General features: G+C 40.0%; 59 protein-coding genes (2 of these 59 only partly in view). 11 read left to right on the top strand and 48 right to left on the bottom strand.

Annotated features, from left to right (window positions below):
* Position 1: a 1-nt sliver of a cytochrome c maturation protein CcmE gene (ccmE, locus tag OCI93_RS09665; RefSeq protein ID WP_261592228.1), read on the bottom strand. The gene continues 479 nt to the left of window position 1, outside the view; a 1-nt sliver of its 480-nt coding sequence is all that appears in the window; only part of the start codon is in view: it crosses the left edge, with 1 base visible at position 1; the stop codon falls past the left edge of the window.
* Positions 1 to 201, bottom strand: partial view of a heme exporter protein CcmD gene (gene ccmD, locus OCI93_RS09660; RefSeq protein WP_261592227.1) — the 5' portion only. Its footprint begins 3 nt before the window's first position; the window shows 201 of its 204 coding nt (coding positions 1-201); it begins with the start codon at positions 199 to 201; its stop codon lies beyond the left edge, outside the window. Before ccmD ends, ccmE begins: the two co-directional genes overlap by 4 nt.
* On the bottom strand, positions 201 to 941 hold the full coding sequence (locus tag OCI93_RS09655) for a heme ABC transporter permease (RefSeq protein WP_261592226.1): 741 nt from the start codon (positions 939 to 941) through the stop codon (positions 201 to 203). Before OCI93_RS09655 ends, ccmD begins: the two co-directional genes overlap by 1 nt.
* 1 nt (position 942) lies before the next feature.
* On the bottom strand, positions 943 to 1,629 hold the full coding sequence (gene ccmB / locus OCI93_RS09650; RefSeq protein WP_261592430.1) for a heme exporter protein CcmB: 687 nt from the start codon (positions 1,627 to 1,629) through the stop codon (positions 943 to 945).
* Entirely contained in the window at positions 1,626 to 2,261 is a 636-nt protein-coding gene (ccmA, locus tag OCI93_RS09645; protein WP_410007621.1) for a cytochrome c biogenesis heme-transporting ATPase CcmA, read from the bottom strand. Before ccmA ends, ccmB begins: the two co-directional genes overlap by 4 nt.
* Positions 2,262 to 2,349: 88 nt before the next feature.
* Between ccmA and OCI93_RS09640 the strand changes: the two genes are divergently transcribed.
* Both OCI93_RS09640 and OCI93_RS09635 read left to right on the top strand, forming a co-directional pair.
* A complete protein-coding gene (locus OCI93_RS09640; protein WP_261626289.1) occupies positions 2,350 to 4,689 on the top strand; it encodes a flagellar hook-length control protein FliK in 2,340 nt (779 codons plus the stop codon).
* A gap of 11 nt (positions 4,690 to 4,700) precedes the next feature.
* Positions 4,701 to 4,997, top strand: coding sequence for an EscU/YscU/HrcU family type III secretion system export apparatus switch protein (locus OCI93_RS09635; protein ID WP_261592223.1), 297 nt, complete (start codon positions 4,701 to 4,703; stop codon positions 4,995 to 4,997).
* On the opposite strand, the gene OCI93_RS09630 is transcribed toward OCI93_RS09635, so the two are convergent.
* The 29 genes from OCI93_RS09630 to OCI93_RS09490 form a co-directional block, all read right to left on the bottom strand.
* Entirely contained in the window at positions 4,998 to 5,396 is a 399-nt protein-coding gene (locus OCI93_RS09630; protein WP_410007627.1) for a DUF2802 domain-containing protein, read from the bottom strand. It lies immediately after the preceding gene.
* Positions 5,397 to 5,423: 27 nt separating this feature from the next.
* Positions 5,424 to 5,921 carry a chemotaxis protein CheW gene (locus OCI93_RS09625; RefSeq protein WP_261592221.1) on the bottom strand — a complete coding sequence of 166 codons (498 nt, stop codon included), beginning with the start codon at positions 5,919 to 5,921 and terminating at the stop codon, positions 5,424 to 5,426.
* 24 nt (positions 5,922 to 5,945) lie between these two features.
* The gene (locus OCI93_RS09620; protein WP_261592220.1) at positions 5,946 to 6,716 is read right to left on the bottom strand and encodes a chemotaxis protein CheW; all 771 of its coding nucleotides are present in this window, start codon (positions 6,714 to 6,716) and stop codon (positions 5,946 to 5,948) included.
* Between the two features lie 8 nt (positions 6,717 to 6,724).
* Positions 6,725 to 7,495: a ParA family protein gene (locus OCI93_RS09615; RefSeq protein ID WP_261592219.1), complete on the bottom strand. Its 771-nt coding sequence runs from the start codon at positions 7,493 to 7,495 to the stop codon at positions 6,725 to 6,727.
* 77 nt (positions 7,496 to 7,572) lie between these two features.
* Positions 7,573 to 8,688: a protein-glutamate methylesterase/protein-glutamine glutaminase gene (locus OCI93_RS09610; protein WP_261592218.1), complete on the bottom strand. Its 1,116-nt coding sequence runs from the start codon at positions 8,686 to 8,688 to the stop codon at positions 7,573 to 7,575.
* Between the two features lie 80 nt (positions 8,689 to 8,768).
* Complete coding sequence (locus OCI93_RS09605) at positions 8,769 to 10,994, bottom strand: chemotaxis protein CheA (protein WP_261626287.1); 2,226 nt, start codon at positions 10,992 to 10,994, stop codon at positions 8,769 to 8,771.
* A 13-nt stretch (positions 10,995 to 11,007) separates the two neighbouring features.
* Positions 11,008 to 11,790 (bottom strand): protein phosphatase CheZ, encoded by a 783-nt coding sequence (locus tag OCI93_RS09600; RefSeq protein ID WP_261592216.1) that lies wholly within the window; start codon positions 11,788 to 11,790, stop codon positions 11,008 to 11,010.
* A 20-nt stretch (positions 11,791 to 11,810) separates the two neighbouring features.
* Positions 11,811 to 12,194: a chemotaxis response regulator CheY gene (cheY, locus tag OCI93_RS09595; RefSeq protein WP_171625892.1), complete on the bottom strand. Its 384-nt coding sequence runs from the start codon at positions 12,192 to 12,194 to the stop codon at positions 11,811 to 11,813.
* A gap of 38 nt (positions 12,195 to 12,232) precedes the next feature.
* Positions 12,233 to 12,943 carry an RNA polymerase sigma factor FliA gene (locus OCI93_RS09590; RefSeq protein ID WP_410007626.1) on the bottom strand — a complete coding sequence of 237 codons (711 nt, stop codon included), beginning with the start codon at positions 12,941 to 12,943 and terminating at the stop codon, positions 12,233 to 12,235.
* Positions 12,944 to 12,969: 26 nt separating this feature from the next.
* Positions 12,970 to 13,830 carry a MinD/ParA family ATP-binding protein gene (locus tag OCI93_RS09585; protein ID WP_261592214.1) on the bottom strand — a complete coding sequence of 287 codons (861 nt, stop codon included), beginning with the start codon at positions 13,828 to 13,830 and terminating at the stop codon, positions 12,970 to 12,972.
* Positions 13,823 to 15,310, bottom strand: coding sequence for a flagellar biosynthesis protein FlhF (flhF, locus tag OCI93_RS09580; protein ID WP_261592213.1), 1,488 nt, complete (start codon positions 15,308 to 15,310; stop codon positions 13,823 to 13,825). The genes OCI93_RS09585 and flhF overlap by 8 nt, the downstream gene beginning before the upstream one ends.
* Positions 15,311 to 15,331: 21 nt before the next feature.
* Positions 15,332 to 17,428 (bottom strand): flagellar biosynthesis protein FlhA, encoded by a 2,097-nt coding sequence (flhA, locus tag OCI93_RS09575; RefSeq protein WP_261592212.1) that lies wholly within the window; start codon positions 17,426 to 17,428, stop codon positions 15,332 to 15,334.
* 64 nt (positions 17,429 to 17,492) lie between these two features.
* The gene (gene flhB, locus OCI93_RS09570) at positions 17,493 to 18,623 is read right to left on the bottom strand and encodes a flagellar biosynthesis protein FlhB (RefSeq protein ID WP_261592211.1); all 1,131 of its coding nucleotides are present in this window, start codon (positions 18,621 to 18,623) and stop codon (positions 17,493 to 17,495) included.
* A 3-nt stretch (positions 18,624 to 18,626) separates the two neighbouring features.
* A complete protein-coding gene (gene fliR, locus OCI93_RS09565) occupies positions 18,627 to 19,406 on the bottom strand; it encodes a flagellar biosynthetic protein FliR (protein ID WP_261592210.1) in 780 nt (259 codons plus the stop codon).
* A gap of 2 nt (positions 19,407 to 19,408) precedes the next feature.
* Positions 19,409 to 19,678: a flagellar biosynthesis protein FliQ gene (gene fliQ / locus OCI93_RS09560; RefSeq protein ID WP_261592209.1), complete on the bottom strand. Its 270-nt coding sequence runs from the start codon at positions 19,676 to 19,678 to the stop codon at positions 19,409 to 19,411.
* Between the two features lies 1 nt (position 19,679).
* A complete protein-coding gene (gene fliP, locus OCI93_RS09555; RefSeq protein ID WP_261626286.1) occupies positions 19,680 to 20,420 on the bottom strand; it encodes a flagellar type III secretion system pore protein FliP in 741 nt (246 codons plus the stop codon).
* Entirely contained in the window at positions 20,413 to 20,805 is a 393-nt protein-coding gene (gene fliO / locus OCI93_RS09550; protein WP_261592207.1) for a flagellar biosynthetic protein FliO, read from the bottom strand. The genes fliP and fliO overlap by 8 nt, the downstream gene beginning before the upstream one ends.
* A gap of 5 nt (positions 20,806 to 20,810) precedes the next feature.
* Positions 20,811 to 21,212, bottom strand: a complete 402-nt coding sequence (fliN, locus tag OCI93_RS09545) for a flagellar motor switch protein FliN (RefSeq protein WP_261592206.1) — start codon at positions 21,210 to 21,212, stop codon at positions 20,811 to 20,813.
* Between the two features lie 28 nt (positions 21,213 to 21,240).
* Positions 21,241 to 22,332, bottom strand: a complete 1,092-nt coding sequence (gene fliM / locus OCI93_RS09540; RefSeq protein ID WP_261592205.1) for a flagellar motor switch protein FliM — start codon at positions 22,330 to 22,332, stop codon at positions 21,241 to 21,243.
* A gap of 8 nt (positions 22,333 to 22,340) precedes the next feature.
* Entirely contained in the window at positions 22,341 to 22,865 is a 525-nt protein-coding gene (gene fliL, locus OCI93_RS09535; RefSeq protein ID WP_261592204.1) for a flagellar basal body-associated protein FliL, read from the bottom strand.
* Between the two features lie 56 nt (positions 22,866 to 22,921).
* Complete coding sequence (locus OCI93_RS09530) at positions 22,922 to 25,039, bottom strand: flagellar hook-length control protein FliK (protein WP_261626285.1); 2,118 nt, start codon at positions 25,037 to 25,039, stop codon at positions 22,922 to 22,924.
* Between the two features lie 77 nt (positions 25,040 to 25,116).
* Positions 25,117 to 25,557: a flagellar export protein FliJ gene (gene fliJ, locus OCI93_RS09525; protein WP_261592429.1), complete on the bottom strand. Its 441-nt coding sequence runs from the start codon at positions 25,555 to 25,557 to the stop codon at positions 25,117 to 25,119.
* On the bottom strand, positions 25,557 to 26,888 hold the full coding sequence (fliI, locus tag OCI93_RS09520; RefSeq protein WP_261592202.1) for a flagellar protein export ATPase FliI: 1,332 nt from the start codon (positions 26,886 to 26,888) through the stop codon (positions 25,557 to 25,559). Before fliI ends, fliJ begins: the two co-directional genes overlap by 1 nt.
* 14 nt (positions 26,889 to 26,902) lie before the next feature.
* Positions 26,903 to 27,721: a flagellar assembly protein FliH gene (gene fliH / locus OCI93_RS09515; RefSeq protein WP_261592201.1), complete on the bottom strand. Its 819-nt coding sequence runs from the start codon at positions 27,719 to 27,721 to the stop codon at positions 26,903 to 26,905.
* Positions 27,722 to 27,724: 3 nt separating this feature from the next.
* Positions 27,725 to 28,765, bottom strand: a complete 1,041-nt coding sequence (gene fliG, locus OCI93_RS09510) for a flagellar motor switch protein FliG (RefSeq protein WP_152085494.1) — start codon at positions 28,763 to 28,765, stop codon at positions 27,725 to 27,727.
* A complete protein-coding gene (gene fliF, locus OCI93_RS09505) occupies positions 28,758 to 30,467 on the bottom strand; it encodes a flagellar basal-body MS-ring/collar protein FliF (RefSeq protein ID WP_261592200.1) in 1,710 nt (569 codons plus the stop codon). The genes fliG and fliF overlap by 8 nt, the downstream gene beginning before the upstream one ends.
* A gap of 22 nt (positions 30,468 to 30,489) precedes the next feature.
* A complete protein-coding gene (gene fliE / locus OCI93_RS09500) occupies positions 30,490 to 30,822 on the bottom strand; it encodes a flagellar hook-basal body complex protein FliE (protein WP_261592199.1) in 333 nt (110 codons plus the stop codon).
* A 153-nt stretch (positions 30,823 to 30,975) separates the two neighbouring features.
* Complete coding sequence (locus tag OCI93_RS09495; protein WP_261592198.1) at positions 30,976 to 32,361, bottom strand: sigma-54-dependent transcriptional regulator; 1,386 nt, start codon at positions 32,359 to 32,361, stop codon at positions 30,976 to 30,978.
* Positions 32,358 to 33,461: a sensor histidine kinase gene (locus OCI93_RS09490; protein WP_261592197.1), complete on the bottom strand. Its 1,104-nt coding sequence runs from the start codon at positions 33,459 to 33,461 to the stop codon at positions 32,358 to 32,360. Before OCI93_RS09490 ends, OCI93_RS09495 begins: the two co-directional genes overlap by 4 nt.
* A gap of 172 nt (positions 33,462 to 33,633) precedes the next feature.
* On the opposite strand from OCI93_RS09490, the gene OCI93_RS09485 reads away from it, so the two are divergent.
* Positions 33,634 to 34,257: a DNA-3-methyladenine glycosylase I gene (locus tag OCI93_RS09485; protein ID WP_261626284.1), complete on the top strand. Its 624-nt coding sequence runs from the start codon at positions 33,634 to 33,636 to the stop codon at positions 34,255 to 34,257.
* A gap of 244 nt (positions 34,258 to 34,501) precedes the next feature.
* Here the strand turns inward: OCI93_RS09485 and OCI93_RS09480 are convergent, their stop codons facing one another.
* Both OCI93_RS09480 and OCI93_RS09475 read right to left on the bottom strand, forming a co-directional pair.
* Positions 34,502 to 35,941: a sigma-54 dependent transcriptional regulator gene (locus OCI93_RS09480; RefSeq protein ID WP_261592195.1), complete on the bottom strand. Its 1,440-nt coding sequence runs from the start codon at positions 35,939 to 35,941 to the stop codon at positions 34,502 to 34,504.
* A gap of 147 nt (positions 35,942 to 36,088) precedes the next feature.
* Positions 36,089 to 36,874 carry a flagellin N-terminal helical domain-containing protein gene (locus tag OCI93_RS09475; RefSeq protein ID WP_261592194.1) on the bottom strand — a complete coding sequence of 262 codons (786 nt, stop codon included), beginning with the start codon at positions 36,872 to 36,874 and terminating at the stop codon, positions 36,089 to 36,091.
* Positions 36,875 to 37,122: 248 nt separating this feature from the next.
* Here OCI93_RS09475 and pseB point away from each other — a divergent pair, with 248 nt between their 5' ends.
* Genes pseB through pseG form a run of 6 tightly spaced genes read left to right on the top strand, consistent with a single transcriptional unit; the run spans position 37,123 to position 43,739 of the window.
* Complete coding sequence (gene pseB, locus OCI93_RS09470) at positions 37,123 to 38,124, top strand: UDP-N-acetylglucosamine 4,6-dehydratase (inverting) (RefSeq protein WP_261592193.1); 1,002 nt, start codon at positions 37,123 to 37,125, stop codon at positions 38,122 to 38,124.
* Positions 38,121 to 39,266: a UDP-4-amino-4,6-dideoxy-N-acetyl-beta-L-altrosamine transaminase gene (pseC, locus tag OCI93_RS09465; protein ID WP_261592192.1), complete on the top strand. Its 1,146-nt coding sequence runs from the start codon at positions 38,121 to 38,123 to the stop codon at positions 39,264 to 39,266. Before pseB ends, pseC begins: the two co-directional genes overlap by 4 nt.
* Entirely contained in the window at positions 39,263 to 40,138 is an 876-nt protein-coding gene (locus OCI93_RS09460; RefSeq protein ID WP_261592191.1) for an aldo/keto reductase, read from the top strand. Before pseC ends, OCI93_RS09460 begins: the two co-directional genes overlap by 4 nt.
* A 26-nt stretch (positions 40,139 to 40,164) precedes the next feature.
* Positions 40,165 to 40,917, top strand: coding sequence for a glycosyltransferase family protein (locus OCI93_RS09455; protein WP_261626283.1), 753 nt, complete (start codon positions 40,165 to 40,167; stop codon positions 40,915 to 40,917).
* 3 nt (positions 40,918 to 40,920) lie between these two features.
* A complete protein-coding gene (locus OCI93_RS09450) occupies positions 40,921 to 42,201 on the top strand; it encodes an aspartate aminotransferase family protein (protein WP_261626282.1) in 1,281 nt (426 codons plus the stop codon).
* A complete protein-coding gene (pseG, locus tag OCI93_RS09445; protein WP_261626281.1) occupies positions 42,201 to 43,739 on the top strand; it encodes a UDP-2,4-diacetamido-2,4,6-trideoxy-beta-L-altropyranose hydrolase in 1,539 nt (512 codons plus the stop codon). Before OCI93_RS09450 ends, pseG begins: the two co-directional genes overlap by 1 nt.
* Here pseG and OCI93_RS09440 read toward each other — a convergent pair.
* On the bottom strand, positions 43,731 to 44,147 hold the full coding sequence (locus OCI93_RS09440; protein WP_261592187.1) for a hypothetical protein: 417 nt from the start codon (positions 44,145 to 44,147) through the stop codon (positions 43,731 to 43,733). The two genes, pseG and OCI93_RS09440, sit on opposite strands and share 9 nt — an antisense overlap.
* Before the next feature lie 274 nt (positions 44,148 to 44,421).
* Here OCI93_RS09440 and pseI point away from each other — a divergent pair, with 274 nt between their 5' ends.
* A complete protein-coding gene (gene pseI, locus OCI93_RS09435; protein ID WP_261626280.1) occupies positions 44,422 to 45,471 on the top strand; it encodes a pseudaminic acid synthase in 1,050 nt (349 codons plus the stop codon).
* Between the two features lie 25 nt (positions 45,472 to 45,496).
* Positions 45,497 to 46,774 carry a DUF4910 domain-containing protein gene (locus OCI93_RS09430; protein WP_261626279.1) on the top strand — a complete coding sequence of 426 codons (1,278 nt, stop codon included), beginning with the start codon at positions 45,497 to 45,499 and terminating at the stop codon, positions 46,772 to 46,774.
* A gap of 237 nt (positions 46,775 to 47,011) precedes the next feature.
* Here OCI93_RS09430 and OCI93_RS09425 read toward each other — a convergent pair whose 3' ends face one another.
* From OCI93_RS09425 to OCI93_RS09375, 11 genes are all read right to left on the bottom strand, one after another.
* Entirely contained in the window at positions 47,012 to 47,686 is a 675-nt protein-coding gene (locus OCI93_RS09425) for a class I SAM-dependent methyltransferase (protein WP_261592184.1), read from the bottom strand.
* A gap of 19 nt (positions 47,687 to 47,705) precedes the next feature.
* On the bottom strand, positions 47,706 to 49,070 hold the full coding sequence (locus OCI93_RS09420) for an FAD-dependent oxidoreductase (protein WP_261626278.1): 1,365 nt from the start codon (positions 49,068 to 49,070) through the stop codon (positions 47,706 to 47,708).
* A gap of 9 nt (positions 49,071 to 49,079) precedes the next feature.
* The gene (locus tag OCI93_RS09415; protein WP_261626277.1) at positions 49,080 to 50,120 is read right to left on the bottom strand and encodes a GNAT family N-acetyltransferase; all 1,041 of its coding nucleotides are present in this window, start codon (positions 50,118 to 50,120) and stop codon (positions 49,080 to 49,082) included.
* On the bottom strand, positions 50,117 to 50,854 hold the full coding sequence (locus OCI93_RS09410) for a class I SAM-dependent methyltransferase (protein ID WP_261592181.1): 738 nt from the start codon (positions 50,852 to 50,854) through the stop codon (positions 50,117 to 50,119). Before OCI93_RS09410 ends, OCI93_RS09415 begins: the two co-directional genes overlap by 4 nt.
* Before the next feature lie 36 nt (positions 50,855 to 50,890).
* Positions 50,891 to 52,996 (bottom strand): motility associated factor glycosyltransferase family protein, encoded by a 2,106-nt coding sequence (locus OCI93_RS09405; RefSeq protein ID WP_261626276.1) that lies wholly within the window; start codon positions 52,994 to 52,996, stop codon positions 50,891 to 50,893.
* 21 nt (positions 52,997 to 53,017) lie between these two features.
* The gene (locus OCI93_RS09400) at positions 53,018 to 53,371 is read right to left on the bottom strand and encodes a hypothetical protein (RefSeq protein WP_261626275.1); all 354 of its coding nucleotides are present in this window, start codon (positions 53,369 to 53,371) and stop codon (positions 53,018 to 53,020) included.
* 3 nt (positions 53,372 to 53,374) lie between these two features.
* Positions 53,375 to 53,794 carry a flagellar export chaperone FliS gene (gene fliS, locus OCI93_RS09395; RefSeq protein WP_261592178.1) on the bottom strand — a complete coding sequence of 140 codons (420 nt, stop codon included), beginning with the start codon at positions 53,792 to 53,794 and terminating at the stop codon, positions 53,375 to 53,377.
* A 13-nt stretch (positions 53,795 to 53,807) separates the two neighbouring features.
* Positions 53,808 to 55,217: a flagellar filament capping protein FliD gene (gene fliD / locus OCI93_RS09390; RefSeq protein ID WP_261626274.1), complete on the bottom strand. Its 1,410-nt coding sequence runs from the start codon at positions 55,215 to 55,217 to the stop codon at positions 53,808 to 53,810.
* Positions 55,218 to 55,251: 34 nt separating this feature from the next.
* Positions 55,252 to 55,698 carry a flagellar protein FlaG gene (locus OCI93_RS09385; RefSeq protein WP_261592176.1) on the bottom strand — a complete coding sequence of 149 codons (447 nt, stop codon included), beginning with the start codon at positions 55,696 to 55,698 and terminating at the stop codon, positions 55,252 to 55,254.
* 101 nt (positions 55,699 to 55,799) lie between these two features.
* Entirely contained in the window at positions 55,800 to 56,711 is a 912-nt protein-coding gene (locus tag OCI93_RS09380; protein ID WP_261626273.1) for a flagellin N-terminal helical domain-containing protein, read from the bottom strand.
* A 694-nt stretch (positions 56,712 to 57,405) separates the two neighbouring features.
* Positions 57,406 to 57,671 (bottom strand): flagellin (locus OCI93_RS09375; RefSeq protein ID WP_261626272.1); only part of this gene is annotated, 266 nt, incomplete at its 5' end.

The raw sequence follows: 57,671 nt of genomic DNA, 5'->3' as shown, positions 1-57,671 counted from the left end.
TACCTGCTCCTGTTGCTTTGCTTGTTTAATGCGCTCTTCTCGGCGCATCTGGGCACGAACTTCATCACGCAGTTTATAACCATCTCGCAACGAACTAATAAAAATTGCCAACAAAATTGCACTGCAGCTACCAAAAGATAGCCAAACATAAAAGCCATAGCCGCCCATGGCTAAAAACTCACTAAATGATTCAAATTGCATCACTCACCTCGACCAACTAGTTCACGCACCCACGGACGGTGCTTTTCATGTTGTATGATCTCATTTTTCAATCTGATCAATGTAACCAACCCAACAAACCCTGCAAACGCCACTATATTAATAAGTAATGGCCAAAGCATTGAAGGGTCTATTGCTGATGTATCAAATTTAGTGATAGTAGAACCTTGATGTAATGTATTCCACCATTCTACAGAAAAATGAATAATCGGAAGATTAATCACACCAACAACTGCTAGGATACATGCGGCACGCCCTGCTGATTTTTTGTCTTCAAAAGCGTGATATAAAGACAAAACACCAAAATATAAAAACAAGAGAATGAGTTCAGACGTTAAACGAGCATCCCACACCCACCATGCGCCCCACATTGGCTTACCCCATGCGGCACCGGTTAAAAGTGCAATAGCAGTCATAGCAGCGCCGACAGGTGCTATAGAAATCACGGCCAGTTCAGCATTACGAATTTGCCATACTAGAGCTATAATGGCCGCTATCGCCATTGATGAGTACGCTCCCATTGACAAGATAGCCGATGGCACGTGAATAAAAATAATGCGATAGCTATCTTTTTGTTGATAATCTGCAGGCGCATAGGCAAGCCCCCAAACCCAACCAATAACTAAACATACTAAGGTGATAACTGCAAAGTACGGCAACAGCGTGTTACACAACTGATACGCACGCTCTGCTTTTGCATAGGGATGTAACCATTTCCACATGTTAATTTACACTCACTTTTAATGCTGACGATATTGCTATCGGTGCACATACGCAGGCAATAGCCAGCATGGCACCGAGGATTGCTAGTTGTCCACCATACGCTAAAGACATGCTACTGGTATCAATGGCGGACGTCGCAAAAATTAGTACAGGGATGTAAAGAGGCAAGACCAGTAAGCTCATCAGTATTCCTCCCTTTTGTAAGCCCACAGTAAGCCCAGCGCCAATTGCGCCAATAAAGCTCAGCAATGGAGTACCAATTAAAAGCGTCAGTACTGTCGCGCTAAGGGCTTGAGCTTCTAAGTTCATTAGTAGAGCAAACACCGGTGCCATGAGCACCATAGGTAAGCCAGTTGTTGTCCAATGCGCTAAGACTTTAGCCAATACAGACAGCGGTAACGGATAAGGAGAGGCTATTAACTGCTCTAAAGAACCATCATTAAAGTCATCTCTAAATAGTTTATCTAACCCTAACATAGTAGAAAGTAATGCTGCTACCCAAATAATACCAGGCGCCATTCGAGTCAAAAGTGCAGGTTCTGGACCTATAGCCAAAGGGAATAAAGTAATCACAATCAAAAAAAACAGCAGTGGATTAACAATCTCTGAGCGTTGTCTAAAAGCCAGCGTCACATCTTTTTTATAAACACTAATAAATAGCTGCCAGTAGGAGTGATTCATCATCAGAACTGATACTCCAAAACAAGTGTTTTAAGCGCGTCAAAATGTGTCGTTAAGTCTTGGTGCGTAGTCAATAAAATAGACCCACCTTTTGCGAGGTGCTTAGCAAATTGCCCTTGTAAAAGTATTACACCCTTTTTATCAAGTGCTGTGAATGGTTCATCTAACACCCAAAGCTTTGCATCATTCAACCATAACCTTACCAACGCAACACGTCGCTGTTGCCCCGCTGAAAGTGTCCGCACAGGTGCGTCTTCTAATCCAACTAAGCCAAGCTTGGATAACAGCTCATAAGCTTGTTCATCTACTTTATAACCATGTACTTGTAACCAATGGCACACATTTTCATATGCACTTAGTTGACCATTTACACCGCTCTTGTGACCAATAAACAATAGCTGAGCGGCAAACTCATCGTAGTATTGGCTAATTGGCTTTGTATCAAAAAATATTTCACCCTCATCTGGTCGTGCAAAGCCTGCAATAATACGTAACAGTGACGTTTTACCTGCACCATTTGGGCCCTCAATTTGCAGAATCTCCCCAGCTCCCAAAAAGAAGCTTAGCGACTCAAACAGACAACGCTCTTGTTTAGTACAAGTAACAGATTTAATCTCTAGCAAATTGGTTATTCTCATTACCCAAAATTGGGCGTTAGTCTACCATAATGGTATGGTAATACGAATAACGCCTTGCGACCGATTAACGGAAATTTGATTTAAAATAATGAATAAGCCACCGATTTCTATTCAATATTCGACAGCACCTGATGCAAACGCAGCTTTAAGCGAAGGCCGTACAAATATTGACCTCAGCAAACAATCTAGTCAGTTTGTTGCGCATAATGTGCAAATCAAATCTGATTCATTACAAATGGATGTTGAAATAAATGGCCGCTGGCAAACCATTCGCTTGGCAACCAAAAACGCAAACCAACTGCCACTTCGTTTGAACGAAGCATATATAACGTTAAATAATAATGGTCAAACACTGACTATAAAGAGTGTTGACCAAGTTATTAATATTAAGGCTGCGAATGATCTTCTATCACTCCTTACGTTGCTTAAAGGGGGAGTGGCAGAATCAAGCTTAATCACCAATGCTCGTGTGCACACAGGGTCAAACCCACAGCTTTTACTGGAACAACTGGGAATCAAATTGGCATTAGATCCCTCTCTTGCAAAGATCCTCCATAGTGAGCATAAGTTAGTTGCACAACTACAAGCAAATGAAAATAAAGTTCAACTTAAGCTGCTCAACGGTTTTGCAGATCAACTATTTAGTAGTGTATTAAGTAAACAAAAGGTTGCTGAGCAACTGGCCGTGCTCGGCAAAAGACCGTTGATATTAGTTGAAAAACATGCCCTGCAAGTTAAGTTTTCTTCGCAGCAACAGCCCCTAAGCTTACCGATTAGTAACCTCAGCAGTGCACCACAAATAGGTCCGCTAAAATGGCAACATGCCAAGTTACAAACCAATATACAGGGTATAGAAATAAAAACATCAAGTGAGCAACGCAGCATTGATTTAAAGCAATCAGTAAAAGGTAAGTTAAATCAAGTGGCCCACATCCCCCCAGTGAGAAATACTGACACCGTAGCAAACCTGCATACCTTAAATTACGCGAAGCCAATGTTTAACATTACCCTTCAAGATATTAAACAAGCAGTAGAACAGGCAATTGGCCAATGGTTAACAAAACCATTTAAACAGGTAAATAAAGCACAAAGCGCATTACATGTATCTCAGCCAAGCACCAACCAAGCAATAGTCAAACAAGATGCTCTGCCACTGATGCTTCGTCAACCTCCGATGCAAACGCAAACACTGCCACCTATTGTAAAATTAGTCGCGCAGCTAAAAAATGTATTAGCCCCGATTATTCATCGTAATACGACGCCAAAAGATGAAAATAGCAAATTATTGGGTAAAAATGTGGCCGCACAATTACAAACTCCGCTCACTCAACCTATGTTATCAAGCTTAAATTCAAATCAACTAAAAACACCATTACAAACAAACAAGACGCACTTGCCTACTGATAATGATGTGAGCGTTCGTGATAACATAAACCGACCGTTACCATATCCTAGACAACTCAACAGTTTGTACAAAGCGAGTCTTCCAATTGAAAGAATGTTATTTGAGCCACTGCTTAAACTTATCAACCAATCCGACACATCAGCCCTAAAACCCATAAACAATCAAGCAATCAGTGAAAAAATATCACAACTCAGTCAATATAAGCATCCCCAGTCGGTTGATATGTCAAAACTTGTACACCAAGCATTTAGCCGTATGATTGATGCAAATAATATCTCTGCTAGCCTTGTAGCTAGCGAGTTAAATAGCATGGTCCCTGGGTTAGTAAATACCAACACACAATCTGCACCTTTGGTAATGGCCAATAGCTTTATGCAGGCACTGGATAAACTTCTAGTTACTTTACTGGCCTCACCCAAAGCATTGTCAGCACAATCAATGCCTGAGAGTAATGACCAAAGTCAGCGCCTTAACACTTTACTTGAAACCTTATTACCAAATTCAAAAAATGTATCTGCCAAACAGCTGGTGCCACATCTTCAGCAATTGAATAGCAACTTATTAGCTGAGTTATCACAGCTACAAAATAGTTTTTCATCCAGTGTACAACTTACGCCACCAACTACTCAAAAGATAGAAAGTGAAACCCAGCTATTACTTAATCTCCTTATGCCAATGAAAGTACCAGCTGAATGTAGACAAACGGAGCTACAAATTGGTCAATATAAAAAGCCTGCAAAAGCAAAAATGCCTGAAAAAACAGTTTGGTTTGTGCGTTTAAACTTTGATTATGCAAACATGGGTAAGCTTAGTGCGCATGCTGAACTTATGGACAAAGCGCTTGAATGTGAAATAATCGGTAACAGCAAACAGGTATGTGACATGGCAGAGCCTCATCTTGATGCTTTACGACGGAAACTCTGTGCTCATGGCCTTCAAGTCAATGAGATAGTACTTAACGAAGATGCTCAACAGTTACATACATTCTATGAACATCATGCAATTGTTAACATCAAGGTTTAGGAAGTAAGACAATGAAACAAAAAACGGCGATCGGATTGTTATATGAGGCTGGCAGCTCACCCCACGTTGCGTGTAAAGGCTTTGGTGAACTTGCAGATGAAATAGTTGCTCTGGCAAATGAAAAGGGAATTATGATACATGAAGACGCTGAGTTGGCAAACACGCTGAGTAAACTAGATTTACATGAAGAGATCCCAAAAGAGCTCTACTATGTAATCGCAGAGCTCATTGCTTTTTCGTATGTTTTGCGTGGGAAATTTCCACCTGGCTGGCAAGGGTTCAGTAACAAATTAGACATAAAAGCGTAATTACGATTTTTGATGTAAAGACATCAATAACTCTGCCTCTGCACGAGGTAGTTCACATTCACGCATTATCTCTTGCAAGTCAGCTCCCAGCTCAATCATTTTGACCGCACGTGAATAAATTTTTGCATCGGGATCATCGTACTTTTGCACAGCTTGTTGTTGTGCCAATTCTTTAGCATAACTTTCACAAGCAACGAGTCGCTTTCCAATACTCATCAAGCTGCTACGAACCTCTGCAATTTCACTTCGTAAAATTGCCGTTTGATCATGGGTATCTTTAATCTTATGAGTGAGGGCAAAGACTTCCTGCTGACTGTAGCCTAGGCGTTTACTTAACATAAAAATCAGCCCCAAACATACAACAACCAATAGACTTGAGGCAACCAATACCAGTAAGATAATATTATTGTTTACTACTTCCACAACTTATATATGACTCAATTCATCCCACTCATCATCATTGAGTAGTTTATTCAAATCGACAAGGATCAATAATTCGCCTTCACGATTAGATACGCCCTGGATAAACTTAGCACTTTCTTCTGTGCCTATATTTGGAGCACTGTCTATTTCAGAACTACGTAAGTAAACAACCTCTGCAACGCTGTCGACTAATATACCAATCACTTGTTTCTCAGCTTCAATGATCACAATACGAGAATTGTCAGTTACTTCAGAGCTAACTAAACCAAAACGCGCTCGCGTATCTATCACCGTCACTACGTTACCGCGTAAGTTTATTATACCCAAAACGTATGCTGGTGCGCCGGGAACCGGTGCTATTTCAGTATAACGCAATACTTCTTGCACCTGCATTACATTTATACCGTATGTTTCATCCTCGAGCTTATACGTCACCCATTGAAGAACTTCATCATTACTATCGGCATTCTTGTCTGCGGAAAGTAGTCTATCTTGGCTCATAGTTCAACTCCAAAAAGATCTTATTTACTGCTCTCGACTATCGAGGCCTTGCTCAAGCAAGCGGTTTAAATTTTCTACATCAATCAAAGCGCACATTTTTTCTTTTATGACGCCTGCTAGCCATGGTCTCTTACCATCTCCCGTACGCCATTTTACATCATCTGGCCGTAAAGTAATGTTATTAACCAAGTTTTCCGCTAATAAACCCCAGGGGCTATCACCTAAAGTGATTAAATATTGGTAATCAAGTCCCTCTTCCAATTCTGGGGAAAATTTTTCAGGCATAACCCATCGTGCTGTATCAACTACATTTAATTTTTCATCGCGATTTAACATTACCCCTTTAAACCATTTTGGCTTACCAAAGAGTTGATTAACTTCACCTAATTGATGAATTCCACCCAATGATTTTAAAGGTACCGCAAGAGTGAGCCCCGCCACTTCAAAAAACAACGCTTGGAACTCATTTTCACCGTAAGCTTCCTTTGCGCTAACTAATTGATTTGATACTTCAGCCGATTCTTTGATAATAGTATTATTTTCTGTTATCTCAAGATTTTTTGTTTGTTCTTCAGGGATTTCCTGCGTAACAATCGGCTTTAACTTCGCTTCTACAACTTGTTTTTTTATCGGTGCTTCTTTTATAACATCCTGTGGTTGCTCGGATACATCTGGAACTTGTTCAAGTAACTTAGCAACAGGTAGCAACGAACTATCTTCAGGCTCTTCTTCATTCAGTAGCGCACCCAAATATTGTTTCATTACTTTTTCATTAGCAAACAACTGTTTACTCATCTATACCTCTAATTGACCTGCAGCAAATAATCCAATAAAGCACGATAAGCAAACACCCCTCGAGATTTTGGACAATACTCAATTGGAACTTTTTGCGCTAGGCTCGCATCTCGAAACTTAGTATCCACAGGAATAACACCGGGCCAAACATATTCTTTATAATTGGATAATAAATTCTTGTATGCCTCTAACGAAGCCTTCGTGCGCTTATCATACATAGTAGGTACTATGGTATATTGATATTTCTTAGATTGCGAACTTTGCATTAATTCCATTGTCCGCATCATCCTATCCAGCCCCTTAAGTGCCAAAAATTCGGTTTGTACGGGTATCAATATTCGTTCACTGGCAGCCAGTGCGTTGACCATCAAAACCCCTAGTACAGGGGGACAATCTAATATTGCATAGTCGTAATGCTCGCTAATCTTTTCCAGCGCTTTTTTTAATACCAGCCCCATCCCTGCCCGATTGCCCATGCTTCTATCTAATGTTGCAATTGCCATAGTTGCAGGCAATATGTCCAAATTATCTATCGTCGAAGGGCACAATGCTTGCAAAATCTCTTCACTTTGCATTGCATTGCCTCGAGCAAAAATATCATAAACACTAACTTCCAGCTCTTCAGAATCTATACCGAAATAATAAGTTAAAGATGCGTGAGGATCAGTATCAATTAACAGTACTCGCTTCCCTTGCAGAGCTAATATTCCTCCCAAGCTCACTGTAGTAGTTGTTTTCCCTACTCCCCCTTTTTGGTTTGCCACTGTCCAAATTTTCACGAGCTGATACATTCTCCCAAATTACGATACAAGTTTATTGTTATTATTATCGTACATCTACTGCACGGTGTTATCCGTTAACACCCGACTTCTTTGCTAATTCGATTTGCTACATCTGGTAGTGCAACGTGTTCACTTGCTAGCCCTGCGTTTGCGATAGCTTGTGGCATTCCGTAGACAACACAGGTTTTTTCGTCCTGCGCCCAAATAGTAGCACCTGCTTGCTTAAGCATACGCGCACCATCTCTACCATCAGCCCCCATCCCAGTCAGAACAACGGCTAAAACATCACCTTGATATGCTTTGGCTGCACTTGCAAACGTAATATCAACACTTGGCTTATAAGTAATTCGAGGGCTATCATCTTCAAATACCTTAAGTGAACCACGAGACTCAACCATCATTTGCTGACCACCTGGTGCCAAATACGCAACCCCAGGTTCAAGCCTATCCCCTTGTTGAGCTTCTTTAACTCTTATTTTACATAGACTATTCAATCTAGTAGCAAAAGCAGGAGTAAACGCCGCTGGCATATGCTGTATTAACAAAATTGGGTAAGGGAAGTTTGCAGGCAGCTGCGTTAAAATAGTCTGTAGTGCCACAGGGCCACCTGTGGAGGTGCCAATAGCAACCAGTTGGTATTTCTTTCCCGATGCCTTAGCAGTACCACTTGATATATTTGCATTGCCTGCGCGCTGAAAGGTCCTATCTGGCTGACTAATACTAGAATTTGGGCGAGCAGTAGTTGGCCTAGAAGATTGTCGAGTTGCAGTACTTGCTGCAAACCGAGGTAGTCTACGGCGACCAATTTCTTTTACCTTAGTTTGCAAAGATTTAATGGCATCATCGCTATTGCGCGCAATATCTTCAAACTTTTTAGGTAGGAAATCTAATGCACCAGCATCAAGGGCATCTAAAGTAGCGCCAGCCCCTTCTCTGGTTAAAGACGAAAACATTAAGATTGGCGTAGGATTTGAAGCCATTATTTGTTTTACAGCACTAATGCCATCCAATACCGGCATTTCTACGTCCATAGTGATAACGTCAGGCTTTAATTGAGCAGCCTTCTCAACGGCTTCTTTGCCGTTCACTGCAAAGTCTATCACCTTGATATCACTATCTAATTCAAGTATTTCACTAACTCGACGTCTAAAAAAACTTGAATCATCAACTACTAAAACTTTAACTGCCATTGGCACGCTCATTTAAAATTTAGATCGAAAAAGTGGTGCCCAAGGCACCACTGTGTCTAACTGGCTAAAATCAGAGGCTGCTATTTGCCTGCATAATGCTTAAGCATGTTTGGCACATCTAAGATAAGTGCAATACCACCATCTGATGTTATAGTTGCACCGGCCATGCCTGGAGTCCCTTGCAATAGCGCATCAAGAGGTTTGATAACCACTTCTTCTTGACCAATTAAGGAATCAACCACAAAGCCTACCTGCTTAGTACCGATTTGAACGATAACTACATGGCCTTCTGCTTTGCGAGTACTTCTATCTGCTCCTTTAACCAACCAGTGCTCTAAGTAGAACAGAGGAATGGCTTTTTCACGAACAATAATCGTGAGTTGTCCATCAACAATATTGGTTTTGGTTAAATCTAAGTGGAAAATTTCGCTCACCCCTGCTAAAGGCAAAGCAAATGTTTGCTGACCAACCACTACCATTAGTGTAGGTAAAATAGCCAGTGTTAGTGGAACTTTTATTTCTAATACAGTACCAACACCAAGTTCTGACTGGATGTTGATAGAACCATTGAGCTGGGTGATTTTTGTTTTCACCACATCCATACCCACGCCACGCCCTGAAATATCAGAAATTTCCTCTTTAGTAGAGAAGCCTGGTGCGAATATTAAGTTGTATGCTTCAGTATCTGATAATCGACTCGCTTGATCAGAGTCAATAACGCCTTTATTGATTGCTATTTTTTTAAGCTTCTCAGGATCCATACCAGCACCATCATCACGAATGGTAAGTAAGATATGGTCACCTTCTTGTGAGGCCGCCAAAGTCACAGTACCAGTGCGAACTTTATTTGCGGCTTCTCGTACATCTGGCATTTCAATACCGTGATCTACGGAGTTTCTTACCAAGTGGACTAAAGGATCAGCTAAAGCCTCAACTAAGTTCTTATCTAAATCGGTTTCTTCACCTTCTAAGACAAGGTTGATATCTTTTTTCAAGCTACGGGCTAAATCTCTTACTACACGTGGGAAACGACCAAATACTTTCTTAATCGGCTGCATGCGGGTTTTCATTACTGCACCTTGCAAGTCTGCAGTAACCACATCAAGATTAGAGATTGCCTTACCCATAGCTTCACTATTGGTGTTGTTAGCCAAGCTCACTAGTCTATTTCGAACCAAAACCAACTCGCCAACCATATTCATAATTTGGTCTAGACGTTTAGTATCTACTCGAACTGTTGTCTCTGCTTGAGGAGCTGGTGGCTTCTTAGCAGCAACAGGGGCTTTTGTTTCAGGTGCAGGCGCTTTTGTAGCTGGTGCTGGAGTAGGTGGCTTCGCTGGTGTCACTGGCTTTGGCGCTGCTACTGGCTTTGGCGCTGCTACTGGCTTTGGCACTGTTTTAGGCTGTTCAACTGGTGCTGGTGCACTTGCTTCAATTGAACTAGGTGCACTTCCCTTTCCGTGCAATTCATCTAATAATGCTTCAAACTCATCATCATTAATTTCATCATCATCCATACTATTTGATGGTTGACCAGCCGCAGGCTTTTGTACTGGTGTTGTAGGCGCAGTGTTTTCATCTTTACTGATTGAGCCAAAACTCCCTACACCATGTAATTCATCAAGCAAATTATCGAACTCATCATCCGTAATATCCCCCCCGCTTTGCGTACCACTCGCGTTTGGTGCTTTATTCTCTTCTACAACCGCGGGTCCATTACCACTGCCATGCAGTTCATCAAGTAAGCTTTCAAACTCATCTTCAGTGATTTCATCAATACTATCATCTTCGCCTGACGCAGCTTCCGGACCTTGTGCATCCATATCAAACAATATATCGTCTGCACTGACTACTTCCTCAGGGGGATGTGGTGAATCCTCATCAGGCACTTGTGCAGCAATAACTTCATCTTCTGATTGAGGTTTACTAAGTTGGTGTAGAGTCTCTAGAAGAGCTGGGTCTGCAGGCTCCGGTTTTTCGCGGTTTTGAATATGTGCGAACATTTCATTGATTGTGTCAAGCGATTGGAGAATAACGTCCATTAGCTCTGAAGTCACTTTTCTCTGCCCTTGACGCAACACATCAAACACATTTTCTGCACCGTGACATGCATCTACCAACTCGGTCATGCTTAAAAAGCCAGCGCCACCTTTAACTGTATGAAACCCTCTAAAAATTGCATTTAAAAGGTCTTTGTCTTCAGGGTTATTTTCTAACTCTACAAGCTGCTCAGACAACAATTCAAGGATCTCTCCAGCTTCGACGAGAAAGTCTTGTAGGATATCTTCATCGACTTCAAAGCTCATGCATACTCTCCTATTAGAAGCCTAAACTTGATAGCAAATCATCAACTTCATCTTGACCTGATACCACATCATCTCGAGTATCTGCATCAATAATGGGCCCTTCCGGCCCTGAAATCTCGTTTATGTCAGCATCAACCTCATTTGGTAAAACGGCATTACTTTGAGCTTGCTGACTTTTACTCGGTAGTTCATCAGAAGTGCCAAAAACGGTTAACAGATTTATTAGACTATCTTCAACTTCTCTTACCAGCTCAATAACTCTGCGTATAACTTGTCCTGTTAAATCTTGATAATCTTGAGCCATTAGCACATTAGTCATCAAACTTTGCAGTTCATCGGTACGCGTTTGTGACCCTTGCATAAACTTATCTAAATCATGACATAGCGACTTGAACTCACCAAGTTGTATATCACGCCTCATTAGGCGATCCCAAGTCGGTTTTATATCAGACAAATCATCTGCTAACTGCTGTGCAAGCGGTAAGCTTGCTTCAACAGCATCCATAGTTTTATTAGCAGCATTTTCCGTCAGTTCCATCACGTAGTTTAAACGTTGCTTTGCATCAGGAAGGGCATCAGTCGTCAAATCAGCAAGACGCGTGTCGAGTTCAAAGCTCTTTAGTGACTCATGCAGTTGGCGGGTTAATTTACCCACCTCTGCAAATAACTCAGATTGCTCTTTATTGGCAGCATCTAGAATTAATTGATCTGCTTTTTCTTGTTCACCTTGCTCTAGATAAGCAACAAGCTGTTTTGCCTGTTCAAGGCTGATCTGAGGCACAGAAGGCGTTGACATTAGCCTCTCCTTCTTAATTCTTAGCCTAAACGCTCAAACACTTTTTCTAACTTAGTTTTTAGTGTTCCTGCAGTAAATGGTTTAACAATGTAACCGTTAACCCCAGCTTGCGCAGCTGCCACAATTTGTTCTTTTTTCGCTTCCGCAGTCACCATTAACACTGGGATATGCTTAAGGTTATCATCTGCTCTAATTGCACGGAGCAAATCAATTCCTTGCATGCCAGGCATATTCCAATCTGTTACAACAAAATCAAACTCTTGATTTTGTAGCATTGGAAGCGCAGTACTGCCATCATCAGCTTCTTGTACATTGGTAAAGCCTAAATCTCTAAGCAGGTTTTTGATTATTCTCCTCATTGTAGAAAAATCATCAACCACGAGAATCTTCATGTTTTTATCCAAAACATCCTCCAGTGAGGTTTGAACCTATTATTTTTACTCTAATTGACCCAGTCATTGATTTTGGCTCTTAACCTTATCATTGCCTGCCCATGAATTTGGCTAACACGAGATTCACTTACATCTAGTATTTGCCCGATTTCTTTTAAATTCATTTCATCGTTGTAATAAAGCGACAACACTAGGGCGTCTCTTTCTGGCAAAGCATTTATCGCTGCCACTAACGACTCGTTAAAACGTTCATTTTTAACGTTATTAAATGGTTTGTCTAGCGATAAATCGTTGTCTGCAGGTGAAATAACATCTTCATCTACACCTAAGTCCTCAATACCTATGACTTTACTGCTATTAACATCACTTAAGATATGATGGTACTCATCCAGCGTAATATCAAGTTTTTCAGCTATTTCCGTATCTTTTGGCTCTCGATTGAGGGCAGACTCAAGTTCTGAGATGGCTTCTGCAACCATTCTACTTTTACGGTGAACTGAACGAGGAGCCCAATCACCCCGGCGGATCTCATCTAACATTGCACCTCGAATGCGAATACCTGCAAACGTTTCAAAACTCGCTCCTTTTGATGCATCAAAATTTTTAGTTGCTTCAATTAGCCCTATCATGCCAGATTGTATCAAATCATCTAATTGAATATTCGCAGGTAGTCGCGCCAGCATATGACACGCAACTTTTTTGACCAGTGATGCATGACGTTCCACCACTTTATGTAAATGTTCAGATGTCTGATACCCCATCGCTTTACTCACCGATGATGCCATAGTTAACCATTGACTAGTTGTTCAATAAAAAACTCTAAATGCCCCGATGGCTGATGCGGTATTGGCCACTTTACTGCCTTACTCGCAAGACCTCTAAATGCGACCGCTGCAGGTGAGTTGGGAAACAACTCAACAATCGTCTTTTGCCGTCTTGATGATTTACGCATATTTTCATCGAACGGTACTGTTGCCACAAGCTCCAAAGCTACATCCAAAAACCTATCCGTTACTTTTGAGAGTTTAGCAAATAATTCTTGCCCTTCTCGTAAACTTCGCACCATATTAGCAACAATTTTAAATTTATAAACACCATGCTCACGGCTTAATACTTTAATTAGTGCATAAGCGTCCGTTATTGATGTCGGTTCATCACACACGACTACCATCACATCTTGTGCTGCACGAGAGAAGCTCAGCACCATATCTGAAATGCCAGCTGCAGTATCTACGATAAGTATATCAAATTCAGTATTTAACTCACTGAATGCACGAATAAGACCTGCATGCTCTGCCGGGGTCAGCTCCACCATGCTTTGCGACCCTGACGTAGCAGGCACAATTTTAATTCCCGCAGGTCCTTCGACTAATATTTCATCTAGTTCACACTCACCAGAAAGCACATGTGATAAATTTTTCTCAACTCTAAGACCTAACATGACATCACAGTTTGCCAAACCCAAATCAGCGTCCAATACTAAGACACGATTTCCTTGCTGACCCAGTGCGATTGCAGTATTTAAGGAGACATTTGTTTTACCAACCCCCCCTTTACCACCTGTTACCGCGATAACTTTAACACCGTGATTATTATTTTGACTCATTTTACGCAGGCCACTTGCTTGATCTAATACTGTGTTAATCATACATTCCTACTGTCTGAGACGCTACTGCTGCAGGTCTCGAATGTTGTGCTTTTATTCTCTTTAAATACAATTGCTCCGCTTTTTTGACTAGCTTTTGAGCATTCGCAACACGAATATCCTCAGGAACTCGCTGTCCATTAGTAAGATACCCTATTGGCAAGCGATTTTGAATCGCTATGCTAATAATCTCACCCAAACTCAGACATTCATCAAGTTTAGTAAAGATACAGCCACTTAGATTCACTTTTTGAAAGTGACGAACTGTTTCTTGCAATACATGCATCTGTGATGTTGCACTTAATACTAAATAGCTACGAATATCAACCCGGGTGCTACGCATTAAAGTATTTAATTGCTCGGTTAAACGCAAATCTCTTTGGCTCATACCAGCTGTATCTATTAATATTAGTCGCTTATTGCGTAAGTGATATAAAACTTCTGCAAGTTCATTGGCATCTTTGACTTGTTTTACCGGGCAGCCAATAATGCGTCCGTAAGTAGATAACTGCTCATAGGCACCTATACGGTATGTATCGGTGGTGATAAGCGCAACTTTATCAGCACCATATTTTTGTGCGCCCAGCGCAGCTAATTTAGCAACGGTCGTTGTTTTGCCAACACCTGTAGGGCCCACAAATGCATAGACCCCACCTTGACGAAGAATGTCATTATTAGTGGTATGCATTTGGTTTACAACCATGTTTAAAAGTGCATTCCATGCTTCTTTTCGTGATACATCATCGGGAATGAAGCATGCCATCTGCTGTGCTACCTCGGCATCAATTCCCATGCCCTGTAGTCTATCAATTAAACAGGCTCGAGTCGGGTCTCTGCGCGCCATATCTTGTTGCATCAAGCCAGAGACTTGATGCTCTAAAAGTTGACGAATAGCATTCATTTCTTCGCGCATGGAAGTCATTTCATTATTTTCAGGACTACTATGATTCATATCATCCCCAAACCCAGACTCTAACTCGTCTTCAAACTGCCAGTCTGCAGCCGCTTGCATTCTTTCATTAGCAACATGTTGAGACGGATTAGTATGGCTTTTGAGGCTTTGTGGTGCAGGCTCTTGAGCGCGGTTATCTTGAGGAGCTTGTTGACGAGCCTTAAAAACTTGATCTGTATCTATGCCTGATTGCGAAAACATAGAAGCTAATTGTGCAGAGCGAGGACGCGGGGCTTGACGTTCCAATAGTGCCTCAAGGCTGTCTGCAACAGGGGCCTGAGGTTCAGGGCGCGCGCGCAGAGATTCAGGGCGAACAAAACGAGGCGAAGCTGAACGAGTTTGAGGCTGTTGCTCCATCGGCTCTTCATGTGTAGGAGCTACTGGTGCGCGATCATTGTCTATTGCAGCAACAATTTCCACGCCATCAGCCAACTTTTTATTTGACATAATAACAGCATCTACACCTAGCTCTTCTTTCACTTCTTTGAGTGCAGTGCGCATATCTTTGGCAAAAAAACGTTTGATTTTCATGTTACAACCCCTTAAATCCTATTACTGTCCAACCGAGCTCACAATCTTTATTTGTCTTTCATCTGGCACTTCTTGATATGACATCACGCGAAGGCCTGGGATCGTATGTTTAACAAATCTTGAAAGCACGCTTCTTAACATACCTGAGGTTAATAAAATGGACGGATCACCTAGCATCTCTTGCGTTTGATGGGCTTCTCTCAATGAGTTCTGAAGCCGTTCCGCAAGGCCTGGTTCGATACCGGCCCCTTCATCACCTGCGTTCTGAAGTGACTGATGCAACATCTGTTCCAACTCAGGCGCCAATGTTATGACAGGGATTTCATCAGCATTACCAACCGCATCTTGAACTATTAATCTACGCAGTGAAATTCTTACTGCAGCCGTTAATACATCAGGGTCTTGGCTGCGTGGTCCGTATTCGACAAGGGTCTGAACAATTGAGCGCATGTCACGAATTGCAACGCCTTCATTAAGTAAATTTTGTAGAACTTTTACAATGGTAGTGAGAGGAAGTACATCAGGTACTAACCCTTCTACGAGTCGAGGATGACTCTTAGCCAACATGTCCAATAAGTTTTGCACTTCCTCATGCCCTAGCAATAACGAAGCATTGTTGGTTAGCAACTGACTAATATGTGTCGCAACTACTGTCGCCGCGTCAACGACTGTATAACCTAAAGAATGCGCTTCGTCTTTTTGCTCGGGTTTAATCCAAACCGCATCTAGACCAAATGCAGGGTCTTTTGTCTCCACACCCTTGATAGGACCAAATACCTGCCCTGGATTAATCGCTAGCTCGTCACCATGTTTTAATTCACCTTCGCCAGATCCAACACCCATTAATGTGATGTTATACGCGTTTGGGTCAAGCTCTAAGTTGTCACGAATATGTACTGGCGGTACCAAAAAACCAAGCTCTTGAGATAGCTTTTTACGTACGCCCTTTATGCGACTTAATAGTTCACCACCTTGCGATTGGTCAACGAGTGGAATAAGACGGTAGCCAACTTCTAAACCAATAACATCTACAGGTTGAACATCATCCCACCCCAACTCTTTTTGTTCTTGCTTGTTGGCAATATCAGTACCACTCGCTTCTTGCCCAGCATTGTTTTCAGCCGCCTCACTCTTTTGCTTATGGGTGTAATAAGCAAGATAACCTAATAAAGCGCCCAAGCTTAAAAATGCAACATGCGGCATACCAGGAACAAGCCCCATTACGGTTAAGATGCCTGAAGCGATAAACAGAGACTTTTCGTTACCAAGCTGAGACTTAAACTGATCACCCATATTATGAGACTCATTTTGTCGAGTCACCACAATTGCGGTACCAATTGATAATAAAAGTGATGGTAATTGGGCAACTAATCCATCACCGATCGTTAGCAACGTATATACTTCCATTGCCCTACCAAAAGTCAGGTCATGCTGGATCATTCCAACAAACAAACCACCGATAATATTAATTGCCAATATTACGATACCCGCTATTGCATCACCTTTTACAAACTTACTAGCACCATCCATAGAACCATAAAAGTCAGCTTCTCGAGTTACCTCTTCACGCCTAGCTCGAGCGTCTTCTGCACTTATAAACCCGGCGTTTAAATCTGCATCAATCGCCATTTGCTTACCTGGCATAGCATCCAAGGTAAAACGCGCTGACACCTCAGAAATACGTCCTGCACCTTTAGTGATTACAACAAAATTTATAATGATCAGAATTAAAAATACAACAAGACCAACAGCATAATTTCCACCAATAACTACTGAGCCAAACGCTTCAATCACTTTGCCCGCTGCATCTCCACCATTGTGCCCTTCTAAAAGTACAACACGTGTACTTGCAACATTCAAAGCCAAGCGCATAATCGTCGCAATTAACAACACAGCCGGAAACATACCAAACTCTAATGGTTTCATGGTATAAACAGTAACTAGTAAGACCACAAGAGATAATGCAATATTGAACGAAAACAGAATATCCAGCAAAAATGGGGGTAATGGCAAAATAACCATACCGAGAGCCGCAAGCACCAGTAAAGGCGTACCTACACCTTTAGCGTATTCTTTTTTATCTTTATTGAGCTGAGATAAAACTGCTTTAAATTCCATAACTTAACAACTGCAAAATATTGACACTAAGCTACTAAAGCAAGTAATGAGCCAATTATCGTTATTAATGTTTTAGGTGATCGGGAATAGACAAGTCTTTATTTAATGAGGTTGGCTTACGGCCTCGCCCCTTGTTAAAACGTTTAAGCTGAAAAACATATGCTAAAACTTGTGCCACTGCAGTAAAGAGCTGATCAGGTATTTGCTCACCTACTTCAGTAGTATGATACAAAGAACGTGTTAGTAATGGTGATTCAACAATTGGTACCTCATTACCGATGGCAACCTTACGAATTTGCATGGCCAGTTCATCAACACCTTTGGCTATGACCATCGGCGCACCTGCTTTATCGGTATCATATTTAAGCGCGACAGAATAATGTGTCGGGTTAGTCACCACCACATCAGCATCAGGTACATCTTGCATCATTCTTCGTTGTGACATTTCTCGCTGTGTTCGCCTGATACGAGCCTTAATTTGCGGATCACCTTCAGAGTTTTTATATTCATCTTTCACCTCTTGCAGTGTCATTTTTAGCTGTTTATGGTGATTATAACTTTGATAAGGCGCATCAATTGCCGAAATTATAATCAAAGTACAACTTAGTCCTAGAAACATCCATGCAAGTATCTCTAATGAATGGATAATACTGCCTGGTACTGCCTCAATACTAAGGTGCAGTATTTCATAAAAAAAAGTGTTAATAAGAAAAATTGCAGCGCCTGCAACCAATATAAACTTTAGGATCGACTTGATTAGTTCAACTGCAGCCTGCGGTCCAAGCATACGCTTTAAGCCTTTCATAGGAGACATTTTACTTGCTTTAGGCGCTGCTGCTTGCCAACTAAAGTTAAACCCACCAAGTAGCGTATTACCCACAACACCAGCTAAAGCAATAATGAGTACAAACATAGAAAATGGAAATAGTAATTCTGCGAAAGCCATATCCCATACAGAAAACATTTTAGTTGTATCATATGTTTCATTACGATTAAGAGTTAAGGCGCGGCCCATAATATTATACAACCCCTGACCGAGCGCAGGTCCATACAATAACAAGGCAATAGCAGAAAAAATCAAAACAAATGTTGTGCCAAGTTCTTTAGAACGCGCAATTTGCCCCTTTTTCCGCGCCTCTTCTATTTTCTTTGAGGTAGGTTCTTCGGTACGTTCTTGGCCTGAATCTTCTGCCATTGCTTACACCGTACATCCAATTAAGTTACACATTAACTCCGTCATTTTCAGCCATTGAAATTCGTATTGAACCACAAAATTACCGAGCGTAGCCCAAATGATTGTCAAACCTGCTATCAACGTAAACGCAAACCCTACTGAAAAAATATTCATTTGAGGCGCTGCCCGAGTCATTATGCCAAATGAAATATTGATAACTAACATAGCTGTTAAAGGAGCAAGTGAAAGCGCTAATGCAGTTGCAAACATCCACCCTCCCCAATTAATAATTAGCCAATAGCTATCAACCACCCACCACTGCCCATTAATAGGGAGCGTTTCAAAACTAAAAATAATCATTTTCAGCATCATTAAATGACCATTAAAGACAAAAAAGAGCAGTGTCGATAAAATGAGATAAAACTGCCCTACTGCAGGTACACTCAACCCGTTTGCTGGGTCTACCACAGATGCAAAACCCAAACCGGTTTGCATTGCTAAAATCTGACCTGCAATGATAAATGTATTTAGTAATAATAATGATGCAAACCCAATTGCTATACCAATAATCATTTGCTGAATAACAACAAATACCATACCAAAAGAAAACAAGTCGACAAACTGGGAGGGGGGAAGTACAGGCATCACCGCTAGAGTAATAACCACTGACAACGCCATCTTTATTCGCGCTGGCACTGTTTTAGCACCTAAGCCAGCCATTATCATGATCATCGAGCTAATGCGAACTAAGGGAAGCAACAAGTCACTAAGCCACTGTATAATAACGGCTAAAGGAAATTCCATTCCTAACCTGCTATTTCAGGGATCCGCATTACAATCCCGATAAAAAAGTCCATCAACACTTGTGTAAACCAATGCCCTCCAATGATGAGCGCAACAATTGTAATAATCAACCTGGGTAAAAAGCTTAAAGTTTGTTCATTAATTGATGTCGCTGCTTGAAATACAGCAACAACGAGGCCAACCAATAAACCGGGTAGAACGATTGCCGCAACCAGTTTTATCACTATAAAAAGCGAGTCACTTAGAATATCAACAAATACTTCTGGTTCCATGTCACGTTCCTAAGCCAAAACTGCGGGCTAACGTACCCATTACCAAACCCCAGCCATCAACTAATACAAACAGCATAATTTTAAATGGTAAAGACACTATCATCGGCGATAACATCATCATACCCATTGCCATTAAAACACTGGCTACGACTAAGTCAACAATCAGAAAGGGTATAAAAAACATGAAACCAATAATAAATGCAGTTTGCAACTCACTCGTTACAAACGCAGGGATAATAACTATAAACGGCGTATCTTCTGGCTTATCAAGACTGTCATATCCTGCTATTTTAGCGAAGGTTTCTAAATCTTTAATTCGTGTTTGAGACAACATAAATGTTTTTAACGGCTCTTTCGCTTGATTTAAAGCTTGCAGCGAGGTCATTTCTTCATTGAGATAAGGTTGAACTGCCTTATCGTGTATTTGGCTAAATATCGGTGCCATAATGAAAAAAGTTAAAAACAAAGACATACCCAGAAGAATCTGGTTAGAAGGTGTTTGTTGGAGGCCTATAGCTTGTCTCAAAATTGCTAAAACGACGATAATACGGGTGAAAGACGTCATCATTATAACTGCCGCTGGAATAAAACTCAGCGCGGTCATAATAGCAAGTACTTGTAGAGTTACAGAGTATTCTTGAGACCCATCTGGGTTAGTCGTAATACTCAGAGCATCAATTCCTTCTGCTCCCGCATAAGGAAAAAAGCCGATACTTATCAATACGATGAGAAATCTAATCATTTAAATTATTCTTGTTATTTTGCTTGCCAATAAACCGACTCAACTCTTTCGCAAATACCGGCATATCAGCCTGCTCAAGCGGCTGTTCAAGCTGATATAAATAGTTAATACTGCCAGGCGTTACACCTAATAAATGCTGCTTATTATCTATCTCAATTACCATCAGCCGCTCTTTTGTTCCAAGTGGCAAACTACGGATAACTTTAAAACCTGGTGTGTTACCAATATTAGGGTTAAACCTTTTAACCAAAAAGCCTAACCCTATCACAAGTAAAACGACCAACATCAGCGATAAGCCCACTGACAACAGCTCGGTACTTAACCCCGAAGCTGCAGACTTTGCGGCTACAGGTGTAGCAAAAGCTAACAATAACCATAGTGTCATTTTATTCATCGTAACTTTTTAATTCGTTCAACTTGGCTAATAACATCAGTTAAACGAATACCAAATTTATCATTCACTACAACTACTTCACCATGTGCGATCAAAGTTCCGTTAACCAATACATCTAACGGCTCACCAGCAACTCTGTCAAGTTCAACAACCGAACCTTGGTTTAGTTGCAGCAAATTCCGAATATTGATTTTAGAACGCCCCACCTCCATTGATATGGTGACAGGTATATCTAAAATTGTATCTAACTTGCGCTTTTCATCTGGAGATAAGTTATCGGTTGAGTCCTTAAGCTCATCAAGCTCAGCAACTTCAGGCTCACCATCTGGTGCATCAGTCTCTTCAGCTTCTGCTAGGGCTGCAGCCCATTCATCCATTGTATCTTGATCATCGCTCATACTATCAAAACCTTTATATAATCAATCTTTACCAATCTAAGTCCACACCTTCTGATAGGTGTAAATCTTCTTCCAATTCCGCTAATTCTGCATCTGAATCGAGTTTTTTGCCACCCTTTGTAAATACATGTAACTCTGATTTAACAGACTCTGGGCGTTTAATTTTCTCACTTATTTGCAAGGCAACGTTATCACGTGAGCGCCCCATTTTTGCCCTAAATGTTGGTAGTTCTTCTACAAATACCGTAATGTGTTCAGGCATTTCAACGGGAATAACATCACCCGCCTTCAAATCCATAATTTGTGCAAGCGTCAAATCAATTTCTAATAATTGGGTTGAAAGTTCAACTTCAACATCCATAATTTCATCGCGTAATGCTTTACTCCACCGTAGGTCAGTATCTTCTGTATCAGATTGTACACCCGCATCTAATAACTCTCTGATAGGCTCCAACATGGAGTAAGGTAGAGATATGTGAAAATCCCCTCCACCACCATCAAGTTCTATATGAAATGAGCTGATCACCACCACTTCTGTTGGGCTTACAATATTAGCCATTGCAGGGTTTACTTCAGAATCAAGATACTCGAACGACACATCCATGACTGGTGCCCAAGCTTCTTTGTAATCTTCAAAAATAATTTTTAGCAACATTTGAACAATGCGTCGCTCTGTTGGCGTAAACTCTCGCCCTTCTATTTTTGCATGATATCGACCATCACCACCAAAAAAGTTATCTACTAGGATAAATACAAGTCGCGCTTCCATGGTGATTAGACCCGTACCTTTTAACGGTCTAAAGCGCACCATATTTAAGCTGGTTGGTACAAATAAGGTGTGAATATACTCCCCAAACTTCAGCATTTGCACACCGTTAATCGATACTTCAGCAGTACGACGCATCATGTTAAATAAACTGATACGCATATGGCGTGCAAAACGTTCGTTCACAATTTCAAGCGTTGGCATCCGACCGCGAACAATACGGTCTTGAGACGAAAAGTCATACTGTAGCGCAGTTGAATCACCCTCATCATCGCCGCCTACCTCTTCCTCTTCAACATCATCAACACCATGTAATAGCGCATCGATTTCGTCTTGGGATAATAAATCACTCACTTAAGACCTCACTGCATTACAAAGCCGGTAAAAAGTACGCGTTCAATGACTTTACTACCTTCAACCCCTTCCATTGCTTCTTGAACTTTATCAACGGCTGACAAGCGTAATGTTTCTTTTCCTGCACTCGTACTCAATTCATCAGCTGTTGTGGTAGAAAAGACACTCAAAAGTGTACCTTCAATAAGAGGAATATGTTTTTTAGCAACTTCTTCATTAACATCCCCACGCACAAGTAGTTGCACTTTTATTTGTACAATACGATCTCGACTCGCACCTGGTACGTTAAAAACAAATGGCCTTGGCATTGCAACATATAGTGCACTGCCTGTTTCAGCAGAAGAGCTACTTGATTCAACAGTCTGAGATACCGTTTCTTCTTCTGCTAGAGTTTCAACAGGCTCATCATCAGCGGATGTTAAAAACAATACTGCTACAACGACTAAAACTACTGCGGCAATAGCTGCAATAATAATAATTTTCTTTTTATTACCACCCGTTTCTTCAATCTCTAAATCGGTTTCTTCTGCCATGTTAATCCTTGTTTAAGCTACAAAGCTAAGGGCCTATTTCTATATAATAGCAGTAGTTAGGCGTAATAATCTATTGAAGAACCATCGTTTAGAGATTGTTGAGTCGGTGATTGACTATTTTTTTCGTCCTCACCGTGCTCCAACGATGACGATTGTGACTGCCCTTGCTGTTCAGAGCCTAACTCTTGCTCGCCTTGTGACCCATCACCTTGCTCTATATTACTTTCTCCAAGTTCAATGCCTTGCTCTGCAAGCATCTCTTTTAATTTTGGCATAGACTGCTCTAGCAAATCTTTAGCTTGCTGATTTTGAACGATAAAGTTTACTTGTGCCTGCTCTGCATCCGTTCGGATACGTATTTGCATAGCGCCTAGCTCTCTGGGGTCTAAACGTATTTCAGCCTCTTGATTATTCAAGTTCAGCATCATAGACACTTTCTCTTGCAGTATTTTCGCAGCATCATTTCTAGCAATATTTACCGCTTGTAACATTTGTGGATCTACTTGTATTTTTTGCGCTGTTGCATGGTTTTGCTGTGTTTGAATATTTTTAGGGGCTTCGTCTAATTGCTGCATATAATTAACAAATTCAGTATATTGTGAAGCACTTCCATTTGTTAATGGAGCCGCAATTGCTTTAAATAGTTGCTCTACTTGAGGCGTCGGCATCGCTTGACCCAAAGAGGATATTGACGCACTCATGTCTTGTTTTATTTTGGAACTCACGTTTTGCTCTGCGCCGTGATTTCCTTCAGTCTTAATTCCAAATTTAGCTTCATGCTTAGCTGTATCTTTATCTACTTTGGTACTGTTGTACGCTGCTGGCTTGTTTTTAGCCACTAAAACACTTGCTGCTGCTAAGTTAGCGTCATTGGATAATGACTTATCGGTAAAAACCTGCTTTTCTTCTAACGCCTTCAGTTGAGATAACGCTTGCTCAACAAGCGGTGTAGACCTTCCCTCATTAGTTAACTGCTGTAAGCCCTGCTTTAGCGCACTTCTTTCTTTAGGTGTTAAAGAGGCTAACTGTTGCGCTAGTCGTTGCTCTACAGAGTACTCTTTAATCGATGCTAAACTTGTGCTTTCTTTTGGTAAGTGGGACTCAGTTTGCTTTACTATTTCACCTATTTGTTTGGCCAATTCATTTTGTTTTCTCACGGATGGTGTATCAGCTGATTGTTGTTCCACATCACCTTGTTGTGATGTATGTAACGCAGCAATACTTTGCTTATCTTCATTCAAACTTCTCGTATCAGCTGGTGTTTTTATCTGATCACCTGCTTCTTTAACTTCCTTGCTATGCTCAATCTGTGAACTTACTTTTTCAAGCTTATGTGCCAATTCTGCTTTGCTGGGCTGTAAAGTTTGCTGCAATAATTGGTCTTTACCTTCACGAGCAGCTTCCCCAGCTTCATTTTTTATTTGTGCGTTTAACTTTAATGGAGTAACAATTTCTTCCTTACTCATTTTCGTATCTGAATCAACTAGTTCATTCACTTTAGTTTCAGAGCCAACCATTTTGTCAACCTCCTCAACACGATTAAAGTCTGTATTTTTCACAACTGAAACCGACTCACCCTCTAAATGAGAAGTTGAAGTACTTTTTTTCGAATTTAAAAAATCAATTATTTTTATTGTATCGGCCTGACTAACTTCGCCTTCATTGGAAGTGGCTATTGGATGCACGACTACATCCGTTTTTTGTTGATTCGCGGCGTTGATCTGAGCTATTAGCTCATCGACTGCTTTAGGTAATACCTGCTGTTTGGTCGATTCCGCTACCACTGGCTTGTGGTCTGAAACTTCCTCAGTTGGCTCTTCAGCTAACTGGTTTTGGTTTTCAGTTGTTGAAGTTGATAACGCTTGCTTTGCCAAATTGCTGGCTGAGTCAGAGCTATCAACTATTAATTCTTTAGAAGTTGAAGTGTCAGAAGTTGAAGTGTCAGAAGTTGAAGTGTCAGAAGTTGAAGTGTCAGAAGCTGAAGTGTCAGAAACTGAAGTGTCAGAAACTGAAGTGTCAGGGGTTTCTTTGTCACTTGCATCGGTTAACATCTTAAATGTAGAAAGGAAACTATTCGGTTCGTCCGCTAAATTATCACTTTGCGTGCTGAAAACATCTTGCGAACCTGTTCCATTCGCTAAAGTCTTAGTATTGTTAAAAGTTATATTAAGCATTTGGGTACCTGCGAGGCGGCAATTTTGAACCGCAATTACATCACTAATGAGTTAGCAGCAAAAATCGAGCCATAATATTAAGCTCGGCGACGCATAAACTGATTTGTTGCAAACTCATCTAGCATTTTTTGCTCTGCTTTATTTATACGTGTTTGATGGGCGACTTGTTTTTTCTCTATTAGTTTTGCAATGGCCTTTGCTTTAACTTGCTGAGCAAGCCAAAGCGTTTTTCGTTGCTCAACCACCTGTTTCGCAGTATTAACCGTGCTTGCTTGTTGTAAAATAGCTTCTTCAATCTTTTTTATAAACGCATGATATTGAGTAAAACCGCCACTGGTCAAACCTTGCTTTGCCTTAATGTGAAGTTGCTGAGCATACTCTAAACGAAAATCATTAAGCCCAGATAGCTTCTGCTGATTATCGTTTAAGTGATGCTGCGCCTGCATATAGTTAACTCGCAGAGATTCTTCTTTTTCTGACTCAAGTTTATAGAGTAAATCTAGTTTATTATTGGCCATCATTCTTGTCCTAGCAACTTAGCAAGCTCTTGTAAGCACTGATCATAATTAAGTACTTCTTTCATCCCTTGCTGTAAAAAACCATTGATTGTTGGCATCATAATAATTGCCTGATCAAGCATTTGGTCACTGCCTTTTTGATATGCTCCTAATGTGATCATGTCTTTGTTTTGTTGATACATTGCATAAACTTGTTTAAGTACTCTTGCCTGCTGCAAGTGACTTTCAGAGATCACTTGAGGCATGACTCGACTTATTGATTTTTCTATATCAATTGCAGGGTAATGGCCGCTATCAGCCAAATCTCGCGAAAGCACAATGTGCCCATCAAGTATTGCTCTAGCAGCATCAGCAATCGGGTCTTGCATATCATCCCCTTCGCTTAACACCGTGAAAAAAGCGGTGATTGAACCTTGCCCTTCCCCACCATTGCCAGCACGCTCAACCAACGCGGGTAATTTTGCGAACACTGAAGGTGGATAGCCTTTTGTCGCAGGTGGCTCACCCACAGCCAGTGCTATTTCACGTTGCGCCATGGCATATCGAGTGACAGAATCTAATAACAATAAAACGTTCAAGCCTTGATCACGGAAGTATTCAGCAATAGTTACTGCACTTTCACACCCTTTCAAACGCATCAGTGGTGATGCATCTGCGGGAGCCGCTACCACCACTGAGCGCTTACGTCCCTCTGCACCTAAAATCTCATCTATAAACTCTTTAACCTCACGGCCACGCTCACCCACTAAACCTACGACAATTACATCGGCTTCACTTCCTCGTGTCATCATACCAAGTAGCACTGACTTACCCACACCACTTCCTGCGAATAAGCCCATCCTCTGGCCTCGTCCAACTGTAATAACCGAGTTAATTGCCCTTACCCCCACATCCATAGGCTGATTAATGGGTCTTCTCGCAAGCGGGTTAATGGTATTTTGTGCAAATTTAAGCGTGTGCTCAGCGTGGATTGCTCCAAGTCCATCAAGAGGCCGCCCTAAACCATCAACTACACGGCCAAGCAAGCTCATGCCAACAGGCAATCCCGTTTCTTTCAATTGTGGAATAACACGAGCGCCTGGTAACACACCTGATATGTGATCATTAGGCATTAGATATAAAGTATCATCGTTAAAACCAACGACTTCTGCATCCACCAGCCCTCGAGTAGTTTCAATTTTACACTGGCTTCCTACTGGCGCACTAAGCCCCCGTGCTTCAAGCGTTAAACCTACAACTCTCGTTAAACTGCCAGCGACGGGCACTGTAAATGGTCTGATATGCTTTTTATATTTTGATAAACGCTCAGCAAGCGGACTTTCAACACTCATGGTATAGCCAAATATTACGACTCGATACCACTGTCATGCAAAAAGTCTTCCAAAATTTCTTTCATTCTTGTTTTGAGTGTCATGTCGATAGAAGATTGAGACGTTTTTACCTCTACGCCCCCTCTTTCTAAAGTGGGTTCAGGCAATAGATGCCAATGTTGTGCTGCGAGTTGCTGCTCACCGTAGGCCGTTTTAACAAGTTCTAGGTCATCAGGATGCAAATGCACTTTTACTGTTTGATCCGAAATAGGTAACGCATCCATGGCTTTTTTTAAGGCGAGTAAAACAACGTTTGGATCTAAGGCTACTTCACGAAAAATAACTTCCTGCGCCAATAAATTGGCTAACTGTACTAACTGCTTTTCACATTGTTCATCAACCAAACGTAATGGCTCATGTAATTCATTCACAATAAGCGTCAATGTCTGTAGCTTTTCTTCGATGAGCGGCTTTGCTTCATCTTCCCCTTGTTGTTTACCAATCTCAACACCTTCTTTGTAACCCGCTTCTTTGCCTTCAGATACACCCTTATCAAAGCCATCAATATAGCCTTGCTCATGACCTTGTTTGATACCTTCATCGTAAGCATCTTGGCGAATTTGCTCTAACTCTTCCAAGGTCAAAGTCGGGAATTCCGGCTCTTGGCTATCAGAGTCTTTCGGTTTCTTTTCAGGCTTTTGATATACTTGCTCCAGTGGCTTACCAAAGGCAGTTGAACGGCCCGAATACTTACGAGGATCTTCTGATACATCAGGAATAGGCCAGTTTTTCAGTAACTCATCAAGTGCTTCGCCCTCAACAGGCCGACCTTTATAAAATTTAGTATCAGTCATAAATTATAAGAACTCCTCACCACCACCGCCACCAAGCATAATTTCACCTGAATCAGCCAGACGACGGGCTGTAGATAAGATCTCTTTTTGTGCGGCTTCTACTTCGCTTATACGCACAGGTGGCATAGCTTCTAAATCATCAGCGAGCATTTCTGCTGCACGTTTTGACATATTACCGAGAATTTTATCTTTAAGTGCATCATCCGTACCTTTGATTGCTTTCATAAGCACATCTTGCTGTACTTCACGTAATATTGCCTGAATACCGCGATCATCCACATCCAATAAGTTTTCAAATACGAACATTAAGTCCTGAATTTGTTGCGACATTTCTTCGTCATGCTCACGAATTGAGTCCATTAACTGCCCTTCGACATTGGTATCTAAGTAGTTCATTATATCAGCAGCAGCTTTTAAACCACCCATTTTCGCGGCTTGTGCGCCTGCTTGACCAGCAAATTGTTTTTCCATAATCTCGTTTAGCTCCTGCAATGCAGCAGGTTGTACTTCTTCAAGATTTGCAATACGCATCGTTAAGTCAAGTCGCACTTTTTCTGGAAATTGTGACAAGATCTCAGCTGATTGCTCAGGCTCCAAATATGACAATACGATTGTTTGAATTTGCGGGTGCTCATTACGGATAATATTGGCAACCTGTTTTGAATCCATCCATTTTAAAGAATCAAGGCCTTTAGCCCCTGAGCCCATCACAATTTGATCAATAAGGCTTGCCGCCTTATCTTCACCAAGCGCCGCTGTAAGTGCTTTTTTGATAAAGTCTTCAGATTGGAACCCAATGGTACTAAAACTTTGTATTTGTTCTATAAACAGATTATGAACAGCACTTATTTTTGCTTGCGACAAATCATCAAGTGCGGCCATTGCCATGCCGACACGTTGTACTTGCTTAGGCTCTAAGTGCTTTAAAATTTGTGCAGCATCTTCTTCCGATAAGCTAAGCAACAAAATGGCGGCTTTATCTACGCCATCAAGTTTATTGACGTCATACGCAGCGGGTAGTTGTTTTTGTTCTTCATCAGTCATCTTCTGTTAACCACGCTTTCACTACTTGTGATGATAATTCTGGTTCATTGGCAACGAGTGCACGTACCGCTTTGAGTAAGTCTTCGTCACCATGTAAGTCAGGTAATTGTAAAGTACCATCTGATGAGAAGCCAACAGCAGCTGAGTCAAATTCGTGATTTAGCATATCTAACGTACTATCACCTAAATCCACGCCTGCCGTAAGTGAATCTTCATCAAACTCTTCTAACGTATCATCTGGATAAATTAAACGTTTCAACATCGGTCTAACAACCGCTAGAATCAGTACAATGATAACCAGAGCACCTAACGCTAAACGAGTCGTTTTCATAAACCACTCTTGCTCCCAAAGTGGCAACTCTGCAGCTTCAGCCATGTCTTCTCGTACAAATGGCACTGTTACCACTTCTAGTGCATCACCTCGTTGCATATCAAAGCCAACTCCACCTTGTAACAAACGGCGAATGTTTGCTAAATCTTCTTGTGCTCGTGGTTGCAGCGTTACATTGCCTTCAGCATCTGCTTTGGGTAAATAATCAACCGCCACCGATACACTGATGCGACGGATCACGCCAGTTTGTTGACGCTTATGACTAATTGTAGTGTCTAATTCATAGTTTCGCGTTGCTTCTTTTTGCATTCGGCTTGGATTAGATGCACTGCCCGCATTACCATTACCTGCTACTTCAGGAATATTTGAGTTGACTGGGGGTTGATTACTTAAAGCGCCGGGAATACCGACAGCCAAACCACCAATGTTATTCTCTTCAAATGTTGTCTCACTGCGTACCGCTGGCAAGTCCGGGTTGTAGCGTTTTTGGGTCTCTTCGATAGCACTAAAGTCCATCGTTAAATCAACCTGAGCAGTGTACTTACCTAATCCAATAACAGGGATCAAAATACTGTCAATCTTTTCTAGATATTCTTGCTCTCTTTTACGCTCAAGGTCATACTCTTTACGAGAACGTGCTGCAAGCGAATCTTGCGAGCCTGAATTCAGTAAGCGACCATTTTGATCTGTAACAGTCACTCGCGCTGGTTCTAGTCCTTGTACAGCAGAAGCAATGATATCCACTATTGAATCTATTTCTTCACCACCTAGGGTTCTGCCACGTTTTAATGTGAGTACTACGGTAGCTGATGGCTTTTTCTCACGACGAGCAAACACGTTCTCTTTTGGTATAGCTAACAATACTTTGGCACGATTAATGTCGTCTAATTCTTCAATTGTACGCGCTAGCTGCTGCTCACGACTATGCTTTAACCGTTCTCGCTCTAATCTTTGGCTGACACCAAAGCCCATGTCCTGCATTAAAATATCCGTACCCGAACTTGGTGCTTGCGTAAATCCATCACGTGCCATTTGTAATTTTATGGTTTGATAATCATTTTCAGCTACCAATATGGTATTGCCATCTAATTCATAATCAATTTTTTGAGCGTCTAAAAAGTCCAATGTTTGCACTAGCTCTTCGGTAGGATATTGACCAAGTGGGCGCATATCTGGTTGCTGTGCCCAAATAATAATAAACACAGCAATAGCTAAGCAGATAGCTAAGGCAATAATTAAAGTAACTTGGCGAAGCATATCAACGCCACTTAGCGCACTCAGATAACCTGATTTTTGCTCTTGCTGTTCACCAGAATCTGCACCAGTTGCGCCATCCGATAAAGCCAGTTCTGTTGATTGATTCGTTGCCACAGTTATTCTCCACTACCTAAGCTTAAACAGGCATGCTCATGATTTGTTTATATGACTCTACAAGCTTATTTCTAACTTGTACCGTCGCCTCAAAAGCCACTGACGATTTTTGAGAAGCAATCATGACTTCAGCGAGCGACACGCTGCGATCACCCATCTCCAGTGCCGTTACTTTTGATTTTGCATCTTTTTGCAAGCCACTGACCGTATTAATAGCATCTGATAGCATATCGCCAAACTGCGCTGATGAATTTGCTGATGTCTGTACTGGCAGACTATCTTGCGGTTTATTGCGTGTAGCTTCTGAAGCTAACGACTGCATTTCTTGATATAAAGCATTGGGTTGAATGTTCATTGTGCTCACCCTTTTTACTAAAGATACATAGATAAAGCACAATTCATGCCAAAATAAAAACCAACTATAACAGTTAGTTACAAGCAAAGCGGGCTGTCATGATTTTGACTAGAAAAAGCCAGTATTAAACTGGCTCATGGTATTTGGAAGGGGTTAAGCTGGTAGTGGGATCCCCATGTCACGCATTTTCGCTAACTTATACCGTAACGTTCGAGGGCTCATCCCTAATATTTCAGCCACGTCTTTGCGCTTACCTTGGCATCGAGATAAGGTGTCCAAAATCATTTGATGTTCCTTATCTTGTAACTCTGTTTTATAACTTTGATTATCTACACTGTCGAGTGTTTCACATTTAGTAGACAACTCAACTTGAATTTGCTCAATTGCTTTATTGTTATTTTTAGACAAAATAGGCTGATGACTTTCTATAAAAATGTCATCCGCATTAACTTGCAAGCCTTGGTGTAATATCAAAGCCCGCTGCACAACATTATCTAGTTCACGTACATTGCCTGGCCAAAAATGTGATAAGAGCTTTTGTTTGGCATCCTCACACAGTGTGGGGACCGGTTTACTCGCTTTAGTGCAATGCCTTGAAATTAAGTGCTCTGCAAGCACCACTATATCCTCTGGACGCTCACACAATGGTAACCACATTAGAGGAAACACATTAAGCCGATAATACAAATCTTCTCTAAAATTACCAGCAGCGACGGCTTCTTTTAAGTCTCGGTTACTGGTAGCCAGTACACGCACATCAAGCTCTATGGTTTTTCTACCACCCAGTCGCTCTACTTCACGCTCTTGCAAGATCCTGAGCAGCTTTGCTTGCAGTGCTAGGTCCATTTCAGTGATTTCATCAAGTAAAATAGTGCCCTTTTGGGCTTGTTCAAATTTGCCTGGACATGCTTGGATAGCCCCCGTAAACGCACCTTTCTCATAACCAAATAGCGTTGCTTCTAGCATATTCTCTGGTATCGCAGCACAGTTTATGGCAACAAATGCTTCTTGCGCACGCTCAGACTTATCATGAATATAGCGCGCCAAAACTTCTTTACCTGAACCACTTGGTCCAAGTACCATTACACTCGCATCTGATTTTGCGACTTTGGCTGCCAATTCAAGTAACTGGAGGCTTTGTGGGTCTTTAACAACAGGGCCATCAGTTTCTTTTTCTTTCACTGGCATGTAGCGGCTTACCATATTCAGTAAAACCTCAGGCGCAAAAGGTTTAGCCATATAATCAATAGCGCCTAATCGCATCGCTTCTACAGCATCGTCAATGGTTGCATACGCAGTCATCATCAACACTGGTAAGTCTGGGTAATTTAGCTTAATTGTTCTAAGCAAATCAATCCCGCTCATAGTGCCCATTTGAACGTCACTGACAACCAAAGAAAAGCTTGCCTGCTTTAGCAAAATAACAGCCTGCTCAGCACTAGATGCTTCGACACAATCAAATCCAGATAAATGTAAGGTGTCAATTAGCGCTTCTCTGAGCCCCGCATCATCTTCCACTACTAAAATAGAATGACTCATACAACCTCCAACTGTTCGGTATTGAATGAAATAGGAAGAAGTAAACTGAAACATGCACCGCCATCTGGCATATTTTGTACTTCTGCTTGCCCTTTGTGAGAATTAGCCACCGAGCTCACCACCGCAAGTCCAAGACCTGTGCCTTGGCTTTTTGTTGTAAAAAACGGTTCAAATACTTTTTCTGCTATTTGCGGGTCTATACCTGGGCCGTTATCTATAACGGAAATTCGCACTTTATCGTCTTCACGCTTTGCACTTACTTTAATTTCGGCTTGTGAGCCAATAATTTGAATACTGTTGTGTATCAAGTTTTGTACTGCACTAGCAAGGGCTGTCTTATTACCTGTAACCGCAATGTCCGGCTCAGGTAATAACACATCTAATGCACTATTGTTCATGGCCACCATAGCATCAGCACCAGCTTTAACTTCATTGAGCAATTGTCCCATTGAAACAGTCTCAACAACTTGCTGCTCACCACTTTTTGCGAACAACAACATATCATTCACTTGAGACTCGAGATCTTTAAGCCTAGACAAGAGCTTTTCATGAAATCGCGTACGAGATGCTTTTGGTAACGTGCCACTGCCTAAATTTGCTGCATATAACATTGCAGCAGACAAAGGGGTACGTACTTGGTGAGCCAATGAAGCTACCATTTTACCCAATGCACTCAAACGCTGCATATGCGCAACTCTGGATTGCAAACGTCGCGTTTCAGTTAAATCTGTCATTAAAATTAGCTGTCCAGGCTCTGGGGCGAGCGCTGTTATATCAAGTTTGATCAATCGTCCATCTTTAAGAGAAATTTCATGGCCATCATCTTGCTTTGGGTTAAAAGAACGCTGAATAATATTGAACCACTTCTCACCTTCTAGCGGCTCTCCTAGCATATCAATAGCGATCTGATTTGCTTTTGCTATCATGCCTTGACCATCAAGTACAACGACTCCCGCAGGCATAGTGTGCACCAAATGGCTTAACCAACTTGCTTGTTGACGTAATTCACTCAACTCTCCCACATATGCTTCTTGAAGCAAACCGGCAGAAAATTGTGCTGGTGGCAAGAATTGTGGATTCAAAACATGTGCTAATGCCATAACATAGCTCTCTAAATTAAAACTCTATATAGGCTAATGCAGGATTCAGGCCAAAATAAAACAGCTATTTTACAACAACTTACCTATAAAGTTTTACAACATATTTTTGACACTGTCTTTTTATACAGATCATGTACAATTAATTTTTGAATGATTTATTAAAGGAATTAAAATGTGTACACGGTGCATGTGGTTAGACCTAAGTAAAGAAGATTATATTCACTATCATGACCAAGAGTGGGGTGTACCAGTACTTGATGACCGAACACTATTTGAGTTTATCACATTAGAATCAGCCCAAGCAGGCCTCAGTTGGTACACCATTTTAAAAAAAAGAGCAGCATATAAAACTGCATTTGCTCAATTTGATGTAAAGCTTGTTGCCGCCATGGGCGAGCAAGATTTAATAAAGCTAATGAATAACACAGGGATAGTACGTAACGAAAAAAAAATACAAGCCACGATTAATAATGCAAAGGCATTTATTGAGATTCAACGTAGTCACGGGAGTTTTGCCAGCTATCAATGGCAATTTGTTAATTACTTTCCTATTGTTAATCAAATCATGAGTAAAATAGATTACCATTCTCAAAGTGAGCTAAGCGTCGCATTCGCCAAAGATTTAAAACAAAGAGGATTTAAGTTTTTAGGGCCAACTACGGTATACGCACATATGCAGGCTTGTGGCATGATTAATGATCATGACAACCGCTGCTTTAGAAAGCAACAAATTATCGATAGTTATAAAAACATTGATTTTGCCGCGATTAAATCTAGAGGTTGTTTATCTTTGTAGTTTGTTTTTACCGCAGTAAGTTAGGGTTTTAGACAAGGCAGAGGCTACATCGCATAGCTATTCTATGTAAGTTAGCCAAAAGCTTAGAATAAACCGCCAACTCGCGCTGCTTGTAGAGTTCAACCAAAGGCTTTCACAACTTTGACATTCGTAACTTACATAACTAATTATACTATGCTGCTCATTTGGCGTATTAAAAGTCTTTGATTAGAACAAAATTTCATACCTCAAAGAGCAACAAACCCTAATCTCGATTAAGGTTATATTTTTTCATTTTCTCTACCAGTGTAGTACGTCTAACCCCTAGCACTTCTGCAGCACGTGCCACCACATAATCATAACGCTCAAGTGCTTGCGTAATTAAACTCACTTCTAGATCAGCTAAGTAATCTTTAAGTTCAATACCCGCATCGGGTAATAAACCAATGTGAGATGAACCATTCATCGCATCAGCAGCCTCTTCTCCTTCCTCTTCAAAGTCACTAAAGCCATCGCTGAATAGTTCATTAAACGCGTCTTTTTCAAGCAGCTCTTCGGGATATTCTGGCTCGTATGCATCTACTTCAATATAGCGATATTTATTAGGTAAATCAGTAACATCAACCACTTTATCTGGGAACATAATAACCATACGCTCCACTAAATTAGCAAGCTCGCGAATATTACCGGGCCAATCATGCGCTTTTAAACTTTCAATTGCGCGTTCAGTAAATTTCGCAGTTGTTCCACTTTGCTCGTTAACGCGACGCATCAGCTCTTTAAGTAAAAGTGGAATGTCATCTGCTCGTTCATGTAACGATGGGTTTTCAATTGGAAAAACATTCAAACGATAAAATAAATCTTCGCGAAACTTACCTGACTCGATCATTATTTCTAAGTTGCGATGTGTGGCTGCAATTATCCGTACATCAGCCTGAATAGGCTTAGTTCCACCAACCCGCTCGTAACTACGCTCTTGTAACACTCGCAGTAATTTCACTTGCATTTGCAGTGGCATATCCCCAATTTCATCCAAGAACAACGTGCCACCTTGTGCCAATTCAAAACGCCCCTTACGTGCTGAGATAGCCCCTGTAAATGCCCCTTTTTCATGACCAAACAACTCACTTTCAAGTAATTCACCAGGTATGGCACCACAGTTCACAGGTACGAATGGTCCCTGACTACGCTTTGAAAGTAAGTGAACGTTACGTGCAACCACCTCTTTACCTGTACCAGACTCACCTAAAATAAGCACATTAGCATCTGTATTCGCAACTTGAGAGATTAAAAACCTCACCTGTTTAACAGCGTCTGTTTCTCCAACTAAACCATCAAACGTTTTGCTATTGTGCTTACTTGATTTGCCCGGCAACATACGTTGGTATTGCTGGCAGTCATGCAATAATTGCATTGTCACATCATGACTAAAAGGCTCAGAGATAAGGCCAACAACATTTGCCAAGCTCAATAAAGGCTTTAGAGTTTCACCAATCAGTAAAAAAGGAGATGCGGGCAGGGATTTAATTACTTGTTCATGGTCAAGTTCAGATAGTGCACCAAGCACAATAATAGACTCTTTTGGAAATGCAACTTGGTCATCAATATCAGACTCGCCGATGACTTTTGCGCCTTGACCAACAAACGTTAAAGCACCACAAAGACTACTAGCTCGGTTATTATTATTGTCTAAGATCAAAACCATCTTACAAGTCCAACTACTTTTGGCATGAATATATTATGATTGTAAGGCAGTTAGAAAGGGATGCAATACCTTGGTGGCAAGTTTTTGACACTTTCGCCAAAAAAATGCCACCAGATATATATTAAACCAATGCTTTTGTATTAATTACTATAAAAGTCCGAGTACTGCTGAAGCCGATTGATTAGCTTGCCCACGCACAGCAATTGATGCTTGTGAGAGAATATTATTAGCAGTTTGTTCAGAAATAACTTTGGCATAGTCGGTATCTTCAATGCGACTTTGGCTCGCTGCAATATTCTCAGCTTGAGTTCCCAAACTTTTAATTCTACTTGCAACTGTATTTTCAAATGCCCCTAATTCCGCACGCTGAGTGTTGAGATCTTCAGAAACTACCTTAGTCACATCAAGCGCGGCTTGAGCTCCAGCCTGAGTGGAGATGTCGATGTTCGCGATATCATCTGCAAAACTACCATCTCGCACAGTTAAACTCTGAGTTGTATTTGCATCAGGCCCAACTTGAAACTGCGTTTCTTGGCCTGTAAAAACAGAGGCCCCACCGAATGAAGTATTCTCAAAAGTTTCTGATATTTGTGTCTGCAACTGCGCAACTTCACTTTGCAAAGCTTGCCTATCTGAATCACTCAAAGCGCCGTTACCAGCTTGAACAGATAGCTCCTCAATTCGAGTTACTGCATCATTAACCCCTGAAAGTGCGGCATCAGCAGTTTGTGAATATGAAATACCATCGTACGCATTTCTTATTGACTGCTGATAACCATCTTGTTGAGAGTTTAATCGGTCTATAATCTGCAATGCTGCTGCATCATCTGCAGCACTATTAACTCGTTTGGCAGAAGCTAACTGCTGATTAATTTTACTAGCCGCTTCTTCTGTACGGTTTAGCGCACTAAAACTTGGTGGTGAAATTTTCATAATTCCTCCTGTAGGCACATTTACGTGCTCAAATCACATGCTATTTATGTCTAAATTTTAGTCTTTCTTGATAAAAATGTCACCCTAAGCCATGTTTATTATGTTTGCTATTGGCATAATTACTGCAAAACACTAATAAGTATTATAAAGTACTGACAATTATATTATTTATAACTGACCTATACATCGGTCAATATTCAAACTTTGCATGGTTTGTAAACATATCATTGCAGGGGCTAGGTGACTTTATGTTTGACAATAAATCAATTCTTATCACTGGTGGTACAGGCTCATTTGGCAAAAAGTACACAAAAACATTGCTAGAGCGATATAACCCAAAGAAAATTATCATATTTTCTCGAGATGAGCTGAAACAGTTTGAAATGCAGCAAGAATTTGATAGCGATTGTATGCGTTATTTCATTGGCGATGTTAGAGATAAAGAGCGTTTGAACAGAGCGATGCGTGGTGTTGATTTCGTCATTCATGCTGCTGCCCTTAAACAGGTACCTGCTGCAGAATATAACCCGATGGAGTGCATAAAAACAAATATAACTGGCGCTGAAAATGTGATTGATGCAGCACTGAATAACGAAGTGGAAAAAGTGATTGCATTATCGACCGATAAAGCAGCTAACCCCATCAATCTTTATGGTGCAACTAAGTTAGCATCCGACAAGCTATTTGTTGCTGCTAATAATATTTCTGGGGGGCACCAAACCACATTTTCAGTTGTTCGTTATGGTAACGTTGTATGCTCTAGAGGCTCTGTTGTACCTCTATTTCAAAAGTTTATTGATGAAGGAAAAGATCATATCCCTATTACCCATGCTGATATGACGCGGTTTTGGATTACCTTACAGCAGGGTGTTGATTTCGTTTTGAAAAACTTTGAGCGCATGCTGGGAGGAGAAATTTTTGTTCCTAAAATACCTTCAATTCGTATTGTCGATTTAGCAAAAGCCATGGCGCCAAGCCTCCCTTTAAAGGTCATTGGCATTCGTCCAGGCGAAAAACTTCACGAGATCATGTGTCCTGCTGATTTAAGCTATGACACTTATGAGTATAGTGATCACTACGTCATTGCTCCTGGTATTAAATTTAGTAGTCGCAGTAATGACTACACCACCAATGCACTTAGTGAAAAAGGCCAAGCTGTTCAGCCTGGTTTTGAGTATAACTCTAAAAACAACGAACGGTTTTTGAGTGACAGTGAAATAAAAAGCTTCAATGAGCTAGCACTAAAATGATCCCGTACGGAAAACAAAATATCAGCCAAGCTGATATTGATGCTGTTGTAAACACACTCAAGTCTGACTTTCTAACTCAAGGCCCTCAAGTTCCTGAGTTTGAAAGTGCAATCGCAAGCTACTGCGGTGCTAACTTTGCTATAGCAGCAAGTAATGCTACAGCCTGCCTACATCTTGCATGTTTAGCTTTAGATGTTGGTGTTGGCGATCGCATTTGGACAAGTCCAATCTCTTTTGTTGCATCAAGTAACTGCGCTTTATATTGTGGTGGCGAAGTTGACTTTGTGGATGTAGAACCTGAATCAGGTTTAATGTGTACAGTTGCTTTACGAAATAAACTAGAACAAGCAAAAAAACTAAACTGTTTACCAAAAGTAGTGATTCCTGTTCATTTAACAGGCCAATCTTGCGATATGCTGCAAATTGCTGAGCTGGCTAAACACTACAATTTTAAAATCATTGAAGATGCTTCTCACGCAATTGGTGCTACTTATCTGCAAGCCTCTGTTGGTAAATGTCAATATAGTGATATATGTGTATTTAGCTTTCATCCTGTAAAAATTATCACAACTGGTGAAGGTGGCGTTGCCACAACTAATTGTAAAAAGTTAGCCAAAAAACTTTCTCATCTTAGAAGCCATGGGATCACCAAAGATCCCACTCTGATCAATGACAAAAACCAAGGCAGTTGGTATTACGAACAAATGGCGCTCGGGTTTAATTATCGTATGACCGATTTACAAGCTACATTGGGCAGCAGTCAGTTAACACGGTTAGATAGTTTTGTTAGTCGCAGAAATCAACTCGCAAGCCGATATAAACAGCTCCTAAAAGGCCTACCCCTATCTTGCGTAAACATACATACCGAAAACTATAGCAGTTATCACTTGTTTATCATTTTGCTTGATGATTCAACAAAAAGGCGTGCTGTATTCGAGCATTTAAAAGAAAATGGGATCGGGGTAAATGTTCACTACATTCCTATCTATTGGCAACCGTATTATCAGGCTTTAGGTTTTGAAAAAGGGTATTGTAAAAGTGCTGAACACTTTTATGAGTCTATTATTACATTGCCATTGTATCCTGAACTGCAAACACATGAGCAAGACAAAGTTATTGAACAATTAAAAGCATGTTTATGAAGTTAGCAATAGGTACTGTTCAATTTGGCTTAAGTTATGGTGTGACCAATCATGATGGCCAAGTCAAGAACCATGAGATCAAAAAAATTCTTAATTTAGCGCAACAATCTGGCATTAGATTGTTAGATACCGCTCGTGCATATGGAAAAAGTGAGCAAGCACTTAGTCAATATGACAGCTTAGAGACCTTTAAAATTGTTACCAAGATACCTAGCCTAAATGCAGAAAATAAAGACATTAAGCAAACCTTTATGCAAAGCCTAGCAGCTTTAAAAGTAGACTGCGTCTATGCGTTACTTTTTCATAACGCAGATGACCTATTATCTGCAGAAGCCAATACTTTTTTTGAGCAAGCACTTGAGATAAAAGCACAAGGCCTTTGTGAAAAAATAGGGGTTTCTGTATACACACCAGAACAATTAGCAAAGATAAGCGACAACTTCCCAATAGACGTAGTTCAAATCCCACTAAATTGTTTTGATCAACGCTTTGCCCAAAGTGCATGCCTTGAATTATACAAAACCCATAATATCGAAGTACATACTCGTTCATTATTTCTTCAGGGCGCTTTATTAAGTGATATACAAAGCTTGCCAGCTCATTTTAATAAATTTAAGAGTGACTTTGAGCGCTTTCACAAAGTATGTACTGAATTACAGTGCACTCCTATGATTTTAGCGCTAGCCATCGCCTTGCATTTTGATTTTATCAGTCAAGCCATTGTTGGTGTATGCTCAACGAATCAATTGGAACAGATACTAACCAATTACGCTAAAGCCCTACAACTGCTCCCTCTTCACCCCAAACATATTAAAGTACTAAAGTGTGATGATTTAGAGCTTATCAATCCGGCAAATTGGCCGATAAACTAATATCAGTGCAGTAAGAATCAACAAAAATGAAAATAAACGTATTTATTCAGGCAAGAATGACATCTAGTCGACTCCCCGGTAAGGTACTTGAGAACATACTCAACAAACCTATGTTATTGCATATTATAGAACGTCTTAAGTACACAACCACAATAGACAAAATTGTGGTACTTACTAGCGATCAAATATCAGATGATGCCATTGAAGAATTTTGTACAAATTATCAAATTCATTGCTTCAGAGGTCCTTTAGACGACGTATTGCAGCGATTTTATCTAGCGAGCATCGCATACCCTAGTGACCATATTGTTAGAATCACCGCTGACTGTCCGTTAGTTGATAGTGCATTAGTTGATAAAATAGTAAACCTACATTTATGTAAAAAGGCAGACTTTACAAGCAATTGCCATCCTGCAACCTTTCCAGATGGCCTTGATGTTGAAATTATGAAAACTAGTGCACTGAGAACAGCGCATCATGAAGCAAAAACCGCATATCAGCGTGAGCATGTTACTCCATATTTATTCACTCAGCCTGATACGCTTACATGTGCAAATTTTGAAGCAAATGAATTAATACCTGACTACCGATTAACAGTAGATCATCCGCAAGACTTACAACTAATAAAAAATATATATGAGTCCCTTTACAAAACTGAGCCAAATTTTGACCTAAGCAGTACGCTTAAGCTCCTTTATAAACACCCTCAGTGGCTAAAACAAAATGAACATTTTGAAAGAAATGAAGCTTTGAAAAACAATGCTGTTGGAGATAAATAAATTATGAACCGCTTTGATAATTCAAATCAAAACTTAGTACGCGCACTAGAGTATATACCCTTAGGTGCGCAAACATTTAGTAAAAGCCAAATGGCTTTCCCCAAAGGTGCGGCCCCATTATTTATCAAGCGTGGACAAGGGTGTATTGTTACTGATGCCGATGACAATGAATACATAGATTTCGTGAATGGATTATTAGCAATCTCTTTGGGCTACTGTGACCCTTGTGTTGACCAAGCGGTAATGAAACAAATGCAATCTGGCGTTTCTTTCTCTTTATCTCATCCTATAGAAATTGATGTTGCTGAAAAAATTTGTGAACTCATCCCGTGTGCAGAGCAAGTTCGATTTGCTAAAAATGGCAGCGACGCAACATCTGCAGCAATCAGGCTTGCCAGAGCTTACACAAATAAAGAACACATTGCAGTGTGCGGCTATCACGGCTGGCAAGATTGGTACATTGGCAGTACATCTAGAAACTTAGGGGTACCCGCTTCTACACAAGCGCTTACCCATACTTTTGAGTATAATAACCTTGAGTCACTTGAGCAGCTGTTAAAGTCCCACGATATAGCGGCTGTTATTATGGAGCCAATGAATATAGCATACCCTGAAAAAGGGTATTTAAAAGGCGTTAAATCGTTATGCGAGCAATACCAAGCTGTATTAATTTTTGACGAGACGATCACTGGGTTTCGGTTTGATTTAGGCGGAGCGCAATCTCTATTCGGGGTATCCCCTGATTTGGCAACATTTGGTAAAGGCATTGCCAATGGCTTCCCTATTTCAGTCGTTTGTGGCAAAAAAGAGATTATGGCGTTAATGAACGACATTTTCTTCTCTGGTACTTTTGCTGGGGAGACACTATCTCTGGCTGCGACCTATGCCACAATCGAAAAAATACAACGTAACCAAGTCACACAACATTTAAGTCAACTAGGCTCACTGCTGACTGATAAGTTAAATAAAATCATTATCGATAACGATATACAAGATTGGGTTTATACTTCAGGTCACCCAAGCTGGTCGTTTATTCATATCGCGAATCAAGGAAAGTACAGCGCAATACAACTACGTTCGCTATTTATACAGGAGATGGCCAAGCGTGGCATATTAATAAATGCAAGCCATAACCTTAGCTATGCGCACAAAGAGAAACATATTCAAACACTACTCAAGGCCTACTCGGAGGTACTTCCTATCTTGGCTAACTGCGTTGCAAAGCAAAACCTAGAGGAGCTTTTCTCAGGCGAACCCCTGCAAAGCGTATTTAAGGTAAGATAATGATTAACATAGCCGTAAGAGTAGATGTCAACGCATCCATTGGTGCAGGACACTTTATGCGTTGCTTAGCGCTGGCTGTCGGCTTTAAAAACACACTATTACAAGCTAAGGTCGAGTTTAAAATAACTTTTATATGTGCTGATGATATACCCAAGAATTATCAATCCATATTATCTAAACATAGCTTTTCACTCGAAGAAGTTTATCGTCATAGTAATAATAATAACCAATGGCTTATTAACGACGCTCAAAGTGTAGCAAAAGCTATCAGCCGATTTGAGTCTATTCAATTGCTGATAATAGACCATTACAACATCAAAAAATGCTGGTATGTCTCATCAATATCAACTCGAGTCGATAAAACACTTGTTATTGATGATTTAGCGGACCGAGAACACCAATGCGACTTTTTACTTGATCAAACACTAGATGCAAAAGCGTTACGTTATCGAGGCCTAGTCCCAAATAACTGCAAATTATTGCTCGGAAAAGCACATATGTTATTGCGAGATGAGTTTTCTAGTTTACGTAAGAAGGCACTTGCAAAACGTCAATCAACCCAAACTATTCAAAACGTACTTATTAGCCTTGGCGGTTCAGATACCAGTGAAACAAACAACATTGTAATTGGCGCTATTGAAGCGTTAAATACCTCTCTTTTAACCCCTGTGAACGTTGTACTCGTCATTACAAGCCAATGTAGTGAATTAAACTACTATCACAGTACTGAACAAAAATATCCTTGGTTTAGCGTGCAACAGAATGCGTCAAATATGGCAGAGCTGATGTACCAAGCTGATATAGCAATCGGCGCAAGTGGCTCTTCGGCTTGGGAGCGCTGCTGTTTAGGTTTACCAACACTCGCTATCGAGTTTGCAGATAATCAAGCGCTAGTACTTGATAAGCTATCCCAACGTAACGCCCTTATAAACCTTGGCAAAGCCAAAGAGCTGACTCAGGAAACAGTCAAAAATGCACTCTCTACAATCATAAATAAACCTGAACAATACCAAAACATGAGTGAAAATGCATTCGAATGCTGTGATGGCAAAGGTGTTGTAAGAACAATACAAAAGCTCCAATTATCAGTGGTAAACTTGCGCCCAGCAGTAACTGAAGACAAAGACCTCTTATTTGATTGGCAATCACAACCTTCAGTGCGAAAGTACTCAAGGTCAAACCACCAGATAAGCTATGAAGAACATTGCCATTGGTTTGCACAATCTATTAGTAACAGCCCCACCCGCCACCTTTTTATTGTTAAGGAGTGCTGGCAAGACGGCTCAGAATGCTCTGTAGGAATGCTTAGGCTTGATTTACAAAATTCTCAATACGAAATTTCAATTCTTATTTGCCCGTCACAACAAGGAAGAGGGCTGGCTTTAAAAGCGATTGAATCAATACCAAGCAAATATAAAAGTTTGCCAATCACCGCAGCAGTGCATCCAGATAATATTGCTTCGCAAATTTTATTCTCCAAGGCAGGGTTTACAAAAGTTGCAAAAGACTTATTTATACTTGAACCACTTTTAACCTGATGAGGCTCCATTATTCAATGCTAACTCATAATATTTCAATACACTTGTCTGTGGGTCATTAACTATCTTCTCAAAACAAACGGATGCAAATGGATAAGATTTACCTGCATAATTAAGCACAATAAATGGCGCATCTGGATTACTTTTGTCCATAAACCATTCACCACCCAAACGATTCCTGAAAGTTTCTCCGATAAACGCGCCTAGCATAGTACTGACAGTAAACAACATTTTATTATCAAATGGGTTTACATTATGTTCTTGAGACAACCCTGTCAAAATACTATCTAACTGCTGAATACCAGCTTCATTAAAATCAATATCTTCATTACTAATATTTTTGATGTAGCCAATAGCATCTTGAGCCGAGTCAGACATCAATTGATTAAGTTGTTGTAATTCATTCATAATATTCAACTTATAGTGTTTAGTTTACTGAACAGTCTTTAACAACAAACCAGTTGCTAAAGGGCAATTGAAAAGAGCCTAAAACTGCCTTATAAATAATGAGTTATAAGCTTAGCATATAGCGTTTTTCCAATGCAGGCAAATACGCAGTGACTCAGAAGAAACCCATTCTAGCTGCCCGAATACGCATTAGCTAAAAAGAAGCTTGTAAAAATGAATCTAATCAAAAAGTAAGATACACTTTGCTGTATTAAAGCCTACTGTAATGAGCACTATGAAAAAAAGCATAATCCTGAACAATATATCCATAGGTCTTTCAAATGAACCCTATATCATTGCTGAAATTTCAGGTAACCATAATGGCGATATTGAGCGCGCCAAAAAGCTCATTCAAGTTGCAAAAGAGTCAGGTGCGCATGCTGTTAAAATGCAAACCTACACCGCAGATACCATGACCATAAATTGTCATAAACCAGATTTTTGCATAGAGGGTGGGCTATGGGATGGAAAAAACCTATATCAGCTATATGAGTGGGCGCATACGCCTTGGGAATGGCATCAAACGCTATTTAATTATGCTAAAACACTAAATATCACCCTGTTTAGCTCACCATTTGATGAAACCGCAGTCGATTTCTTAGAGTCTTTAGACACACCAGCTTACAAAATAGCCTCTTTTGAGCTGGTCGATCACCTTCTTATTGCTAAAGTTGCACAAACCCTCAAACCGATAATTATGTCTACTGGCATGGCAAGTTACGAAGAGATAGCCAGCGCTATCAAAGTTGCTAAGCAAAATGGTAATAAGGAGTTAATAGTACTTCACTGTATTAGTGGTTACCCAACCCCAATAGCCGACTCTAATTTAAAAACGATACAGCGATTACAACAAGACTTTGACGTCCATGTCGGTTTATCAGATCATACACTTGGGACTACTGCAGCAATCACTGCAACAGCACTTGGCGCAGTTGTGATAGAAAAACATTTTACCCTATCAAGAGAAGATGGAGGCCCTGATGCTGCTTTTTCACTTGAGCCTGACGAACTAAAACATTTATGTGATAGCACTAAAGACGCATGGCAGTCACTTGGTCAAGCTAATTATGATCTACGTGATGCTGAAGCTGCTAATCTACAGTTCAGGCGCTCGATATATGTGGTAGAAGATATTAAAAAAGGAGATATTTTGTGTGAACAAAATATTCGCCGCATACGCCCAGGATTCGGCTTAGCGCCAAAACATTATCAAAGTATTCTGGGCAAAAGAGCAACACAAGATATCAGCAGAGGGACTCCGTTAAGTTGGGAATTATGCAAGTAATTAAGCATCTAGGTAGAAATAACACATGATAGGCACTCAAATTCATCAACTAGCCACTGAACTTTGGCCAATATGCAGAAGCATAACAGGTAATGGTGTCCGTAAAACATTAAACATCATTGGCGAGCATTTACCTAATCTAAAAATACATGAAGTGCCAACAGGCACACCATGTTTTGATTGGACTGTACCTCAAGAGTGGAATATTAATGACGCGTATATTATTGACCCTAAAGGGCGCAAGATTGTTGACTTTAATATAAGTAACTTGCACGTTGTTGGTTACTCAACTCCTATTAATCTAAAACTTTCACTAAATGAATTGAAAGAGCATCTTCACACACTACCTGAACAGCCTGATGCAATTCCATACATTACTTCTTACTACTCACGCTATTGGGGATTTTGCCTTACACAAAAGCAATTTGATCAATTAGAAGATGGCGAATATCACGTTGTGATTGACTCTGAGCTCAAAAATGGTCACCTAACCTATGCAGAATTAATTATCGAAGGGAAATCAAAGCAGGAAGTATTTTTATCAACTTATGTTTGCCACCCTTCATTGGCTAATAATGAACTATCAGGCCCTACGGTGACAACTTATTTAGCCAAGTGGTTACAGCAACAACCTGAACTCAGATATAGTTATAGAATAGTTTTTATTCCTGAGACAATTGGTTCTTTAACCTATTTGAGTAGACATGAACACACTCTAAAGAAGCATGTATTTGCTGGTTTTAACATTACCTGCATCGGTGACGACCGAGGCTACTCATATTTGCCTTCTCGGGCTGAAAATACGCTCTCAGATATCGTTGCTCAACATGTCTTACAACACCTTGCTCCTGATTATAAGACCTATCCATTTATCGAAAGTGGCAGTGACGAGCGAAGGTACTGCGCACCAGGTATTGACTTGCCTATTGCTTCAATTATGCGTACCAAATACAATCAATATCCTGAGTATCATACATCTTTAGATGATCTTAGCTTAGTGACACCCAGTGGACTTCAAGGTGGCTATGAAGCTCTACAACGCAGTCTAGAGGTAATTGAGCGCAATGAAGTATTACAACTCACAGTAAAGTGCGAACCTCAACTTGGTAAACGCGGCTTGTATCCAAATTTAAGCACCAAAGCAAGTAACCAACTGGTTAGCAATATGATGAATTTTATTATTTACTGTGATGGTAAGTTATCTACATTAGAAATAGCGCAAAAGATACAAGTTCCCATTTGGGACTTATATGAAATAATTGATAATCTCAAAGGTGAAGGGCTAATAGTAGTAGCCAATTAAAGCTCAGCTTCTTGGCTCTCGTCAGCTAATATTTATAAGTATACATCGGTAAACCGGCCAGAATTAGTTACTAGTAATAACGGATATCGATGTATATATATTACAAAAGCACTTAATGCGCTAATTACGTCTGATTTTGTATCTATGCTAACGGGTTTTGATTTGACCAAAAATGTGTTCAATTGCTCCACATCTGTATATTCAAACTACACTTACTTATCATAACAACCTTTACGCTTAACATTTTTTTGCCAGTAGCTTCCATGTCGATAAGCATGAATCGTTATTTGCTAATACAGACTCATCCGTCTCTTTATTTAATGCAGTAAATTGGTATTGATTAAATAACTGAAGAATCTGCATATGTGTATAAAAATTTGCAGTTTTTAACGGCTCAAACATACCACCAGAAAAGTTTTTCCATACTTGCTCTTGTTCACAGTATTGGCCAAAATTTTTGTGTGAGTGCATATCCGTAAAAAAATTAGCGATAACTGAACCGCCCTTTGACATCGCATCATAAACACATTCATAAACTGAACTTGCGCTTTTATGAGATACATTTGTCACTGCAAGCCTGTCAATAACAATATCAAAGCTGGAATATGGTAACTGGAAGTCATCAAAGTCTACTTGGTATGTGGTAATTTTATCCTCTAATCCTTTTTCTTTTGCCCGTTTATCAACTACCTTAAGTGCCGCAATAGAGAAGTCACATGCCACAACTTGCGCACCCTGCTCGGCACAAAAAATTGCATGATTACCAGCACCACATCCTAAATCAAGCACTTTTAATTGCTTATTTTTACAGGCTCTTTTTAACTTAAAAAAATGTGACACAACAAAATCGTAAGGATATTGGTTAAGTTGCTCACCCGCTTCGTAAATAGCTTGCCAATTAAACTTACTCATATTTTTCCTTTGTATACCTTTAAGACGAAGTAAGGCTATCATCAAATTTATAAGTTAGTTGCTCATATGCTTCTTGCAACACACTATAAATAAAAAACTCTTTTTTACTCGCTTTGCCCAGTAAAGTCATATTTTTGACCCCGGCTTCCAGCGCGTCTATTTGTCTTATTCTTTCATTCACAAACGCATTGCTGAACTGGGGGAAACCCATCGCAAGCTTGGTACTTGAAACACGGACTACACTTGCACCTTGCTCGATGTAACCTAAAGACTTAAGCTCTAAAATTATTTGATCATTAAGCGCTTGCTCTGTTAGGTCAAACTCACCCAATACCTCAACTGTGCAATTATAAGGACCAACCACATTATCATTAGTTATATTCGGATAAAAAGTGACACGAAAAGGAATACTATTGATATCATAAACATTTGAATAAAAGTTTTTATCAATAAACGGTTTATCTAAAACAAAGTGATGTAACGAGGTTGGACAAAATCGTACTGGAATATTCGCTAAGGGCCAATCAAGTAACTTTAAAGCAAAAACAGGTGGGATAGTCCAAATAATATGATCACACGAGAGTTGTTCACCATTTCCCAATATAACATCAGTTATTTTACTATCCGAAAACGCAACATTTGTGACGCACTGTGACGTTTGAATTTCCACACCTAATTCGGTTGCTTGTTCAACCAGATAGTCTATCCAAAGTTCAACACCGCCCCGCTTAGGGTAGTATTTAGGTACATCGCTAACCCCATCATAATAAGTAGCAAATGCCAGTTTTGCATCATAACAAGGGGATTTTTTTAGCTCTCTTGCAAGTTCAACTGAACCCGGAATAAACCGACTCAATCCAAATATATAATGTACCGAAGGATGTAAATCTTTAAGCTCTGCATTTTGTAATTTAAGCATGATAGGCCTAAATATTTTATCGGTTACAATTAGACCATAATTTTCAATTGCAAACTGCTCTAAATTATCAGCTTGTTCAATTGGTAACCCTTTGGCATTAAGTAATTGCAAAAGCGCTTTTTCATAATCACCTTCATCAAGATAGTGCAACGGTACAAACTGACCAGTATCATAGCGAGCAGAATTAAAACTACTAGAAACTTTCATGACTTCAAACTGATGCCAATCTTGCGGGTTCTCGTATATACCTTTAAACAAAATATCATTAATTTGCTGATTACTGGTTTCTGATAGAATATGCGTCCCCAAATCAAAAAAGTTACCGCTTTCATCTTGCCACGACTGTAACAACCCACCACATTTAGGTGCATTTTCAATAAGCGTTACGTTATCAAAATATTTACTTGCTAAAATTGCCGAGAAAAGTCCTGTGATCCCTCCCCCAATAACAATACAACGAGTCATAACAGTGCCTTATTTTAATTCAATAGATAAGTGGGTTTTCAGTAACGAAAAAGTCGCAAAGCCTTCTTTAAACTCGCCGATTTTAGACTCTTTTTCAGAAGGCTGATGCCATTCATTTAATGCATTTTTAGCGCCAATAAAGTAAGTTTTTATCCCTAAATCACGCATTTTCTCAATCGCTCGATAATGCACTAAATGACTTACCGGGCTTGCAAATAAAGAACGGTCATATACACCAACTGAATAGGTGGCAACCTCATTCGATACAGTAAATAATGCCGCACCAACTAAGTTATTGCTTTGATCCAAAACAATAACAACGAAAGCATCTTGGCGATTAACGGCCTGATATAGCATTTCCCAAGATAAATCACTGCGAGTTTTAAAACCTGCAACATCTAAGTGTAACTGCTGAAAAAGATAAAAATCTTGCCAGTTTATTTGTGTTTTTATACTGATATTCCAGAGTTTATCAGCACGCTTAATATGATTTTTATAGCGCTCTCTAATAGCATTTAAATATGCATCTGAGCTCATAGTAAGATCACAAAACAAGTTCTGACTTACATTTATTTTCGCGCCATACTGCAAAAACAAGTTATACCACGGTTCACAAATACCACTTTGAAAGTCAAAACTCGATGCTAAATTTTTGATACTTAGCGTGTCACTTAAAGCCAATAATAAATTAAAACATTGTTTATATAATTTGTGTTTTACCTTTCTTGAAAGCGTTTGTTCAATAAAAGGCGGTAAGACTTCCGCTGAACTACTGCCTAGTTCATATGAATTTTCTGTTTGGCGAACATTTATGGTAAACACACCTGCTACTTTTCCGTTAGACTCCAGTAATAGCGAAGCACACTGCACTTTGTCATATTGGCTTGCTAAATATTCTTTGTGGTAATCTGACATCCAGGTGTAATGATCAATGACACTGCAACCACTCGTTCGGATAAACTCTTCAAGTACTACTTTATCATTAAACCGTACGTCCATGTTTGCATTTTGCACATACTGCTTAAGCCAATCGCTCAGTTCAAACGTCATTCATTAATACCTGATACAACAATAAATTCAAAGTATTCTTTTTTCGTATTGTAGGTTCTACCAACAGTCTCTAAATAATCAACTATAATCCCATTTTCTTGCAGTAAGGCCTGATAATGCTCTGCATCAATAAATCTAAATGGATATGCCTGACCAGAAAAAGGGGATGACTCTCTAAACACGCCATTTAACGTCCATGCATCAATCAATTTAGCTGGGTGGTGATTTTTAAAAGCATCACTGGCAGCTGATGGGGTGTAAGAAAAAAAAGCACCAGAAGGCTTTAAACAACGTTTAACTTGCTTTAAACAATGAGTAAAAGCACTGTGTGTTAAACAATTAGTTGAAAATACATCAATGATAACGTCAAAATAATCGTCTTCAAAAGGCAGCTCTTCAAAGCTGCCTTTCACTAACGTTGCGTTTACATCCCAATGAATTAACATAGACTCTGCTAAGCTTATCGCTTGCTGAGAAAGATCAATACCGTACGTATCAAAGCCCTCTTTAGCTATCATCCATAAGTTCGCGCCAGAGCCACAGCCTAGTTCTAATACTCTAATGTCTTTTCTATCTTCTCTTTGAGTACCATTGAAAAACTTGCGGCCTAAAAACCGTAAAAGCTCTTCATTAGGATACAACCGCTGAGCCCGAAACCCTTCACTACCATAGGATTCATCATACCAACGCTCAGTTTCTTCTTGATATTGTAATGTTGATTTACAATCAGTCATACATCTCTCCTATTGAATATGATGTAAGTAATACAATTACTTTTTACTATCCAACATATTCATCAAGTAGCTGCGTTGCGAGTCATTAGCAGTTAATACACCACGATACTTTTCCTTAGCTTCAGTCATATATTCAATGAATATGGCAAATGCATCATTCATAACTCTAAGTACATCCTCATCTTTTTCAAAGTTATACTGAATCATCCTAAAGATTGAGTGCATGTAAGTAATCGAGCCATCCAATAAAAAATATAAATGTCTATATCGAGTGTGGCCATACGAATACAAGTAACGCACTTGTAGTTTCAGAGCAATTGCAATCTCTGAGCGATTATTAAAATCACGGTCAACAAACGTAATTAATTCATCACAGACTTGAGCAAATTTATCAATGGCAACTAAATTTTGATACTCAACATCGTCAAACTCCCGTATGATAAATTGCTCATTTTTTAAAACCTCAACAAATTCATTTTTGTCCGGCAAATGATTCGACAATAATATATTATGATGCTTCAAGGGCACTGAATTTTTTATTCTTGCACCATCGGAGCAGTTAAAACAGTTAACATGAGGAAAATCACCGAGTAAAGTACCAAGCTGGTTGTTACCAACATTAAAAAATGCCGTCGTATAAACCGTTTCAGTGAAATTACCATCGGTCTTCATTTCACCAGCACGAATTAGCTTAGAAAGGTCTTCTTTGTCAGTTCCATCATCATTAAAGTAAGAACTACTTTTTGAGTGGTGATATTTTGGATCTTTATAACCACCATCAACTCCCATGAGGTATATTTCTTCACACCCCATATTGCATGCAAAAGCCAACGCTGTATTTGCCACAACAGGGTTACAGTATGTCATAGGACGAAACTGTCTATAGCCATCAATAAACTCACAGGAAATTGTCGTGCCTGGTTCAGCGGCTTTGAACGCCATGCCAGTCCACTTAAATAACCCGGCACATTCAGGGTGCATCACATTAACAGTTAAAAAGTTAATCTGCTGCAATATCTCATGATCAATAAATTCATTATAATAATCAAAAGTAAAGCGTGTACGCTCCAGCGCAACATGAAAGTCTGGAATAATATTATTTTTCAATAAAGGTAGCAAAGCAGATCCACAGCTGATAATAACGGCTTTGTCTTGGTATTCAATCACCGAGGACATAGTCTCATCCAGAGAAGGTCCATTACCGATAATAAATACAGGCATTGAGCGCCACTTATTTGGCAGTTTTGCATCTTTACGTAACGTAGGTAAACTTTGTTTCGCATTATTGTAGTCATGCGCGATGCTAATTACACCATCATCATAAAACCCCCAACCAATAGCAACCATATGAAAGTCTCTATGAAATTGCTTGATTAAAAGTGTTAACTCCTCAGATGGATAATGCTGATAAAGTAAAGTCGCAACGGAGTTAAATGCACCTCTATGCTTCATTTCATTTAAAAAATCAATAGTAAATTTTTCATAATTTACTCCAATATTAAATATAATATTGCCATCACGCTTATCAATCAGTTCTAAAATCTCAGCCCAATCACATGAGTATAAACTCGCAAAAAATAAGTCACGGCTTGGCTCGCATAAATAAATATGATCAATCGTCACGGCATCCAATAGAGGCTTTAAATGATAGCCTAAGCCAATACCAAATATAATAGACGATCCGATATGCTCCGGAACTTCAGTTAATGGCTCATATATTTTTTTAGCATCTAAGTATAACTGATACATTTCACGGACATAGGTTGTATGAATAAACTCATCATCCAACCCTTCGTTCATACCAAACTCTAAACTACTAAATTGAGGTTTTTTAAGAAGTTTCTCTACTTGTTTTTCACATTGGACCGATGGTTCATGGCCATATAAGGGGCTCTTAGTGGCACTATCTATAATGTTTAACTCGCCATTCTTTGCACAAAAAATGTCTAGGTTTTTAGGTTTATAATGCCTAAACTCCTGTGCAATATCAGGTAAGTATTTAATAAACGCCTGAATGTTTTTTTCAAACTGCTTAGGCATGTTCTCAATAAGCGACTTTTCAAATTGATGACGCTGTGCAGTTAGTTGAACTTGCTCATGAGCAAACTCAACTAACTCTTCAAATTCATTTTCTAAACTCATGGGTAGGGTACCAAATGATATTTATTTGTTATTGGTGTAAGACGAAATGCTTTTTGGCGCTTTATTCATTTTCACGATAACTTTGCGCACAGATTCTTTTTTTGTCAAAGCTGTTTCTATCAACTGTTGATCCAGCATAGTGGTATCATGAAGTGCTTGTGCAATATTATGTTGCTGCTCACCTTTTACCACTTTTAGTAAATCAAGAAGCTCAGATACAAGCTTTCCTCTTTGTTCAAGTATAAAACTAAGTTTAGGTAACTCTTCTTCCAACGTATCTTCACTAAAACCGACATCACTAGATACTTTTAATAAAAGCACTTGCAAAGCTTGAGTGCTTTGCTTTAGTTTATCGAGCAGCTCTGAGGGGTCCACACGTTACCCCCTTTGTTGTTGAAGCTGTAATGCACTCTCAACTTCCTCTCGAGGAATAGCGTCCCACGCACTTTTAATTTCGTTCAACAAAGACATCACTTCAACCAAAGGTTCAACTGACTTTTCAATACTCGCATCGGTGATCCGCATATTCATATACTCATACAAACTACCTAGATTCTGAGTCACTTCACCACCTTCTGAGTGATCGAGTGATTCCATCAAAGCAAGAATAATTGAAGAAGCCCTTGATAGATGTTCAGCCTTGCCAGCTAAATCATTTCTTTCTATACAGCCTTTGCCACGGGCTAACCGCTCAAGCGCACCTTGCATTAACATGGTTATAATAGTGTATGAATCCGCTCCCGCCAAACGAGAATTAATACTCTCTTTTTGATAAGCTTTGGAAAATGAATTTGCCATGTAAAAACCTTATTTATTTCTTAACAAAACCCGGCAAACTACTTAAAGAAGCCGAAATAGCATTGCCTTGACTACGTAAACCTGCGACCAAAACATCTAGTGAAGCATACTTTTCACGCAACCTAGCTTCATACCTTTCCATTCTGTATGCATGCTTTTCTCGGTCGTCAACTAACGCACGCTTATCGCTCTCTAAAGCATTTGTTTGATCTGATATAAGCCCACCGGCTTTCAGGTAAGCATCAACCGTCTCACTTAAAGTGTCTGCAATGTTACCAGTCCCTGCAAAAAGTTTGCCAACATCATCATAAGATTCATTAAGTACATCGCTTAATGCATTAACACCCGTTGTTTTAATGGCCAGCTTCCTATCTTTCTCTAGGCTAAAGCCAGCATCATAAATAGTTTCTAAACTTCCTGCGCCAGAAACTACTGAGCTTAATTGATTTACTATCGTATCTCTCAAGCCTCTCGCCGTCGCGTCAACAGTTTTCGCAGTAACCATAGTATCTAAAGTTGTCATAAGCTTATTATAACTTTCAACAAATTTCTCTAAGGTTTCTTTAACAAATTCTTGGTCTGTAGCAATATTAAGATTTGCAGTTAGTAGTTTTGTCGCATCATTTGGGTCAGTTGGGCTTTCTTTTTTTACTGTTATGGTTGAATCTTGAATTGCATTTTCAAATGTATTTGTACTACTGGTAACTTCAATACCATCAATTTCAATAATAGCATCTCTTGCCGCATCCAATGGGTCTATCACCATTCCGCCATTACCACCACCATTTGCATTGGTGGATACATTATCTAGCTCTGCAGTACTATTGGTTACTACAAGGTCATTGTTTTCGCCAGTAACTGAAGAAGTGTAGACTAACTTAGAACTCGACCCTGTATTAATTATATTTGCTGATATACCAAAATTATCCGCATTATCATTAATTGCTGTGCGCAAATCTGCAAGCGTCGCACCTGCTGCAAGTGTGACATCAAAAGACTTTCCATCGGCAGCAAAGGACAAAGTACCACCGCTTGCACTCACTACATCGGTGGTAGATGAATACGAGGCAGCATCAGACTGAACTGCTCGGCTTCCTTGTGACAATTGTTTGACGGCTATATTAAATGAACCCTCGGTTGCCGTACTTTGAGAACTGACAGAAATTACATCTCCACCTTCAGGCTGAGTGACGGTTGAGGTCCGCTTATTGAAGTTCGAAATATCTTTCAAAATGTCTAAAGAAGATTCAAATGCACTTAAGTCTGATTTAATTTGCCCCAGAGCAGTTAACTGAACCTTAAGTGTTGATTCTTTTTTATTGAATCGATCCACCTTGGGCGCATTTTCTGCGTCAAGTGTCGCGCTTATAATGGCTTCTAAATCTAGACCTGAGCCAACGCCCGCTGATGTAATAGCTGGCATAAAAACCTCCTAAAACCAAATTGCTGTAATACTGTCAAACTTGTTTATCTAGCAAGACACCACGCGCCTTTTGCATTTCATCTGACAAGTTATCAATACGTTGTGCCATCTTAATAAATTCTTCCGATGGAATTTGACGGATCACATCTTTGTTATCCTTATCAATGACTTTCACAACCGTTTTACCTTCGTGCTCACCCACAGAAAACTCTAATGACCTAGATTGCAATAACGATATAGAGCTATTTTCACCAAAAAGTTTGTTAAAACTCTCTGTTAAAGATGGCTTATCATGTTCACTTTCTTTGCCAACTGATTTTGAGCTTTCATCTACCTGTTTATCGGCAGTTTGTGACAATTCTTTAGCTACCTTAGCATCTTTTGTAAGAGCATTAGTTTGCTCCCCCAAATTACGCGCTTCAAGGTTGCTTCTTTGTTGTTCAAATACATTTGTATCTGTTGGGCTTATACTAGAAGACATAATACTCTCCTACCTAAACTTTCTAGGGGAGAAAACGGAAAGTACCAAATGAGTACGCACCGTCCCCTCCTATACATATTAGCATGCTTAACTAGTCATACCTACCCAAGCAATGACAACGCGGTTTGCGGTCGCTGATTAGCCTGACTCAGAATTGATGAACTCGCCTGCTGCAAAATTTGCGCTTTGGTCAATTTAGCTGTTTCAGTTGCAAAATCTGCATCCTGAATACGCGATCTTGCTGCCGATACATTTTCAATGACATTTGTTTGGTTACGAATCGTTGAAGAGAATCGGTTTTGAATCGCACCCAACTCCGCACGCTTTGCATCAATTGCACCAATCATTGCATCAACCGCAGCTAAAACATCCTGTGCTTCACCAACCGAAGTAAATGATAAACCACTGGCACTAGCAAATGAATTAACCGCACCCGAAGATACCCCTGCTACACTACTAGCTGCAGCCGCTAAATCACTTACGGCAAAACTATTCACAGAAATTGAACCACCTGTGGCAGCTTCAATAGCAGTCATGGTCATACTGATCGTTTGGTTCGCATCAGCTCCCACTTGGAACTCAGAACTAAAGCTACCATCTAACAAGTTTGTTCCACCGAATGTAGTATCTACTGCAATACGGTTCATTTCTTCACCTAACTGCCTTGCTTCAAGCTGCAATGCAGCACGGTCAGATGCCGTATTTGAACCATTCGCAGCTTGACCTGCCAAAGTACGAATACGCTGGTACATACTGGTCATTTCATCCAGCGCACCTTCCGCTGTTTGCGCTAATGAAATTCCGTCGTTGGCATTTCTGTTACCTTGAGTAAGACCATTAATTTGGCCCGTTAAACGACTAGAAATCTGCATACCCGCCGAATCATCTTTTGCGCTATTAATACGCATACCTGAAGATAACCGCTGAAAAGCTTCATCTAGTGTATTACCAGATTTTGTTAATTGTCTCTGCGCATTTAAGCTCGAAACATTTGTGTTCACAAACATAGCCATAATAGCCTCCTGTCATTAAATGAGTAACAAATGACTGACCTGAATAAAACAACCCTGTAAACGCCCGAATGAATACAAAGTACGATCAAACCATTTATCACATTTCTGATAGCAAATAGATTGCCTCACTAGATCTATCGGCATGGCAAAGTATTTCTTTAATAAAAAAATGAAGTTTTTTAAATTTTTTTTAATTAATTGAAATTTATGAAATATTCCCTTGTTTTAAAGTCTAAAACTTAGAGTTAAATCAAATTTTATAGGTTATAAGAAATTGTTAATCGCAAATTTAAACATACAGATATGAGGCTTAGAGTCTTTAACAAGCCCTTAGAGAATTGACAGTATATTGACGATAACTCCAGACAATCACTCACAGTGCTTGTGCTATTTTTTAGGTCAAATATGCTTTTTTGACATCAAAGGCTTGTATATAAGCAAACTTAGATAAAGATGCAGCTTAATGAAGAAATCGAAAGAACTTTACAATGGTGCTTAATATAAATTGCATTAAGTAAATGACCAAATATTGCGACAAATAAATGGCTTAGTAACTAGGGAGGTTTCGGTATGTCGTTATTCTACATGAGTCATTTAGCTGGCTAGAATGATCAAGGTTTTAATAAAATTGGTATAAAACTGAAGTAAATGCAACTGTGTGAGCCACAGTTGCTATAAGAGCACTAAACCAGAGTTACCCAAGCAGTGACAATGCTGACTGTGGACGCTGATTCGCCTGAGACAATATCGTACTACTTGCCTGTTGTAATATCTGTGCTTTTGTTAACGTAGCCGTTTCTATCGCAAAATCCGCATCTTTAATTCGTGAACGTGCCGCCGATACATTTTCAATAATGTTGGTCTGGTTACGGATAGTCGATGAGAATCGATTCTGCACCGCACCTAATTGTGCACGTTTTGCATCTATCGCACCTATCATCGCATCTACCGAAGCTAAGA

It is taken from the genome of Pseudoalteromonas holothuriae (genome assembly GCF_945859825.1).
GTDB lineage: Bacteria > Pseudomonadota > Gammaproteobacteria > Enterobacterales > Alteromonadaceae > Pseudoalteromonas > Pseudoalteromonas holothuriae.
The sequence above is the reverse complement of the archived record's forward strand: the minus strand, read 5'-3'. Positions and strand labels throughout refer to the sequence as shown.

Coding starts and splice junctions, on each gene's coding strand:
- OCI93_RS09655 (WP_261592226.1), bottom strand. CDS start 941: ATGTGGAAATGGTTACATCCCTATGCAAAAGCAGAGCGTGCGTATCAG.
- ccmA (WP_410007621.1), bottom strand. CDS start 2,261: ATGAGAATAACCAATTTGCTAGAGATTAAATCTGTTACTTGTACTAAA.
- OCI93_RS09640 (WP_261626289.1), top strand. CDS start 2,350: ATGAATAAGCCACCGATTTCTATTCAATATTCGACAGCACCTGATGCA.
- OCI93_RS09635 (WP_261592223.1), top strand. CDS start 4,701: ATGAAACAAAAAACGGCGATCGGATTGTTATATGAGGCTGGCAGCTCA.
- OCI93_RS09625 (WP_261592221.1), bottom strand. CDS start 5,921: ATGAGCCAAGATAGACTACTTTCCGCAGACAAGAATGCCGATAGTAAT.
- OCI93_RS09620 (WP_261592220.1), bottom strand. CDS start 6,716: ATGAGTAAACAGTTGTTTGCTAATGAAAAAGTAATGAAACAATATTTG.
- OCI93_RS09610 (WP_261592218.1), bottom strand. CDS start 8,688: ATGGCAGTTAAAGTTTTAGTAGTTGATGATTCAAGTTTTTTTAGACGT.
- OCI93_RS09605 (WP_261626287.1), bottom strand. CDS start 10,994: ATGAGCTTTGAAGTCGATGAAGATATCCTACAAGACTTTCTCGTCGAA.
- OCI93_RS09600 (WP_261592216.1), bottom strand. CDS start 11,790: ATGTCAACGCCTTCTGTGCCTCAGATCAGCCTTGAACAGGCAAAACAG.
- OCI93_RS09590 (WP_410007626.1), bottom strand. CDS start 12,943: ATGGGGTATCAGACATCTGAACATTTACATAAAGTGGTGGAACGTCAT.
- OCI93_RS09585 (WP_261592214.1), bottom strand. CDS start 13,830: ATGATTAACACAGTATTAGATCAAGCAAGTGGCCTGCGTAAAATGAGT.
- flhF (WP_261592213.1), bottom strand. CDS start 15,310: ATGAAAATCAAACGTTTTTTTGCCAAAGATATGCGCACTGCACTCAAA.
- flhA (WP_261592212.1), bottom strand. CDS start 17,428: ATGGAATTTAAAGCAGTTTTATCTCAGCTCAATAAAGATAAAAAAGAA.
- flhB (WP_261592211.1), bottom strand. CDS start 18,623: ATGGCAGAAGATTCAGGCCAAGAACGTACCGAAGAACCTACCTCAAAG.
- fliR (WP_261592210.1), bottom strand. CDS start 19,406: ATGGAATTTCCTTTAGCCGTTATTATACAGTGGCTTAGTGACTTGTTG.
- fliQ (WP_261592209.1), bottom strand. CDS start 19,678: ATGGAACCAGAAGTATTTGTTGATATTCTAAGTGACTCGCTTTTTATA.
- fliP (WP_261626286.1), bottom strand. CDS start 20,420: ATGATTAGATTTCTCATCGTATTGATAAGTATCGGCTTTTTTCCTTAT.
- fliO (WP_261592207.1), bottom strand. CDS start 20,805: ATGACACTATGGTTATTGTTAGCTTTTGCTACACCTGTAGCCGCAAAG.
- fliN (WP_261592206.1), bottom strand. CDS start 21,212: ATGAGCGATGATCAAGATACAATGGATGAATGGGCTGCAGCCCTAGCA.
- fliL (WP_261592204.1), bottom strand. CDS start 22,865: ATGGCAGAAGAAACCGATTTAGAGATTGAAGAAACGGGTGGTAATAAA.
- OCI93_RS09530 (WP_261626285.1), bottom strand. CDS start 25,039: ATGCTTAATATAACTTTTAACAATACTAAGACTTTAGCGAATGGAACA.
- fliJ (WP_261592429.1), bottom strand. CDS start 25,557: ATGGCCAATAATAAACTAGATTTACTCTATAAACTTGAGTCAGAAAAA.
- fliI (WP_261592202.1), bottom strand. CDS start 26,888: ATGAGTGTTGAAAGTCCGCTTGCTGAGCGTTTATCAAAATATAAAAAG.
- fliH (WP_261592201.1), bottom strand. CDS start 27,721: ATGACTGATACTAAATTTTATAAAGGTCGGCCTGTTGAGGGCGAAGCA.
- fliG (WP_152085494.1), bottom strand. CDS start 28,765: ATGACTGATGAAGAACAAAAACAACTACCCGCTGCGTATGACGTCAAT.
- fliE (WP_261592199.1), bottom strand. CDS start 30,822: ATGAACATTCAACCCAATGCTTTATATCAAGAAATGCAGTCGTTAGCT.
- OCI93_RS09495 (WP_261592198.1), bottom strand. CDS start 32,361: ATGAGTCATTCTATTTTAGTAGTGGAAGATGATGCGGGGCTCAGAGAA.
- OCI93_RS09490 (WP_261592197.1), bottom strand. CDS start 33,461: ATGGCATTAGCACATGTTTTGAATCCACAATTCTTGCCACCAGCACAA.
- OCI93_RS09485 (WP_261626284.1), top strand. CDS start 33,634: ATGTGTACACGGTGCATGTGGTTAGACCTAAGTAAAGAAGATTATATT.
- OCI93_RS09480 (WP_261592195.1), bottom strand. CDS start 35,941: ATGGTTTTGATCTTAGACAATAATAATAACCGAGCTAGTAGTCTTTGT.
- OCI93_RS09475 (WP_261592194.1), bottom strand. CDS start 36,874: ATGAAAATTTCACCACCAAGTTTTAGTGCGCTAAACCGTACAGAAGAA.
- pseB (WP_261592193.1), top strand. CDS start 37,123: ATGTTTGACAATAAATCAATTCTTATCACTGGTGGTACAGGCTCATTT.
- pseC (WP_261592192.1), top strand. CDS start 38,121: ATGATCCCGTACGGAAAACAAAATATCAGCCAAGCTGATATTGATGCT.
- OCI93_RS09460 (WP_261592191.1), top strand. CDS start 39,263: ATGAAGTTAGCAATAGGTACTGTTCAATTTGGCTTAAGTTATGGTGTG.
- OCI93_RS09455 (WP_261626283.1), top strand. CDS start 40,165: ATGAAAATAAACGTATTTATTCAGGCAAGAATGACATCTAGTCGACTC.
- OCI93_RS09450 (WP_261626282.1), top strand. CDS start 40,921: ATGAACCGCTTTGATAATTCAAATCAAAACTTAGTACGCGCACTAGAG.
- pseG (WP_261626281.1), top strand. CDS start 42,201: ATGATTAACATAGCCGTAAGAGTAGATGTCAACGCATCCATTGGTGCA.
- OCI93_RS09440 (WP_261592187.1), bottom strand. CDS start 44,147: ATGAATGAATTACAACAACTTAATCAATTGATGTCTGACTCGGCTCAA.
- pseI (WP_261626280.1), top strand. CDS start 44,422: ATGAAAAAAAGCATAATCCTGAACAATATATCCATAGGTCTTTCAAAT.
- OCI93_RS09430 (WP_261626279.1), top strand. CDS start 45,497: ATGATAGGCACTCAAATTCATCAACTAGCCACTGAACTTTGGCCAATA.
- OCI93_RS09425 (WP_261592184.1), bottom strand. CDS start 47,686: ATGAGTAAGTTTAATTGGCAAGCTATTTACGAAGCGGGTGAGCAACTT.
- OCI93_RS09420 (WP_261626278.1), bottom strand. CDS start 49,070: ATGACTCGTTGTATTGTTATTGGGGGAGGGATCACAGGACTTTTCTCG.
- OCI93_RS09415 (WP_261626277.1), bottom strand. CDS start 50,120: ATGACGTTTGAACTGAGCGATTGGCTTAAGCAGTATGTGCAAAATGCA.
- OCI93_RS09410 (WP_261592181.1), bottom strand. CDS start 50,854: ATGACTGATTGTAAATCAACATTACAATATCAAGAAGAAACTGAGCGT.
- OCI93_RS09405 (WP_261626276.1), bottom strand. CDS start 52,996: ATGAGTTTAGAAAATGAATTTGAAGAGTTAGTTGAGTTTGCTCATGAG.
- fliS (WP_261592178.1), bottom strand. CDS start 53,794: ATGGCAAATTCATTTTCCAAAGCTTATCAAAAAGAGAGTATTAATTCT.
- fliD (WP_261626274.1), bottom strand. CDS start 55,217: ATGCCAGCTATTACATCAGCGGGCGTTGGCTCAGGTCTAGATTTAGAA.
- OCI93_RS09385 (WP_261592176.1), bottom strand. CDS start 55,698: ATGTCTTCTAGTATAAGCCCAACAGATACAAATGTATTTGAACAACAA.
- OCI93_RS09380 (WP_261626273.1), bottom strand. CDS start 56,711: ATGGCTATGTTTGTGAACACAAATGTTTCGAGCTTAAATGCGCAGAGA.